Raw genomic sequence first — 57,671 nt, forward strand, 5'->3', positions numbered from 1 at the left:
CGACGGCAGCGAGCTCACCCTGTGGACCCGCGCGCCCCTGGAGAAGCAGGCGAAGCTTCTCGTCGACGCGTACAACGCCGGCCACCAGAACAAGGTCAAGCTGACCGTCGTACCCAACGACGACTACGTCGCGAAGGTCGGTGCGGCGGCAGGCTCGGACGGCCTTCCGGACCTCTTCGCCGCGGACATCGTCTACGTGCCGAACTGGGTGAAGCAGGGCCTCTTCCAGGATCTCAGCGCCAACATCGACGGCCTCAGCTTCAAGGACTCCATCAACAAGGGCCACCTCTCGGCCGGCACCGTGGAGGGCAAGAAGCACGTCCTGCCCTTCGTGCTGGACCTGTCGATGCTGTTCTGGAACAAGCAGCTGTTCAAGGAGGCCGGGCTGGACCCGGAGAAGGCCCCGGCGACGCTCGACGAGTACGCCGCCGCCGCCAAGGCGGTCCAGGCGACCAAGAAGAACGGCGTCTACGGCACGGCGACCGGTCTGAACTGCGGCGGCTGCCTGGTCTTCACCTGGTTCCCGTCGATCTGGGCCGGCGGCGGGGAGGTGCTGAGCGAGGACGGCACCGAGTCCAAGCTCGCCGACGACACCGCCCAGAAGGTCTACAGCACCTGGAACGACCTGTGGAAGTCCGGTGCCGTTCTGCCCGCCTCCGAGGGTGAGACGGGTCCGACCTGGACCGCCCCGTTCACCGAGGGCAAGGTCGGTCTGATGCTCTACCCGGCGACGCTGCTCTCCTCCACCCCGTTCGACGTCGGTGTGGCCCCGATCCCCGGCCCCAGCGGTGGTGGCTCCACCTTCGTCGGCGGGGACGGCATCGGCGTGTCGAAGGACTCGAAGAAGGCGGCTCAGGCCTGGAACTTCCTCAGCTGGATGATGTCCGAGGACGCCCAGGTCGAGGTGCTGGCGAAGAACAAGGACGTGGTGTCCCGCGCCGACCTCGCGAACAACAAGTACGCCGCCGAGGACCCGCGGCTGGTCACCATCAACGAGGCGGCCGGCAAGGGCGACACCCCCGTCGCACTGAACTTCCAGCAGGCGTTCAACGCGCCGAACAGCCCCTGGCTGACCCTCGTCCGCAATCGGGTGCTGAACGGCAGCGGCGACCTGCAGAAGGACAACGGCGAGATCACCGCCGTGCTCAAGCAGTAGGTGCGCACCGCGGGCGTGTGCCGACCAATGCCTCCCAAGGGCCGGCACACGCCCACGGCGGGAAACGACCCGCAGGTGTCAGCGACCGCCCCCCCGCCGATCGATCGAGAGGTTCCCATGAGAGTCACCGCACCGTCTCGCCCGCCCAGTGCGGCGATGCGGGACCGTGCCCGTCCGCGCGGCCGTCAAGCTGTGCTGGGCTGGCTCTACGCGACACCGACCGCGGTGTTCGTCGTGGCGCTGTTCGCCGTGCCGCTGCTGCTCGTCATCAAGATGTCGGTGTCGAGATGGCCGCTGCTCTCCGGCGACCAGGGAGTCAACGCTCCCGACAACTTCGTGAAAGCGGTCAACCACCGGTTCTTCACCGACTCGGTGGTGTTCACCGTCAAGTACACCGTGCTCGCGACCGTGCTGCTCCTGGCCCTCGGCCTGGGGCTGGCCCTGCTCGTGCAGGAGTCGAGCCGGTGGAACAACCTGCTCCGTGCGTCGTTTCTGATTCCCAGCGCCCTCGGGCTGGCGTCGGCGTCCCTGTTGTTCTACGTGCTCTATTCGCCGTACGCGAGCCCACTGGCGCCGGTGATGGATCGTTTCGGCGTCACCTTCCTCGGTTCACCGACCGCGGCGCTCATCTCGACGACCTTCCTCATCGTGTGGCGCTACGCCGGCTTCTACATGGTGCTCATGCTGGTCGGCCTGCAGGGCATACCGGCGGACGTCTTCGAGGCCGCCCGGGCGGACGGCGCCAGCCGGTGGCAGACCTTCCGGAAGATCACCCTGCCGCTGCTGCGTCCGACCCTCGCACTGACGACCGTGCTCTGCGTGACCGGTTCCCTGCTCGCCTTCGAGCAGTTCTACATCCTGACCAAGGGCGGTCCGGACAACAGCACGATCACCGTCGTCCAGCTCATCTACATGGTGGCGTTCCAAGGTCAGAACGACCTCGGTGTGGCGGCAGCCCTCTCCGTCATCGTGCTGCTGGCCCTGGTCCTCATCAACGCGCTGCAACTGCGCGCCTTCCGGTCCGAGGAGAGCTGACGCCGATGGTCACCGCATCCCGTTCCCGCACCGGTCGCGGCGGGCCTCCGCCATCCGCAGCGGCGCCGGGTCGCCTCACCGGCCCCAGGGGTGTCACCATCGCCGGCATCGCGCTGCGCACACCGTACTGGGTGTTCTCCGGATCGGTGGGACTGATCTTCCTGGCTCCGCTCCTCTGGGCGGCCGTCGCCTCGGTGGGCCCGCGGGCCGGCACCAACCAGGTGGACGGCTGGGGCTTTGGCAACTACGAAACGTTGGCGAACTATCAGGCCGGCATCTGGCGCTACCTCGCGAACACGGCCTTCGTCGCCCTGCTCGCGGTCGCCCTGACGCTGCTGATCTCCCTCCTCGGTGGTTACGCGTTCGCCCGGTTTCGCTTTCCCGGCAAGAACATCCTGTTCCTGGTCACGCTCGCCATCCTGATGGTCCCGTACGCGACGTTGCTGATCCCGCTGTACGTGCTGCTCAACCAGGTGGGGCTGGAGAACTCTCTCGTCGGCGTGGCCCTCGTGCTCACGATGTTCCAGCTGCCGTTCTCCACATTCCTGATGCGCATCTCCTTCGAGGCGGTGCCCCGCGAACTGGACGAGGCCGCAATGGTCGACGGGTGCTCGACGTTCAGCGCTCTGTGGCGGGTGCTGTTGCCCGCGGTGAAGCCGGGCCTCATCACCGTCGGGCTGTTCGCGTTCCTCACCGCGTGGAACGACTTCATGGCACCGCTGATCCTCATCAACGACAGCGAGCGCATGACCCTTCCGCTCGCTGTGTCCAATCTGCGGGGCCAGGTCCAGGGTGTCGTCGACTACGGGGCGACCGAAGCGGGCGTCGTCGTTCTCGCCCTTCCGTGCATCGTCCTGTTCCTGCTGCTCCAACGACACTACGTGCGCGGCTTCATGTCCGGCGCGATGAAAGGATGACCATGAGCGGCACCGTACCTACGGCCGCCCCCGTCCTGCCGATCCGTGGCCGGCTCCGGCCGCTCGGGCTGGACCAGGTCCGGATCACGGGTGGATTCTGGGCCGAGCGTCAATCGATCAACGCCGCCGCGACCCTCCCGCACATCGAGCACTGGCTCGAGCGTGCGGGCTGGATCGGCAACTTCGACCTCGCCGTCCAGGGCGACCTGTCGCGCGATCGCCGTGGACGCGAGTTCTCCGACTCGGAGATCTACAAGTTCCTCGAGGCGATGGCCTGGGAGATCGGCCGGACCGGCGATGCCGAGCTGGAGTCGAGGTTTCGCGCCATCGTGCGACGGGTGGCCGCGGCGCAGCAAGCCGACGGTTACGTCAACACCAGGTTCGGTCGCCCAGGGCAGGCGCCCCGGTGGTCCGACCTCGAATGGGGTCATGAGCTCTACTGCGTCGGTCATCTCCTGCAAGCCGCGGTCGCCCGTGCCCGAACGCGTCCGGGCGCGGACGACGGGTTGTTCGAGGTCGCCCGCCGTGCCGCCGACAACGTGTGCGAGACATTCGGACCGGACGGCATCGACGGCCTCTGCGGGCACCCGGAGATCGAGACCGCGCTGGTGGAGTTCGCCCGGGTCACCGGCGATGACCGCTACCTGACCCAGGCCGCTCTCTTCGTCGACCGGCGGGGACACGGGCGGCTCAGCGATGTGGAATTCGGTCGGGAGTACTTCCAGGACGAACGTCCCGTCCGGGAGGCGACGGTCCTGCGGGGGCACGCGGTACGGGCGAACTACCTCGCCGCCGGCGTAGCCGACGTGGCCGTCGAACTGAAGGACGCCAGCCTGCTGGACGCGGTACGCACCCAGTGGAGCAACGGGGTGGCCCGGCGCACGTACGTCACCGGCGGGCAGGGCTCCCGGCACCAGGACGAGGCGTTCGGCGAGGACTGGGTGCTGCCTCCCGACCGTGCCTACTCCGAGACCTGCGCCGGCGTCGGTTCGGTGATGCTCGCGTGGCGGCTGCTGCTCGCCGACGGCGACCCCCGGTACGCCGACCTCATCGAGCGGACGCTGTTCAACGTGGTGTCGACCTCGCCGTCGGCCGACGGGCGGAGCTTCTTCTACACCAACACCCTGCACCGCCGCGAGCTCGGCACCCTGCCCGACGCCGACCGGCCCAGCCTGCGCGCGGCGGCCTCGCTGCGGGCGCCCTGGTTCGAGGTCTCCTGCTGCCCGACCAACGTCGCCCGTACCCTGGCCAGCCTGTCGGCCTACGTCGCGACGTCCGATGACGAGGGTCTCCAGCTTCACCAGTACCTGCCCGGCACCGTCGAGCACCGCCTGCCCGACGGGCGTGACCTGTGCGTGAGCATCGCGACCGACTACCCCCACGGTGAGCAGGTCCGGGTGCGGATCGAGAGCGACGACGACCGCCCCTGGTCGCTGTCGTTGCGGGTGCCCGGTTGGGCGGCCCAGGGTGCGACGCTGACCGTCGACGGAGACACCCGCCCGGTCGGTCCGGGCTTCGCCACCGAGAGCCGGACGTGGCGACGGGGCGACGAGATCGTTCTGTCCCTGCCGATGACGCCCCGGTTCACCTACCCGGACGCGCGCATCGACACCGTTCGTGGCTGCGTCGCGGTGGAGCACGGCCCCCTCGTGCTCGCCCTGGAGTCCGTGGACGTGCCCGGCGTCGAGACGGTCGACGAACTGCGCGTCGACACCAGCCAACCGCCCCGCCTCGTGCATGGCCGCGTCACCGTGCGCTGCCGGCGTGTCCATTCGCGCGACCACGACTGGCCCTACCGGGCCGACGCGGTCGAGTCGGCGCCGGTGGTCGGCGAGGACCTCGACGAGGTGGCGCTGGTGGAGTACCACGACTGGGCCAACCGAGGGCCCTCGACCATGCGCGTCTGGCTCCCGACAGCGCGCTGACCAGATGTCACGGGCCGAGAGGCTCCCTGATGTTAGCGCTAACGCTCGTATCCGCCGCCCGTTCAGCCGCACCGACGACAGGGAGGAAACGACATGATCCATAGACGAGTGAGGAGGGTGCCCCTCTGGGCCGCCCTGGCCGCGTTGGTGGTGGGAGGGGCGGTCGGCGTACCGTCCCCGGCCCACGCCGACAGCCCGGTCCTGCCGGGCAACGAGGGTGACGTCGGTGTCTACACCAACGGGCAGAGCCATGCCATGGAGATCGGCGACCCGGCCTACAGCAACGTCGGTGACGTCGCCAACCAGCTCAAGCCCGGTGTGCCGTTCACCGCGGGGAACATGCACCAGTCGATCTTCGAGAAGGACCTGGCCGCCGGCGGCACGGACTACTACCTCGACCGCGTCCTGGGCGTCCCCGGAACGCTCGGGTCGGCGGTGCTGATGACCCGGGGCCGCTCTCTCTACATGCGCGGCGCGAGCAACAACAACTTCACCATCATGGGCTTTGCCGGCAGCGCGTACGTCGGTGGCCCCAACAACCTCGGCAACCTGTACACCGTCACGGTGCCCGGGCAGACCGTCACCGAGGTCAACGCCAACCGGTTCAACGCGCCCAGCCACGCGAAGAGCCGGTACACGATCGGGACGACCGGCGTCACCGCCAACCAGACCAAGTTCATCACCGAGGACAACGTCGCCGTCACCGCCCTCGACTTCGACAACCCCGGCGACGCACCGGCCACCTTCACCGTCCGCGCCGCCTCACCGCTGGCCACCCAGGCCGGGCCTGGCGCCGCCACGCTGACCGGCACCCGCACCATCACCAGCGGCGCCAACAACGGGCTCATCGACACCGCGTGGAACTCGATCAAGGTCGACGTCACCGGTGCCGGCTTCAGTCGTACCGGAGCCAACCTGGACCGCGAGATCACCGTGCCGGCCGGCGGCTCGGTGTCGCTGTCGGTGGTCGGCGCCGTCTCCTCGGCCACCCTGACCAACACGGTCAAGAGCTACCAGGAGTACGCCGAGATGTCGCCGGCCACGGCCGTGCGCACCGGCATCACCGCGTTCAACCGTCGCTGGGCGCAGGACGTGCCCTACATCGACGTGCCCGATCCGGCGCTGGAGAAGGCCATCGTCTACCGCTGGTGGGGCGAGCGGTACAACACGCTCGACGCCAACGCGCCCGGCCACGTCTACCAGTACCCCACGACGATCGAGGGGGTGAACCTCTACCAGAACGCCGTCGCGCTGACCCAGCCGATGCATCTGCAGGACACCAAGTGGCTGCGCACGCCCTACCTGCCGTACGGCCAGGTGCTCAACATCGGCGAGCTGTCCGGCTCCTCGGCCTTCCTCGACAGCCCGGGGCACACGAGCTGGAACAACCACTACTCGCAGTACCTCGGCACCGCCGGGCTCGAGGCCTACAACGTGCACGGCGGCGGCAAGGAGATCGCCCGGAAGTTCGCCCGCTACTTCGAGGGCGACGGCGTCGGCCAGCTGGAGCACTACGACGGCAACGACGACAAGCTGATTGCCTACGACACCAACTACATGCCGGGCAACGACGCCGACGCAATCACCTTCGGCTACCCGAAGACCAACGCCGGCGCACCCGGCGCCCGCACCATCGAGCGCCCCGAGTCGGCGTACGTGTGGGGCGCGTTCGACGCCGCCCGCCAGCTCTACCAGCTCGCCGGCGCCGACCAGGGCAAGGTCGACGAGATGGCCGGCGGCGCCAACGCCATCCGCGCGGCGATCCTGGATCGGCTGTGGAGCCCCGACATGCGGATGTTCCTGGCCGGCACGTCGCACGGCGCCACCAGCGCGGCCAGCGCCAACGGCCGGCCCAACCCGCTGCCCGAGTCGGCCCGCGACCTGATCCCGGCCCGGGAGTCGAACCTCTACGACGTCTACGCCGAGAACCTCATCCCGTTCGACCAGTGGCAGAACTACGTCGACGGCTACCGCTTCCTGACCTACGGCGACAACTTCCCGATCTTCCCGTTCTACACCGCCAACCAGTACGACCGGACCGCCTACGGGATCGGTGGCTCCAACAACTTCTCCAACATCAACTTCACCGTGCAGTACCGCAGCGTCCGCTCGGCCCTGCGGCACTACGACCCGGAGCAGAAGTACATCACCCCGGCGTACGCCAAGCGGCTGCTGGACTGGATGGCCTGGAGCATCTACCCGAACGCGGACCTGCGCGCCCCGAACCAGGCGGAGTACTACTCCAACTGGAACCCGACCACGAAGACCTACAACCGCAACAACCCCAACCACGTAATGCTCGGCAACATGAACTACATCTTCGTCGAGGACATGGCCGGGCTCCAGCCACGCTCCGACGACAAGATCGAGCTCTCGCCCATCGCGTTCGGATACGACCACTTCATGGCCAACAACCTGCGCTACCACGGGCAGGACGTCACCATCGTCTGGGACCCCGACGGCAGCAAGTACGGCCTGGGCGCCGGCTACAGCCTGTTCCTGAACGGCGAGAAGAAGGTCAGCACCGACAAGCTCGGCAAGCTCACCTACGACCCGCGCACCAACCAGGTCCAGGCCGAGGCCGGCCTGACCGTCACGTTCACCGCAACGACCGGGGCCAACGTCCCGAGCGCGGTCGACACCCCCATCGAGGACACCCGCGTCGTCGAGTACCTGAAGACGGCCGGCATCGACCTCACCGAGGACGCGCCGAACCTGGCGGCGGGCGCCAACCTCAGCTCGTCGTACACCCAGCAGGGCGTGCGGCCGACGCCGTGGCGGCAGTTCCACACGCCCGGCTGGAGCACCACCTCGATGAACTACACACCCGGCGCCATCAAGGAGACCGAACGGCCGGTGTCGCTCGCGGCCGTGAACGACGGCGTCACCGCCAACGAGCCGTACTGGGGCAACTACGGCACAACCGACAAGAACGGCTACATCGAGCTGGACCTCGGCTCAGCCAAATCCTTCGACAACGTCAAGGTGTACGCCGTCAGCGACCGCCAGGCCGGTGGCTACCGCGAGCCCGCGCGCTGGTGGGTGCAGGTGCCCGACGGCGACGGCGGCTGGAAGGAGGTACCGGGCCAGTTCAAGAACCCGACCGTCCCGTCGGCGAAGTTCAACGAGGCGCTGTTCGACACCGTGACGTCGAACAAGCTGCGCATCGCCTTCACGAACAACCCGACCTTCTACACCGCGATCTCCGAGATCCAGGTGTTCGACTCCGGACGTGACGTACCGGAGGTCTCCAACCAGGCTCCCGTGGTCACCGCCGCGCGCGACGGCTCGGCGGACGGCAACCTGTCCACCATGCTGGTCGGCACGGCGTCCGACGACGGCATCCCCTACGACAGCGAGCTCACCTTCGGCTGGGAGACCGTCTCGGCCCCGCCCGGCGCGGGCGTGATCTTCTCCGACCGGAAGGCACTGACGACCAGGGTGACCGGCACGGTCGAGGGTGACTACGTGTTCCGGCTCTTCGCCAGCGACGGCGAGAAGCGGTCCGAGGCGACCGTGGCGGTGACCCTCGCCAAGCGGGAGGTGGTCGCCGAGTTCGGCTCCTCAGCGACGATCAGCACCAGCGGCACCTCGTCGTGGGAGAACCACCAGCGGGTCAAGGAGAGCACCACCCCGACCAGCTCGAACCCGGGTGCCGGAAACGGCTGGGGCAACTGGGGCCAGCCACAGAACGGCACCAGCCCGGAGCGGGAGGCGTGGATCCAGTACCGGTGGACCGCACCGGTACGGCTGTCGTCGACCGACATCTACTGGTACGACGACAACGGCGGCACCCGCCGGCCCACGGGCACGACGTACGCGATCGAGAGCTCCGCGGACGGCACCACCTGGACGCCGGTCACCCTCACCGGTGACTCGACGTACGCCGACGGGCTCGCCACCAACACCTACAACCACTTCGACTTCCAACCCGTCACGACCAGCTACCTGCGCATCCGCATCTGGGGCCTCATGGGCAGCGGCGCGGGAACCGGTGTGCTGCGCTGGCGCGCCAACGGCGAGACCGTCGACTCGGTGCGCTCTCCGGTGCTCATCCGGACCACCGTGGGTGCTGTGCCCACCCTGCCGAGCACGCTCGACGCGGTCTACGCCAGCGGCGCACGCGGCACCGTCGCGTTCAACTGGCAGGAGATCACGCCGGCGATGGTCGCCGAGACCAACGTCGAGCCGTTCGTGGTCTACGGCACGAACGACGCGTACGGCCTGATCGCCGAGGCGCGCGTCTACGTGCGGCCCGAGACGGCCCCGGGCGGCATCTCGATCCAGGGCGCCGAAACGTTCGAGCGGTCCGTCGACGTGGGCGAGCTTCCCCACCTGCCGAGCAAGGTGGAGGTCTCCTACAACGACGGCTCTCGCGACAACCAGGCCATCGGCGTCAACTGGGAGTTCGACGAGGACATCGTCGACACCCCCGGTCGCTACACCATCATCGGCAACCTGATCCTGCCCGACTACGTCAGTGAGGCCGGCGCCACGCGGACCACGCTGACCCTCACCGTGGGCGACCCGCCGGAGACCCCGACGTGGGACGTCGAGGTGCAGGCGCGCACGCAGTGCATCGGCACCACCGTCTTCGTCTCGGTCAACGCGCGCAACGCCGAGGACGTGCCGCTCACCATCGAGCTGATCACGCCGTACGGCTCGCGCACGGTGTCCGGCGTCGCCTCCGGGAAGTCCGCGTACCAGGCGTTCACCACCCGCGCCAAGACGGTGCAGGCCGGAATCGCGACGGTGAAGGCAACCGGCAGCGTCGACGGCCAGCCGGTGACGGCGGAGTTCGAGGCGCCGTTCGGCGCGCTCAGCTGCGGCTGACCCTTCGTGGTGGCGGCGCCGCACCGGCGCCGCCACCACCTCCGGACAACAGTGAGGAGATCGACACCGTGAACACCACCGTGGTGCGCGGCGCCGCCCCACCAACCCGCCGGCCGATGCGCCGGGTCCGCAGGGCGGTCGCCGCGGCGGCGGTCACCGGGCTCGTCGCCGCTGGCCTGGTCGGGGTCGCCGCACCAGCGCACGCCGCAGACTCGTACACCTTCACCAACACCGTCAATCCCATCCTCGGCGACGGCAGCTACTACTCGGCCGATCCGGCGCCGGTCGTCGTGCCGGCCGGCGCTCCCGGCAACGACAGTGGCAAGGACCAGCTCTACATCTACACCGGGCACGACCAGGCCGGGCCGTCCACCAACGACTTCATCATGAACGAGTGGGGCGCCTTCCGGACCACGGATGTCGAGGCGGGGGAGTGGACCCACTACCCGTCGCTGATGCGCCCGGAACAGGTCTTCGCCTGGGCGACACCGGGGCGCGCGTACGCCGGCCAGGTCGTCCGGGGTGTGGACGGCCGCTACTACTGGTACGTACCGATCAACGAACGGGACAGCCCGGCGTCCGACAAGTTCGCGATCGGCGTGGCCGTCTCGGACAGCCCGACCGGCCCGTGGACCGACCACGCGGGCGGGCCGATCATCTCCCAGCGGGTGCCGACGCCCAACACCATCCACAACATCGACCCGACGATCCTCATCGACGGCACGGCCCCGAACCAGCGGGTGTACCTCTGGTGGGGCTCGTTCAGCCAGCTGCGGATGATCGAGCTCCAGCAGGACATGAAGACCCCGGTCACCACCCAGCGCTCGGTCGCCGGCCTGACCGGCTTCTTCGAGGCGGCCTGGGCCTTCAAGCGCAACGGCACCTACTACATGGCGTACGCCGGGAACAACGCCGGCCCGACCTCGCAGTGCACCCCGGCGAACTACCACGCCTGCATCGCGTACGCGACGGCGTCGTCGCCGGAGGGGCCGTGGACCTACCGGGGCACGATGCTCCGGCCGGTCTCCTCGACGACGAGCCACCCGGGCATCCTGGAGTTCGACGGTAGGTGGTACATGGCGTACCACACGGCCGACGCCGTGGGCGGCGGCCATTTCCGCCGGTCGGTGGCGATCGACCCGGTCGAGTGGGACGACACGCTGAGCCCGCCGAGGCTGAAGCTCGTGACGCCGACGCCGGTCAGGGGGCCCGACCGCACGCCGCGGGCGAACATCGCCCAGGCGGCGACGGTCGCCGTCTCCAACCAGCCGGTGCCCACCCAGTACTGGGTGAAGGCGCTCAACGACGAGATCGTCCGGTCGAACCCGCTGCCACCGGACATGTGGGGGACCTGGACCGGCAACAACCCACCCCAGCAGTGGGTGCAGTACACGTGGGACCAGCCGATGCGGATCTCCGGTTCGCAGATCGACTTCTGGAACGACCAGCCCCAGGGCACCGGCACGGGCGTCGCCGCCCCCGCCCGCTGGCGCATCCAGTACTGGAACCTCGACAGCGGTCAGTGGGCCGACGTGCCGAGCCCGAGCGGCTTCCCGACCGGCACGCAGGGCTTCCAGGACACCTCGTTCGACCCGGTGACCACCACGCAGGTTCGCGCGGTGTTCGACGCCTCGACCAACGGCAGCACCTACTCGGGCGTGGCGGTCGAGGAGTGGAAGATCCTCGCCGCTCAGCCCGAGTCCGTTGCCCCGCCGGGAATGACGGTGGAGGTGGGGGAGACCCTGCTGCCCGACACTCTCCCGGTGTCGTTCGGCGCCGAGACGCTGCGGGTGCCGGTCTTCTGGGACCCGGTGACGCCGCAGGACGTCGCGACGCCCGGGACGTTCACCATCCAGGGCAGTGTGCTCGGCTACGCCGCCGGACGCGTCTCCGCCCCGGTCAGGGTCATCTCGCCGGATGACACCGAGGGCGACGAAACCGCGCCGACGCTGACGCTCACACCCAGCGGCAGCGCTGGCAGTGCCGGCTGGTTCCGGTCCGCGGTGCGGGTGCGCGTCGCCGGCGTCGACGACCGGGGCGGCCGGATGACCATCGAGTCCCGGGTGGACGACGGCGAGCCGGTCGTCGCGAGCGCCGTACGGTCACTGGACGCCAACGTCTCCGGGGACGGCCAGCACACCGTCACGGCGACCGCGACCGACCGCGCGGGCAACACCTCGGAGCCCGCGAGCCTGGCCGTCCGCATCGACGCCACGGCGCCGGCCAGCACGGCCACCGTGAACAGCGCCACCCGGGCGGTCACGGTGACCGCGAGCGACGCCACCTCCGGGGTCGCCCGTATCGAGTACGCCATCGACGCCGGAGCGTGGACCGCCTACAGCGGCGCCATGGCGGCGCCCGACCCGCACCGGCACACCGTGTCGTTCCGTGCGCTCGACGCGGCCGGGAACCTGGAGACCGCGAAGACGGTCACCATCCCGGCGGACCTGTCCGGGCCACTGACCGGCAACATCGGGCCCATCGCGACCCCGACGGCGTCCTACACGGCGGGTTGGAACAGCCTCGGCGCCCTCAACGACGGCGCCGACCCGGCGAACCCGAGCCAGGCGCAGGTCTGGGGGACCTGGTCCGGGACCCGTCCGGCGACCCAGTGGGTCCAGTACGACTGGACGCGACCGGTGCGCATCACCGGCACCGAGTTGAAGTTCTGGCGGGACTCCAACCGCGGCACCGGCGACGGCGTCGCCGAACCCGACGGATGGGTGCTGCAGTACTGGGACGAGGAGACCTCGGCCTGGCGTGACGTGACCGGCGCATCCGCCTACGGCACGAGCACCACCGCGTTCAACACCGTCACCTTCGATCCGGTCACCACGCCCCGGGTGCGGGCGACGATCCGGGCCAACGGGAACGGCACCACGTACTCCGCGGTCGCGATCACGGAGTGGCGGGTCGTCGCCGACGACCCGGGCGCCCAACCCGAGTTGCCCGTCACGGTCAGCGCGCAGGCGCGGTGCGTCGGCGGCAAGGCGTACGTCGCGGTTCAGGCGCGCAACGACCACGACGCACCGGTGGACATCGTCCTGGAGACGGCCTACGGCCGTCGTTCCATCGCCAACGTGGCACCCGGTGCGAACGCCTACCAGTCGTTCGCCACCCGGACGGCCTCGGTGCCGGCCGGCTCGGCGACCGTCCGGGCCACCGGGCCCATCAACGGTGTGGACGTGACCACCGTCCGCACGGCAGACCACTCCGGCGCCGACTGTGCCGGCGATCCCCTTCAGGCCCCGTAACCACTAGTGACGATGGAGTAGCAGATGAACACAGGGAACCGTAGGCGGCTGCTCGCGGCCGGTGCCGCGGGTGCGGTGCTGGTCGGGACGGTGGCGTTGCAGGCGCCGGTCCAGGCCGAGCCCGACGACAGCGCCGACGTGCGGGTGACGGTCGACATCGAGGAGATCACCGAACCGGGCGTGCTCGCCATGTCGATCGCCGGCAACTCCGTCGCGCTGTCCGAGGACGGCTCGACCCTGCTGGTCCGTCAGTTCGTCGGCAGCCTGCCGACGGTGACGGTCACCGACACCCGTACGGCCGAGGAGGTGCCGGACAACGCCGCCTGGGCCGTGCTGGGTAGCGCCACCGACTTCGTCGGCGGTGCCGCCCAGGCGCCGATCAGCGCCGGCCATCTCGGCTGGAAGCCGCGCCTTCTCGACGGCGGTGACACCGGCCTGGTCACCGAAGGCGAGGAGGTGGTGACCGTCCTGGACGAGCCGACCCAGCCCGGCAACAACGTGGGCCTGGTCGACCAGGAGCTGCTGGTGTCGACGTTCGACTCCGAGGCGGTCACCGGCGACGCGTACTCGGTGGACGCCGACCTGTACCTGCGGACCCCGGCGGATGTCGCCGCCGGCTCGTACACCTCGACGTTGACCCTCTCCCTGTTCGAGTGACGCGCCGGGTGGGGGCCGCGTCACCGTGGCCCCCACCGTCACATCCCTCCGTCGAAGGACCCCGCGATGACCCGGACCTTGCCGCGGACGCCGCTGCGACTGCTAGCCGTGCTGGCCGCAGTGTTCGTCACCGTGCCGATCGCACCCGCCACCGCGGTGGCGGAACCAACCAGCCCGACGCTGACCTGGGCGGTCCAACCGGCCAACCAGCAGGGCCCGGACGGCCGCCGGTGGGTCGAGCGCACGCTCGACCCGGGCCAGGTGGTGACCGAGCACCTGGCCGTGCGGAACCTCAGCGACGGCGCGGTGGTCTTCGCGCTGAAGGCGGCCGACGGCTACCTCACCGACAAGGGGCGCTTCAACATGCTCCCGTCCAACCGTGAGTCGACGGACGGTGGCACCTGGATCAGGGTGCAGAAGACGGTCAGCGTCGGGCCGAACCAGACGAAGGTGGTGCCGTTCACCATCACCGCGCCCAACGACGCCACGCCCGGGGACCACCCGGCCGGCATCGCGGCGGCGGTCACGAGCGCGGGAGGCACGGTCGCCGTCGAGAGCCGGGTCGGGTTCCGGGTCATGCTGCGGGCCAGCGGCACGGTCACCGGGTCCCTGGCGATCAGCGGGCTGACCGCCAGGTACGAGCGCTCGTGGAACCCGTTCTCGGCCGGCACCGTCCATCTCAGATACACCACGACGAACGACGGCAACATCGCGGTGACCGGCACCGGCCGGACGGCCGCCACCGGTCCGCTCGGGCTGGCCGCACGGCAAACCGCGACGACCGTCGAGGAGACGCTTCCCGGGGGCACCCGGGAGGTCGGCGCCCGCCTCGACGGGGTCTGGGCGCTGGGCCGACTCCAGACGCGCGTCGACCTCACCCCGGCCATCCTCAGCGGTGACCCGGCCGGCGCCGAGATCAAGCCCGCCACCGCCACCGTCACGATCTGGGCACTGCCATGGCCGCAACTGGCCCTCGCCGCCGCGCTCGCAGCCCTCGCCCTCGCCATCCGGAACACCGTCCGCCGACGCCGGCGGCGAATCGCGCAGCTGCTCGCCGACGCCCGGAACGAGGGCCGGGCGGAAGCTCGGACGTCGGCCCTGGCTGGTAACGCCGCGAAGTCCTCCTAATTTCCCCCCGCCCGAAAGGACGATCCGCAATGGTTGAATCCGACAAGATGCCCGTCAGCCGACGTCAGGTACTTCAGGCATCGGCCATTGGCGCCGCCGCCGTGGCCACCGCGGGCGCGCTCCCGGCGACCGCTGCCGAGGCGGCGACGGCCACCGGGACGACGACCGCCCCGACCGCCCTGGGCGCGACCCCGGCCGATGCCGGTCCCGGCGGCACCGCCCCGGTCAGGCCGTTCCAGCTGCGGGAGGTGAAGCTGGGCGACGGCCTGCTCCAGGAGAAGCGCGACCGCATGAAGAGCTATCTCCGGCAGTTCGACGAGCGGCGGTTCCTTGTGCTGTTCAACAACCAGGCTGGTCGGCCGAACCCGGCGGGCGTTTCCGTCCCGGGGGGCTGGGAGGACGGTGGACTGCTCAGCGGCCACTGGGCCGGCCACTTCATGACCGCCTTGGCGCAGGGCTACGCGGACCTTGGCGAGCCGATCTTCAAGACCAAGCTCGACTGGATGGTCGATGAACTCGCGGCGTGCCAGGCCGCGATCACCGCGCGGATGGGCGATGGCGGCCCGGGCGGTGAGGAGCCGCAGGAGCCGCAGATCGGCCGGGTGCCGGGCCGCTTCGGCAGCGCGCTGCGCCTGAACGGCCCCAGCCGGGCGCAGCACGTGACCCTGCCGCAGGAGGCGATCAGCCAGCTCGCCGACTTCACGATCGCCACCTGGGTGAACCTCGGCTCCACTCAGAGCTGGAGCCGGCTGTTCGATTTCGGTCAGAACACCACGGTCAACATGTTCCTGACCCCGCGTGCTGGGGTTACCGGCAACGTGCCGCGGTTCGCGATCACGGTCAGCGGCAGCGGTGGGGAGCAACGGATCGACGGTAACGCGGCGTTGCCGACCAACCAGTGGGTGCACCTGGCCGTCACCCTCACCCAGCAGACTGGCACGCTGTACGTCAACGGTCAGCAGGCCGGCCAGAACACGAACATGACCCTCAGCCCGGCCAACCTCGGGAACCCCGGCAACCGGTGGATCGGGCGGTCGCAGTACGGCGATGCGTTCCTGGACGCGAGCATCGACGAGTTCCACATCTTCGACCGGGCCCTGAGCCAGGCCGAGGTCCAGTCGATGCTGGACTCGCCGACCGGGAGCACCGCCGGCGGGTCGATCGCCTGGTACCGGTTCGAGGAGCAGGGCGGTACCGCGATCAAGGACGCCTCGCCCAACGGCCGGGACGGCGGCATCGTCGTGGCCCAGAGCAGCGGGGCCGCCGACTGGGTGCCGACCCACCCGGGTTATCTGGGCGCGCTGCCGGAGGACACGGTGCTGCGGCTCGGTCCGCCGCGGTGGGCCGTCTACGGCGGCAACGCGGCTACCAACACGTGGGCGCCGTGGTACACGCAGCACAAGATCATGCGTGGTCTGCTCGACGCGTATTACCACACCGACAACCACAAGGCCCTCGACGTCGTGGTCAAGATGGCCGACTGGGCGCACCTCGCGCTGACCATCGGGGACAAGAACCACCCCGCGTACGCGGGCCCGATCACCCGGGACAACCTGAACTACATGTGGGACCTTTACATCGCCGGCGAGTCCGGCGGCGCGAACGAGGTGTTCCCCGAGATCTACGCGCTCACCGGCGACGCGAAGCACCTGGACACCGCCAAGCGTTTCGACAACCGCGAGTCGCTCTTCGACGCCTGCGTCGAGAACCGCGACATCCTGGTCACGACGCCGGCCACCAGGCCCGGTCGGCGCCGCCCGGATCGGCTGCACGTCAACATGCACATGCCGCAGTTCGTCGGCTACATGCGTGTCTACGAGCACAGCGGGGACCCCGAGTACTTCCAGGCCGCCAAGAACTTCTTCGGCATGCTCGTGCCGCACCGCAGGTACGCACACGGTGGTTTGGGCGGCAACTACCCCGGCTCCAACAACAACACCGAGTTGTTCCAGAACCGGGACAACATCGCGAACTCGATCGCCCAGGGCGGCGCGGAAACCTGCAGCGCGTACAACCTGCTCAAGCTGGCCCGCAATCTGTTCCTGCACGAGCACGACCCGGCGTACATGGACCACTACGAGCGGGGGCTGTTCAACCAGATCGCCGGCTCGCGGGCCGACACGACCAGCGTCAGCAACCCACAGGTCACCTACTTCCAACCGTTGACCCCGGGCATCACCCGCAGCTACGGCAACACCGGGACCTGCTGCGGCGGGACGGGCCTGGAGAACCACACCAAGTACCAGGAGACGGTCTACTTCAAGTCCGCCGACGGCAACACCCTGTGGGTCAACCTGTACGTACCGTCGACCCTCACCTGGGCCGAGAAGGGCTTCGTCGTCACTCAGGAGACCAACTACCCGCGCGAGGACCACACCAAGCTGACCGTCAACGGCAGCGGCCAGCTCGACATCAAGCTGCGGGTGCCGGGCTGGGTCCAGAAGGGCTTCCACGTCACCATCAACGGCGTCAGCCAGGACGTCGACGCGAAACCCGCCAGCTACCTGACGTTGAGCCGTACCTGGGCGCCGGGCGACACCATCGAAATCCGGATGCCGTTCAGCATCCGGATCGAACGGGCGATCGACCGTCCCGACACGCAGTCGATCTTCTGGGGGCCCCTCCTCATGCAGATCCTCGGCAACCCCGGCAGCGGCAACTACCGCGAACTCTCCCTCTACCGCCACCTCAAGCGCGACGGAGACTACGCCCGCGCGGCGATCACCGCCACGGGCACCACGCAGGCGGGTGACGCGCTCTTCACCACGCACGGCTTCAACCTGCGGCCGTACTACATCGGCGACGCCCAGGCCGCCTCGTCGTACTTCCGGCGGATCGAGCCGACGATCGTGTTCGGGTCGGTCGACACCGGGGTGCCCAACCGAAAGCGGAACGACGGGCTGCCGAACTACGACGTACCCGTGGCGGGCATTCCATCGCCGGGCAGTGACGGCCCGACCTTCCTCGACCTGGTCTGGGATCAGGCGCCCTTCACGAACCACGGCCAGTTCGTGTCGACCGTCAACCACGTCGCGCAGGCGTTCGTCGAGGCCGGAATCCTCAGCGAGCAGGAGAGGTCGATCGTCGTGACGAGCGCGGCTGAAACGAACAAGGAGCTCGCTCCGTAGGCCTCGCCCGGCTGCTGTGCTGGACGGCCGTGGCCCGGTCGACCCGACCGGGCCACGGCCCTTCCGGCGCCGCCGCCGATCGACGGCGACCTGGTGTTGGTTTCGAGAGGTTTCGGGACGGGGCATCCCTGCCTGTGCAGGGCGCCAACCTCCCCGTGTAGCCTTCGGCCCAGGTAGGGGGTCCGGGCGTCCCGGTGGACCACGCCCGACGCCGCAACATTCCCGAAAAGGTTTTAGGATGTGCTTCCGCTGGCTGATCGACAAGACACCCGGCGACGGCCTCGCCGACGCGCAGCGCACCTGTGTCGGTCGCTGAGAGGGAGCATCGCATGACCACCGAGCCCGAGGTCCCCGCCTACCGTCCGCCCACGCTCACCGATGTCGCCAGGCTCGCCGGGGTGTCCGTCGCCACCGCGTCCAAGGCGATCAACGGTCGCGGTGAGGTGCGGTCGACCACGAGAGTCCGGGTGCTGGAGGCTGCCGAGCTGCTGTCCTTCGCGCCGAACGCCCTGGCCCGCGGGTTGCTCAGTGGGCGGACCGGGACCGTCGGCCTGCTGACGAGCGACCTGGAGGGGCGCTTCTCGATCCCCATCCTGATGGGCGCCGAGGACGCGTCGGGGGCCGGCCAGGTCTCGGTCTTCCTGTGCGACGCGCGCGGCGACGCGATCCGGGAGAAGCACCACGTGCAGGCGCTGCTGTCCCGGCGGGTGGACGGCCTGATCGTGGTGGGCTCACGCACCGATCCCCGCCCACCGCTGGCCGGCAACATTCCCGTGCCGGTCGTGTACGTCTACGCCCCCTCCGCCGACCCGGCGGATATCTCGATCACGGTCGACAACGTGGGAGGTGGGCGGCTCGCCATCGAGCATCTGCTCGCGTGCGGCCGGCGCACCATCGCCCACATCACCGGGGAAGCCGGGTTCCAGGCGGCGAGGGACCGCGCGGAGGGCGCGGCGGCCGCCCTCGCCGCCGCCGGGCTGAGGATGGTCGGCGACCGGCCCTACTTCGGGTCGTGGGACGAGTCCTGGGGGAGGGCCGCCGCGCACATGGTCGTGGAGCAACATCCCGAGGTCGACGCGATCTTCTGCGGCAGCGACCAGATCGCACGTGGTGTCCTGGAGACGCTGCGTGACTTCGGACGCGACGTGCCGCGCAGCATCTCGGTGATCGGCTTCGACAACTGGGAGGCCATCGCCGCGGACTCCCGCCCTCGGCTGACCAGCATCGACATGAACCTGAAGCACCTCGGCGAGGTGGCCGGCCAGCGGCTCTTCGCGGCGATCGAGGGTGCCGCGCCCAGCTCGGAGGAGTTTCCCGGTCGCGTCGTGATGCGCGAGTCGACCCTGCCCGTCGGCTGAGCACCGGCGGCCGTCACCCGCGCGCCACCGAAGGCCGCGGCCTCAGCGGTGGAGCACCGGGCCGGTCGACTCCCGCACCACGAGGCGGCCGGGTTGCCGGATGACCCCGGCGCCGGGGTTGCCGTCCATCGCGGCGAAGAGATGGTTGACCGCGGCGGCCCCGAGTTGTTCGAGATTGAGGTCCACGGTGGTCAGGGGTGGTCGGCAGTCGGCCGCGAAGAACTCCCAGTTGTCGTATCCGACGAGCGCCACGTCGTCGGGGATCCGCCGACCGAGGTCGCGCAGGGTGTCGGCGGCGCCGGCGGCGACCTGGTCGTTGCCGCAGAAGATCGCGTCCACGTCCGGCCGGGCGGCGAGCAGCAGCCGGGCGGCGTGCCGGCCCCATCGTTGCGACCACTCGCCGTAGAGCGGATCGCCGGCTGGGGTGAGCCCCGCCTCGGCGAGCACGGTTCGCAGTCCGGCGGCGCGATCACGGGCCGCGCGGTAGGTGTCCGGCCCGGTGATGTGCCCGATCCGGCGGCGGCCGTGCGACACCAGGTGTTCGGCGGCGAGCCGGGCGCCGCCTTCGTCGTCGGCGACGATCGACAGGTCGTTCGGATCAGTGGACTCGGCGTAGGCGTAGACCACCGGGACCGGGATGTCCTGTGTCAACGACGAGCGCAGGTCGTTGCTGTCGCCGACCACGATGAACCCGTCGACCTGGCGGGCGAGCAGGGTGCGGATGTAGTGCTGTCGGCGGATCGCGTCGCCACGGGCGTCGCAGAGCAGCACGGACATCTGCCCGTTGCCGAGGGCGTTCTCGGCGCCGAGCAGGATGGGTATGGCGAACCGGCCGCCGAGTTCGTCGGTGAGCAGCCCGACCGTGCGGGTGCGCCCGGAGATCAGTCCGCGGGCCAGCACGTTGGGCTGGAATGACAACTCGGCGGCAGCCCGCAGCACCCGTTCCCGGGTTTCCGGGGCGACCTCGGCGCGGCTGTTGAGTGCCTTGGACGCGGTGGCCACGGAGGTGCCGGCGCGGTTCGCCACGTCGCTCAACGTCACTGACTGGGATCGTCGTCGGCCCACCGAAAGCCTTTCGCAAACATTTCAGGGTAGGTAGCGGGTGCCTGCTGCCCCGTGCTCTTCGCAAGCGTAGTGCGTACGCTGGCTCCGGGGAAGGTGACGGAGCTGTCGAGGGCGGTAGATCTCCACGCCCTCAACACCAACCCGAAAGGGTTTTCGGGACGGATCCCGTGCACGTCACCGCGTAGCTCCGGGCGTTGCCGGCCTGCCCGACGGCCGCTTGTTTCGCTCGGTTGAACCCATTGACACGGCCGTGATCCACCCGGGACCATCAGCGACAGTTCACTGCTCCTGCCTCGTCGTCACGAGTTCTCATGACAACGATGTCAGGCCGCGACTCCAAAGGAGAGCGCATGGCCGAGACCGGCTGGCTCACGGTCCACCCGGCCTGAGCGCCCGGTAGCACACCCACCCTCCGCCACCATCGACCGTTCCAGCCACGGTCCACTCCGCCCAGACGTTCGACGTACTCGACCCGGTTCGAGGCGAAAGGCCCTGCCCCTATGTCGCATCCCCCCATTGCGCGCTTCCTGTCCCCCCGACTGATCGCCGCGACAACCGCGGTCCTCCTGCCGGTGGGACTCCTCGTCGGCGCGCCCCTGGCCAGTGCCGCACCCACCACCGCGCCGCCCGGCAGCTTCAGCTCCTCGTTCGAGTCGGCCGATCCGCAACCCGCCGCGAGCACCGTCGAGGTCGACCGGAGTGGCAAGCCGATCCAGCAGAACCTGAGCGGATCGAGCCGCACGGTACTGCCCGGCAGCCTGCTCGAGCAGGTCGGCGCGGTGACCGCGAGCGCCGAGAACGCGCCGAACGAGACCGCCGCGAAGCTCACGGACGGCGACCCCTCGACCAAGTGGCTGGCGTTCAACCCGACCGGCTGGGTGACGTACCAGCTGACCAAGCCGGCGACCGTGGTGCGGTACGCGCTGACCTCGGCGGACGATGCTCCGACCCGCGACCCCAGGGACTTCACCCTCCAGGGCTCCACCGACGGCAGCACGTGGATCGACCTGAACCGGCAGACCGGGCAGGCCTTCGGTGGCCGGTTCGCCACGAAGACCTACAGCTTCACCAACACGACCGCCTACGGCTACTACCGGCTGAACGTCACCGCCAACTCCGGTGACTCCCTCGTTCAGCTCGCCGGCTGGGACATCAGCGACGGCTCGGACGTCAAACCACCGGCCACTCCGATGGTCAGCGTCACCGGCGCCGGTCCGGCCGGCGGCTACACCACCAAGCCGGGGGTGGGCTTCACCGGCCTGGCTTCACTCCGGTACGCGGGCGGCGCCGAAGCCGCCGGCCGCTCGTACGCGACCAACAGGCTGTTCGACGTCGACATCCCGGTCGGGCCGAAGACCCGGCTCTCCTACAAGATCTTCCCCGAGTTCACCGGTCAGGACGCCCGGTACCCGTCCACCCACGCCGCGGTCGACCTGCACTTCACCGACGGCAGCTACCTGAGCAGCCTCGCGCCCGTCGACCAGCACGGCTACGCGCTCACCGGGGCCGGGCAGGGTGCGTCGAAGGTGCTCTACGCCGACCAGTGGAACGTCGTGCAGGCCGACATCGGCGCGATCGCGCGCGGCAAGACGATCGACCGCATCCTGCTCGCCTACGACGACCCGCAGGCAACGGGGGAGACCCGGTTCCAGGGCTGGCTCGACGACGTCGCGGTGACGGCCTCCCCGGCGTCGATCGACGGTTCGCGGCTCACCAACTACGTCGACACCCGGCGCGGGACCAACTCCACGGGCGGGTTCTCGCGCGGCAACAACCTGCCGATCACCTCGGTCCCGAACGGCTTCAACTTCTTCACGCCGGTCACCGACGCGACGTCCGACTCGTGGGAGTACCAGTACCACCGGGTCAACAACGCCGCCAACCTGCCCACCCTCCAGGGCCTCGCGATCTCGCACGAGCCGAGCCCGTGGATGGGTGACCGCAACCAGATGTCGGTCATGCCCGTCGCCGGCGACGGACCCCTCACCGGGCCGCCGTCCAGCCGGGCGCTCGCCTTCCGCCACGAGGACGAGACGGCACAGCCGGACCTCTACCGGGTCGCGTTGCAGAACGGCCTGACCGCCGAGATGTCGCCCACCGACCACGCCGGGATCATGCGGTTCACCTTCCCGTCCGGGCCGGCGACCGGAAGCCTCGTCTTCTACAACGGCACGTTCACCATCGGCGCCGACGGCACGTTCACCGGCTGGGTCGACAACGGAAGTGGCCTCTCGGCCGGTCGTAGCCGGATGTTCGTGTCCGGCGCCTTCGACCGGGCCCCCGCGGCGTCCTCCGCGACGGCCGCCACCTTCGACGTCTCCACGAACCGCCAGGTGACGATGCGCATCGCGACCTCGTTCCTCTCGGTCGACCAGGCGCACCGGAACCTCGACCTGGAGGTCACCGGAAAGAGCTTCGACCAGGTCCACGCCGACGCCACCGCGGCCTGGCAGGACCGGCTCGGCCGGGTCGAGGTGCGGGACGCGACCGAGACGCAGCTGGTGACGATGTACTCGAACCTGTACCGGCTGAACCTGTACCCGAACTCGCAGTCGGAGAACACCGGCACCGCCGCCGCGCCGCGTTGGCAGTACGCGAGCCCGGTGTCGGCGCCGACCGGCACGTCGACCGCGACCCACACCGGCGCGAAGATCGTCGACGGCCAGATCTACGTCAACAACGGCTTCTGGGACACCTACCGCACCGTGTGGCCCGCCTACGCGCTGCTGTACCCGGACGTCGCGGCCAGGATCTCCGACGGGTTCGTCCAGCACTACCGCGACGGCGGCTGGATCGCCCGCTGGTCGTCCCCGGGCTACGCCGACCTGATGACCGGCACCAGCGCGAACGTGGCACTGGCCCAGGCGTACCTCACCGGCGTCAAGTTGCCCGACCCGCTCGCGGCGTACGACGCGGCGGTCAAGGACGCGACCGTCGCATCCGGCCGCAGCGCGGTGGGCCGCAAGGGCATCGAGACGTCGCTGTTCCTCGGCTACACGCCGACCTCCACCGGAGAGTCGGTGTCGTGGGCGCTGGAAGGTTTCATCAACGACTACGGCATCGGCAACATGGGCGCGGCCCTGGCCAAGGACCCGGCCACACCGAAGTCGGAGCGCGATCGGCTCAAGGAGGAGTCGCGGTACTTCCTGGAGCGCGCCCGCAACTACGTCCACCTCTTCGACCCGAAGACGAAGCTCTTCCAGGGCCGCGACGCCTCCGGCACCTTCCTCGCCGGTGACCCGCTGGACTGGGGCGGCGTCTACACCGAGACCAACGGCTGGAACTTCGCGTTCACCGCGCAGCAGGACGGTCAGGGACTGGCCAACCTGTACGGCGGGCAGAAGGCGCTGCGCGACAAGCTCGACCAGTTCTTCGCCACCCCGGAGACCGCCGACCGACCCGGCGGGTACGGCGCCACGATCCACGAGATGCTCGAGGCGCGCGCGGTGCGGATGGGCCAGCTCGGCATGAGCAACCAGCCGTCGCACCACATTCCGTACATGTACGACTACGCGGGCGCGCCGGCCAGGACGCAGGCGATCGTGCGGGAGATCCTGCAGCGTCTCTACGTCGGCAGTGAGATCGGCCAGGGCTACCTGGGCGACGAGGACAACGGCGAGATGTCGTCGTGGTACATCCTCAGCTCGTTGGGCATTTACCCGCTGCAGGCCGGGTCGTCCCACTGGGCCATCGGCTCGCCGCAGTTCACGAAGATGACCGTCCACCGCACGAGCGGCGACATCGTCGTCAACGCGCCGAACAACAGCACCAAGAACGTCTACGTGCAGGGCGTCAAGGTCAACGGAAAGAAGCAGCGCGAGCTGTCCGTCGACGTGTCCGCGCTCGCCAAGGGCGGCACGATCGACTTCCAGATGGGCCCCGACCCGTCGTCCTGGGGGACCGGCAGCAACGACGGACCGCCGTCACTGACCAGAGGCGACAAGGCGCCCAAGCCGCTGCAGGATGTCACCGGCCCCGGTCTCGGCACCGCGACCGCGACGGGCGGCCAGGACGCGTTGAAGCTGTTCGACGACTCGTCGACCACGCAGCTGACGTTCACCACCGCGACGCCGCAGGTCAGCTGGGCCTCCCGTGGCCCCACGCAGAAGCCGACCTACTACACCCTCACCTCCGGGGCGAACGTGGGCGATCCGGCGGACTGGCGGTTGCAGGGCTCCAATGACGGCATCACCTGGAGCACCGTCGACGCCCGCGAGGGCGAGGTGTTCCGGTGGCGCAACCAGAGCCGCCCGTTCACCATCGACAAGCCGGGACGGTTCGCGCAGTTCCGCCTCGTCGTCACCAGGACCGTCGGCGCCGCGCAGGCGAACCTCGCCGAGATCGAGTTGCTCGCCGGAGGAGACATCGAGGTCGGTGGCGGCGACATCGCCGTGACCGCCGCGGGCAGTGTGCACGCGACGACCGGCGTACCCGTCTCGGTGCCCCTGGCCTCCGTCACCGGGGGCACCGCCAGCGGCTACCAGGCCACCATCGACTGGGGTGACGGGTCACCGGTCACCGAGGGCACCCTGACGTTGAGCTCGCGGGCCGTCTACAGCGTCAGCGGCTCGCACACCTACGCCACGCCGGGTCACCACCAGGCGAGCGTCACGGTGACCGACGGCACCGGCCAGGGCTCGGTGACGGTCGGCGTCGACGTGGCCTACGCGCCGAACTCCGGCCTCACCGCGGCGTTCGACACCGTCTGCATCGGTGACGAGGGCACCCTCGCGGCGAACTGCGACGCCAAGTCGTGGGCGTACTCGCGGGCCGCCCTGACGGCGGCCGGCGTAACCCAGGGCCAGCGGCACCAGGTGCCCGGAACGGCGCTGCAGTTCACGCTGCCGGCGATCCTGGCCGGGCAGCCGGACAACGCCACCGGCAATGGCAGGACGGTCGTTCTCAACCTTCCGGCCGACGCCAGGAGCATCTCGTTCATCGGCGCCGGCACGCAGGGCAACCAGAACACCACCGGCACGGCGACGTTCAGCGACGGCAGCACGGCCAGCATCCCGATCCAGATGAGTGACTGGACGCTGGGCGGCAACGCCAACGGCACCCCGTCGTACGGCAACATCGTCGTCGCCAAGGCCGCGTACCGGTTGAGCGGCACCAGCCGGGACGGCGCGCAGCCGTTCCTGTTCGCCACCGCGCCGTACCAGATCCCGGCGGGCAGGACGCTCGTCTCGGTGACCCTGCCGACGCAGACCGGCGACCCCGGCTCGGCGGGCCGGATCCACGTGTTCGCCATCGCGAACGACGGCACGCCGGCCGCCGCGCTGGTGACCACCGCCCCGAAGGACCAGACGGCCGACGCCGGGCAGGTCCTCTCGGCCACCCTCGGCTCGGTGAGCGGCGGCGTTCCCGGTACGACGGGCTACCGCGCCCGGGTGCAGTGGGGCGACGGCACGGTTCCGGACGACGTCACGATCGGCCCGGACGGTGCGCTGAGTGGACGGCACACCTATGCGCAGGAGGGCACCTACACGGTGCACGTCACCGCGTGGGACACGTTGTCGAGCAGCACCGAGACCTTCACGGTGACCGTGGCTCGCGGCGGGTCCCAGCCGGCGATCGCGGTGTCGACCTCGGCCACCGTGACCACCGGTGACGCGGTCACGATCAACGGCAGCGGCTTCGCGGCCGGCGAGCAGGTGACCGTGACGCTCGGCACCAGTCCGGCGCGGACCATCAGGGTCGCGGCGTCCAAGGCGGGAGCGGTACGAGCTTCCGTCGCGACGTCGGGTGACGCGCAGCCCGGCCGGTACTCCGTCACCGCCACCGGCGCGTCCTCACGGATGCCGGCGACCGCCACCGTCCAGGTGACCGGGCAGCCGGAGAAGCCGACCTACGAACCGCAGGCGGCGCTGACGACCACGTCGGGACCGCGCGGTACGTCGATCACGGTCGACGGCGCCGGATTCGCTCCGAACGAGGCGGTCACGGTCACCTTCGCGAGCGGCCTCGCGGTCAGCACCATGCGCGCGAATGGTGACGGCGTCATCGCCGGCGCGACAGTCAGCGTCCCCGGGACGGCGAAGGCCGGCTCGACCGTCGTCACGCTGGCGGGAGCCAGGTCGGTGACGCGGGTCGCGCTGCCCTTCACCGTCACCGGCCCGAAGTGAGTCAGAGATAGCAAGAACGCGTGGGGCGGGCCGTGATCACGGCCCGCCCCACGCGTTCTTGGGCCACGGCCACGCCGCGCGGGGCGCGGGTGCCCCGTACTGCCTGCTAGCGTCGACCGTCGTGGACAGTCCCGTACTGCTCGCATCCAGGCGCGACGCGGACGTCTTCGTGCTCGACGAGGCACGCGTGCTGCGCCGCTACCGTGACGGCGGCGACACCGCGCCGGAGGCGGCCATGATGGCGTACGTCGCCGCAGCGAATTACCCGGTGCCGGTGGTGTACGCCGCCGACGGCCCCGACCTGGTGCTCGAACGGCTCGACGGCGAGACCCTCCTGGACGCGCTGCTCGTCGGCCGGATCGACAACGACTCCGCCGCCGAGCTGCTCGTGGATTTGCACGACCGCCTGCACAACCTGCCGGCCCGGCTCGGTGCCGAGCCGACGGATCGCGTCCTGCACCTCGATCTGCACCCGCGCAACGTCATGGTGACCTCGCGCGGTCCGGTTGTCATCGACTGGCGCAACGCGGCCGAGGGACCGGCCGACTTCGACGTGGCCATGACCGCGCTGATCCTCGCCGAGGTGGCGGTCGGTCAGGATGCCCACCTTGCCCGGCGCGCCCGGGCGGGACTCACCGCCTTCCAGCGGTGGGCGGAACCGCCCCGAGCCAGCCAACTACGGCGTGCCCTGGGCATGCGACGGGTCAATCCCACGCTTTCCGCCGTCGAGAAGGCCGCCCTGGACCGCGCCGCCGCCCTGGTCCAGACCCGCCCCGGCTGATGCCGGCCGAGCCGTCCTGGCGTGCGGTGCTGACACCAGGACCGCTCAGCGTCCACGCCCTGCCCTGCCCTGACCGAGCGGCGTCCGGCTGGTGACCGTCGTCACCGACCTGACCGCCGACACGCCCATGCCCGAGATGTGGGGGTGTGACAACGGCGTCGTCCCTATATATGGTGTCGATCGCAGCTGGTTCGGCCGCTCATCCGCAGTGGTCGAGGCAAGAGGGAACCCGGTGGAAATCCGGGACTGCCCCGCAGCGGTGAGTGGGAACGACCGCCGTCATCAGCACTGGGCCGCCAAGCGGCCTGGGAAGCGACGGCCAGTAGGAGACCGGCGAGTCCGGTCGTGCCCACAAGTCCGAAGACCTGCCAGCGCGCCGCGCACCCGCACCCGGGTGGGCGGCGGTCCGACGCCGCGTGGGACGGCCGACGCCCCCTGACCCACGCCCGGCGTGGCGTCCGCCGGTGTCTGTCTCCTCGCGTCCGAGGGCCATCAGGTCTCGAACTCGCGAGGAGTGAGTGGTGACAGTCACCCAGGTGGTCCCGACCGGCGGCGACACCGCCCTGCCGGGCCGGCGGCGGACGCAAATGCACGTCCGCAAGCGCGACGGCGCCAGCGAACCGGTGGACGTGAACAAGATCGTCCGTGCGGTCGAGCGGTGGACCGACGACCTGACCGATGTCGACCCGCTGCGGGTGGCGACCCGGACGATCAGCGGGCTCTACGACGGCGCGACCACCGCCGAGCTGGACCGGCTGTCCATCCAGACCGCGGCCGAGATGATCGGTGAGGAGCCGCAGTACTCACGCCTGGCCGCTCGGCTGCTGGCCGGCTACGTCGACAAGGAGGTGCGCCGGCAGGGCGTCACCTCGTTCAGCACGGCGATCCGGGTCGGCCACGCCGAGGGACTGATCGGAGACGACACCGCCGCCTTCGTCGCCGCACACGCCCGGGCGCTCGACGACGCCGTCGACCCGGACGGCGACCGGCGGTTCGAGTACTTCGGCCTGCGCACGGTGTACGACCGGTACCTGCTGCGCCACCCGACCAGCCGGCTGGTGCTGGAGACCCCGCAGTACTGGCTGCTGCGGGTGGCCTGCGGCCTGTCCCGTACGTCGGACGAGGCGGTCGACTTCTACCGGCTGATGTCCAGCCTGGCCTACCTGCCCAGCTCGCCGACGTTGTTCAACTCCGGCACCCGGCACACCCAGATGTCCTCCTGCTACCTGGTCGACTCCCCGCGAGACGAACTGGACTCGATCTACCAGCGGTACGCGCAGGTCGCCAACTTGTCCAAGTTCGCCGGCGGCATCGGCATCGCGTACTCCCGGGTCCGGTCGCGGGGCGCGCTGATCCGCGGCACGAACGGGCAGTCCAACGGGATCGTGCCGTGGCTGCGCACGCTGGACGCGAGCGTCGCCGCGGTCAACCAGGGCGGCCGGCGCAAGGGCGCCGCCTGCGTGTACCTGGAGCCGTGGCACCCGGACATCGAGGAGTTCCTGCAACTGCGGGACAACACCGGCGAGGACGCCCGGCGCACCCACAACCTGAACCTGGCCAACTGGATCCCCGACGAGTTCATGCGCCGGGTCGAGGCAGACGAGGTGTGGTCGCTGTTCGACCCGCACGAGGTGCCGGAACTGCCCGACCTGTGGGGCGAGCGGTTCGACGCCGCGTACCGGACGGCCGAGGCGCAGGGCCGCTACGTGCGGCAGATCCCGGCGCGGGAGCTGTACGGGAAGATGATGCGCACCCTGGCCCAGACCGGCAACGGGTGGATGACCTTCAAGGACGCCGCGAACCGGCTGTGCAACCAGACCGCCGAACCGGGCAACGTGGTACACCTGTCCAACCTCTGCACCGAGATCATCGAGGTGTCCAGCGACGCCGAGACCGCGGTGTGCAACCTCGGCTCGGTGAACCTCGCCGCCCACCTCACCGATGGCGCCATCGACTGGCAGCGGCTGCGCGCCACGGTCCGTACCGCGGTCACGTTCCTCGACCGGGTCATCGACATCAACTACTACCCGACCGCGCAGGCGGCGGTGAGCAACCCCCGCTGGCGGCCGGTCGGGCTCGGGCTGATGGGCCTGCAGGACGTGTTCTTCGCGCTGCGGATGCCGTTCGACTCCCCGGCCGCGCGGGAGTTGTCCACCCGGGTCAGCGAGGAGTTGTACCTGACCGCCCTGGAGACCTCCGCGGACCTGGCGCGGCGCTTCGGCGCGCACCCGGCGTACGGGCAGACGCGGGCGGCGCGCGGGCAGTTACAGCCCGACCTGTGGGGCGTCGAGGGAACGCAGACCGCCCGGTGGACCGCGCTGCGGGAGCGGGTGGACACGCACGGGTTGCGCAACTCCCTGCTGGTGGCGGTCGCCCCGACCGCCACCATCGCCTCGATCGCCGGTTGTTACGAGTGCGTCGAGCCGCAGGTCTCCAACCTGTTCAAGCGCGAGACCCTGTCGGGGGAGTTCCTTCAGGTCAACACCGCTCTGGTACGCGAGCTGAAGGCCCGCGGCCTGTGGACCGAGCCGGTCCGGTCGGCGATCAAGCGGGCTGAGGGCTCGGTGCAGGAGATCACGGAGCTACCGGCCGCCGTCCGCGAGCTGTTCCGCACCGCGTGGGAGCTGCCGCAGCGGGCGCTGATCGACCTGGCCGCCGCTCGGGCGCCCTTCATCGACCAGTCCCAGTCGCTGAACCTGTTCCTGGCCTCGCCCACCATCGGCAAGCTCTCCTCGATGTACCTGTACGCCTGGAAGACCGGGCTGAAGACCACCTACTACCTGCGGTCCCGCCCCGCCACCCGGATCCAGCAGGCCACCGTCGCGCCCACCGCCATCGCCCTCGCCGCGCCCGTGACGGCCGATCCGGAGGCGCTGGCCTGCTCGCTGGAGAACCCCGAGTCCTGCGAAGCCTGCCAGTGACCGCCGCCGACACCACCACCGACACGAGGACCACGCACATGCTGCTCGACCCCGGGATGGACCTCACCCTCCGCCCGATGCGCTACCCGCACTTCTTCGACCGGTTCCGCGACGCCATCCGCAACACCTGGACCGTCGAGGAGGTCGACCTGCACGCCGACCTCGCCGACCTCGACAAGCTTTCCCCCGCCGAGCGGCACCTGGTCAGCCGGCTGGTCGCGTTCTTCGCCACCGGCGACACAATCGTCGCCAACAACCTCGTGCTCAACCTCTACCAGCACGTCAACAGCCCGGAGGGTCGCCTCTACCTGTCCCGGCAGTTGTTCGAGGAGGCGGTGCACGTCCAGTTCTACCTCAACCTGCTCGACACGTACGTGCCCGACGAGACCGAGCGGTTCGCCGCCTTCGCCGCCATCGAGAGCATCCCCTCGATCCGCCGCAAGGCCGACTTCTGCTTTCGTTGGATCGACTCCCTCGACAACCTGCGCGAGCTGCGGTCCCGCGAGGACCGGCGGAAGTTCCTGCTCAACCTGATCTGCTTCGCCGCCTGCATCGAAGGACTCTTCTTCTACGGCGCGTTCGCGTACGTCTACTTCCTGCGCTCCCGCGGCCTGCTCCACGGACTCGCTTCCGGCACCAACTGGGTGTTCCGCGACGAGTCCATGCACATGGCCTTCGCGTTCGACGTCGTCGACACCGTGCGCGGCGAGGAACCCGACCTGTTTGACGACGACCTCGCCGATCAGGTCCGCCAGATGCTCACCGAGGCCGTCGAGTGTGAGGTTCAGTTCGCCGAGGACCTGCTCGGCCACGGCGTGCCCGGTCTGACGCTGGCCGACATGCGGGAGTACCTCCAGCACGTCGCCGACCGGCGTCTCGCCCAGCTCGGGATCGCACCGCACTACGGGTCGGCCAACCCGTTCGCCTTCATGGAGTTGCAGGACGTGCAGGAGCTGTCCAACTTCTTCGAGCGGCGGGTGTCGGCGTACCAGGTGGGGGTCACCGGCACGGTCGCCTTCGACGACGACTTCTAGGGCGCCAGGGAGGCGACGGCGGGTCCGTCGTCGCCTCCCTCCCTCAGAAGTCGTCGACGTTCACCGACACGCGATGCGCGCTGGATTTCCAGTTGGGCACGTTGACCACGTCGTACCCGCCGCCGCGCTGACCCACGGTGATCCGCACGAGGCCGAGGTGCGCCGGCGCGGCCGGGATGAACAGGTCCATGCCGGTGATGAAGGTCTGGCTGAAGAACTCCGGCAGCGGAGCGGTCAGGTCGGTGACGCCGTCACTGCCGTCGTCGAACGCGAAGACGGCGATCGTCCTCTTCGCGCGCGGCGTGTTCGCCGGGTTCAGGACATCCCGACCGTTGATCCAGAGGTTGTCGCCGGCGTCTCCCTGGTCGCCCCACCACTCCTTCTGGCGCTGGATCGTCAGCGCCGTGTGCCGGTCGCTGGTGTCGATCAGTGCGCCGAGACCCTCGCCCGGCCGGCTCGTCGCGAGGCGTAGGAACGAGTCGGAGCGGAGGAACGGCTGGAAGTAGAAGTGGTGCGTCGCCGCTCCGGCGCGCACGATCGCGAACTCGTACCGGGCTGTGGCGAGCACCGGGAACGGTCCGAACGAGCCGTCGCCGCTGAGTGACACCCGATGCGCGGGCCGGTTCGACAGCCGACCGCCGGTAAGGGAGTTGACCGGGTAGACCTCGAGGGTCGCGTCGGCGACGCCGGCGTTGCTCGGGAAGAGCACCGCGCGGCCGGAGACCCGGGCGGTGCCAAAGAGTTGGGGCACGATGCTCGTCGTGCGTGGCGCGCGGCCCTGGAAGAACCGGAAGATCTCGCCGAACGACTCCCGCGACGACACCGTCTGGGTGTGGGACTGGTCCGGCAAGTAGACGTTCCTCGCGCCCGCGACGGCCCGCGCCGCGTCCCCCTCGCCCCAGATCGCGAGCGTGGGTACGCCGCCCGGCGGCGCCGCCGCAGTTCGCCCGTCCAGGTTGACGTAGTGCGCGACCCGCGCGGCCCGGTCGGGGGAACTGGCGAGGTAGCCCTGCATGACGAAGGTGCCCAGGGAGTGCGCGAGCAGATCCACCCGGTCCGCTCCGGTCGCTGCCAACAGCCGCGAGATCCGCGCGTCCAGCCCCGCGTACACCTGGGGCAGGATCGTGGCGAGGTTCGGCGAATCGTATTCGTGTGCCTCGATGATGTCGATCGGGTAGCCGTTGCTGGCCAGGCGCTTGGCCTGGGTCTGGAACTGCGACGCCGACCCGGCGCTGCCGTGCACGAAGATCACTGGCCGGTACGACGGGGTGGTGGCGGCCTCGGCGGCGCTCGGAACGGCGGCGACGGCCGGGCCGGCGGCGAGTGCCACCCCGGCGAGAAGGGAGAGCAGTCTGCGTCGGGACGTGTGCATCGATCCTCCACCTCGGTAGACGAACTATTTGCACTAGCAGCGCAAGCATCGTCTCAGGGGGAGGGCCAGCGGTCCACACCTTCTTCCGCCGCGCGGTTCAACTGCCTGCGCAGCCGACACATGTGCGTGCTGAGGGCCGGGCGGCGAGTCGCTCGGCGGGGATCGGACGCGAGCACCGTTCGCACCTGCCGTAGGTGCCGGCCTCGACCCGTCGCAACGCCACGTCGAGCTCGGCGAGGCGCCGCCGCGTCGCGTCGAGGACCGCGGTGAGCTGCGCCCGTTCGAACGCGATCGTGCTGCCCTCGGGGTCGTGTTCGTCATCGGCGTTGGACGACCTCGATGCCTCGAAGAGGCTCCGCAGATCGCTGTCCAACGCCACTACCTGGGCCTGGGTCTGGTCGCGCAGGCGGAGCAGCTCCGCGCGGACCGAGCTGGATTCCCTGGTCATGACCGCTCGACGGTACCGCGGACGGCCGTCACCAGCGACCTGGTCCGGACGCGGGGTCTACATGAAGTTGCGGGTGTGCAGGGCGGAGAGCGCCGCCGCCTCGTCGGGCCGGAAGCCCAGCCGTACCAGCCGGCGCTGCCGGCCCTGATCCATCACGTGCTGCAACTGCCGCACCCGCTCGAAGCCGGCGGCCACGTCGTCGGGGTGCCATCCACCGGCCGCGAGCACCACCAGCGCGTCGAACACGTCCGCGTTGAGGCCCGCGGTGTCGACGAGCGCGTCGTGGCGGCGGTGGATCGCCGCGCGGAGCCGATCCCGCAGCAGCGGGTCCACGGTCGCCTGGTGCTCAAGGTGTGCCATGCCGAACACCACGTGCCGGCGCTCGTCCTGCATCGCCAACCAGCAGACGCGACGGGTCACCGGGTCCGGCGCGTTCTGCTCCAGGAACGAGAGCAGGTCGACGAAGCTGCCCTCACCGAGTACGGAGAGCAGGAACGAGGCCAACGCGAAGTCGGACTCGGCGACAAGTGTGAAGAGCGACTGCCGGCCGCCGGCCGACGACGTGCCCAGCTCGGCGCCCCGGAGCAGCGCTCGCCGGCTGAACACCTCCATGTGCCGGGCCTCGTCGGCCATCTGCACCGCGAGGAGCTGCATCACCTCGCGGAAGTGCGGGTGTATCCGCCCGACGAACCGTGCCGGCACGACGAGTGCGGCCTGCTCGTTCTCGACAAGGTAGGTCATCACCTGCACCACCGCCGCCTCGACGTCGGCCGGCAGCGCGAACGCGTCGTCCCACGGCACCGCGGTCTCCGGGTCCCACTGCCGCGCCGCCGCCTGCGCGTACAGCTTGGGGGCGACGTCGGCCCACACCAGATCGCGGTCGTCCAGGTCGAACCGCGCCTCGGGGCCACCGGCCTCCAGCAGCGCACCGCGGGCGCCGAGCCCCCAGCGCGGTGGGGGGCGACTGCTGAGCGCCGAGGGCAGGGCGGGCCCGGCTCGCTCCGCGCCGAACCTGCGGTCGTCATCCGCGGTGCCGCGGACGACCACCGCCACCAGCTCGCTCCGGTCGGCCGGATTCGGCCATTCGACCCGGTGGCCACGGCTGCGGCACCAGGCGGGCAGGTGCACCGGCAGAGCGGGGTCGAGGCCGGAGACCGCCAACCGGCCGCCGGGCGGTAGCGAGGCAAGGGCGCGTTGCACCAGCAGGTGCGCGCCCCGGTCGAAGCCCAGGCCCCCGAGGTGGATCTCGGCGTCGGCGGCCGGCGCGCTGCTCACGGCCGGTAGTCCGCGGCGGTCACCCGCCCGTCGGCCGCGTAGAACCCGCTGGCGTCGACCGCCCGGGCGAGGGCGTCATACCCCGTGGTGCGGCCGTCTTCCCAGGCGGTCAGCCCTTCGAGGTCGAGCAACGGGCGGACCTCCGGGTCGGCGTACGACATGCCACGCAGCAGCGTGCCGAAGAGCCGGACCCCGGCGGACGCCGGATCGCGCACCGTCATGTTGCAGTGGTCGTATCGGGCGGTCTGCGCGACGATCCGGGTGCCCTCGGGCGGCAGCGTGCCCTCCTGGACGAACGCCAGGTGGTTGGCGTCGATCATGCAGGCGGCGTCGACCTCCTTGGCCACGAGGGCCCGGGCGGCGTCGCGCTCGCCGCCGATGTGGTCGCCGTGCAACCCGACGCCGACGTCGAACCGGCGCACGTCGACCTCGACCCCGGCGGCCGCGAGGTGTCCGAGTGGGATCAGCGTCGCCTGTGGACTGTCGACGGCGCCGACGGCGACGAGTGAACCGGACAGGTCCTCGACCTGGCGCGCCGGCGAGTCGGCCCGCACCACCACGACCGAGGTGAGGTCCCGGTCGGTGTCGCGCATGGTGAGGGCGCTCACGGTGCCGCCGCTGGCCGCTGCCAGCCGTTCGGCCCGCAGCCAGGCGAGCGGTGAGTTCCACGCCGCGTCGATCCGCCCGGCGACGAGATCCTCGACCTGCCGCTCGTAGTGCGAGTAGAGGACGAAGTCGAAGTCCAGGCCCCGCCCTCGCAGCCAGGCGCGGAAGCCCTCCCAGATGGTCACCACCTTGGGGTCGTACGCGACCGCGCCCATCAGGACAGCCGGCGCCGGCATCAGCGGTTGGCCTCGTCGAGCAGCGGCAGCCCGGTAGCGACGCGGCCGACGAAGTCGTGCAGGGCGTCGGTGGTGGGTGCCATCACCCGGGCCGCGCGGGAGTCGCGGAACCGGCGTTCGAGGCCCAACTCCTTGCGGAACGCGCTGCCGCCGCAGAGCTGCATCGCGCCGTCGGTCACGTCGGCGGCCGTCTCGCCGGCGAGCGCCTTGACCTGCAACACCCGCAGCATCGCGTCCTCCCGGCCGGTCTCCAGCGCGGTCAGGGTGTCGCCGAGGAAGGCGCGCAAGGTGTCGGTGCGGGTCTTCATCTGGGCGAAGGCGCGTCGGGTGACCGGCGCGTCGCGAAGGGCCGCGCCGGTGTGCGTGAGCGTGGTCCTGGTGAGATGCCGGCCGGCCTCGGTGACCGCGCTGTCCGCGAGGCCGAGGCAGAACGCGGCGTTCAGCACCAGGAACCAGGGCAGGACCGCGCCGAGCGCGGTGTCGAGGCCGGCGCCGTCGGCGGCCATCATCGCGCCGGCGGGGACGCGCACCCCGTCGGCGGTCATCGGCCGGGAGCCGTTGCCGCGCAGGCCGAGCCCATCGAAGTCGCCGGCGATGCTGAGGCCGCTGCTGCCGGCGGGAACGAGCCACAGCGTCATCGGACCCGCACCCGGGGCGAGCGGGAGACTCGACCAGACGTAGCTGTCCGCCTCGCCGGCCGAGGTGACCCAGCTCTTCCTGGCGTCGAGCCGGACGGCACCGTCGTCGCCCGCCGTCGCGGTGCCGGTCGGCGACCAGAAATGGCTGCGCGAACCGAACTCGGAGAACGCCAACGTGCTCAGGTGATCGCCAGCGGCGATGGCCGAGCGGACCTCGCGCGGGCCGTGCGCCTCGATGACGGCGGTCGCCGCGTAGTGCATGAGAACGACCATCGCCGTGGAGCCGCACTCGGCGGCCAGCCGTTCGACGACCTCCGCGACCGTACGCATGCCCTTGCCGCCACCACCGACGTCGGTCGAGGAGGCGAGGCCGAGCAGACCAGCCGCGGCGAGGGCGTCCACGCTCTGCCGGGGAAAGGTGCCGTCCCGGTCGACCAGCGCGGCCTGGGGGCGGATCACGTCGTCGATCAGCGTGTCGAGCGTGGTTGAATCGTCGGAGTCGGGGCGGGCATTGTCGACACTGGCCGTCACGTGGATGTCCCTTCGGTCGGACCGATGGCACCGCCGTCGAGGCTATCGCAGCTGACCAGCGCGGGGCGAGAACGTCGGATGACCGTCATCGGCGCGAATCGCATCCGTGGTCCTGCCGTGCAGGCTGACCAGCACCGGCGGTCCACTCACCGTCCGGCGCGGGCGTCCTCGCGGTGCGGCCGGCCGTGCCCGTCGTCCCGGTCGATCCGCAACTCCCGCTCCAACTCCGCGATCACCGCGCGCAGGTCGTCCAGCCGTTGGCTGATCGCGATGCGGTCCACCTCGTCCGGTACGCCGTCGCCGTCCTCGTCGTATCCGGGGGCCAGGCGTTCGGTCATCTCCAGCCGGCGTGCTTCCTCCATCGAGTTGACGATCACCGCGATGAGGATGTTGAGCAGCAGGTTGACGGTGATGACCACGTAGCTGACGTAGTAGAGCAGCGTCCACGGCGAGATCGTCATGCCCTGCTCGATGAGGTCCGGCAACGTCTCCAGGGACAACAGCACGAACAACGTCAGCAGGGACCGGCCGATGTCGCCGTACTGGTCCGGGAATCTGCTGCCGAAGATCAGCCAGCCGGCCATGCCGTACACGTAGAGCGTCACCACGGCCAGGGCGAGGAAACCACCGACGCCCGGCAGGCTGCGCCACAGGGCCGACACGATGGTCCGAAGGCCCGGAGAGAAACGCACCAACCTGACCATCCGGGCGACCCGCACCACACGCAGCAGCGCCGGGTCGCCGTGCAGGCCCGGAATGAAGATCGCCGCGATCACGGCGAAGTCGAAGACGTTCCAGCCGTGCCGGAAGAAATCCTGCGGGCGGCGGCCGTAGGCGGCCAGCCGGATGCCGATCTCGACGACGAAGACGGCGCGGAAGAACAGCTCCAGCCAGTGCAGCGCGGCGCTCGCCACGGTCAGGCCCCGGTATGTCTCTAGGCCGAGGACCACCCCGTTGGCGAGGATGACGACGACGATGCCGATCTCGAAGGGCCGTGACCGGGCGAGCCGGCCGCAGGCGTCGACCACTCTGGACCGGAGGCGCGCGGGTGGGGTCGGCTCGCCTCGCTGGGCGGGCACGCGTGCGCCACTCACCAGGTGCCCGGCTCGGTGGTGCGTGCCGAGGCCGCCGGGCGGGCCCACCTCCGGCCGTCGTCGTGGCGGTGCGGGCGGCGTGCGGGCATGCCCATCACCCTAACGAAGCGCCCGACGCGCGGCGGATCGTCTCGCCTTCGGCCACCGGCTGGGCGGTTGCCTGGCGCGTCAGAGGTGGCCGGTCCGTTCCGGTGTCACCGGGGCCGCGAAGAACGTGGCGAGCGGGTCGACGAGCCGGGGGTGGGCCCGGTTGATGGCGTCGTGACCGCTGCGGGGAATCACCAGGGTTCGGGCTCGGGGCAACGCGCCGGCCAGCGCCTCGTTGAGGTCGACGTAGTAGGGCGGGCCGTCGGCGCCGCAGGCCAGCAGCACCTCGGCGGTGATCCCTGCCCATTGGCTGGCGGGGCCGTCGTGATCTCGGATCAGGGCGGACTCGTCCAGGGTCATCGGCAGCAGGTCGCCCATCATCCGCCCGATCGGCGTACGCAGGAACGCGCGAGTGATAACCAGCCGTACGCCGAACGGGAGCTTCGCCGCCGCCATCTGTGGGTTGATTCCGCCGGCCGTGATGGCGAGGCTCCGCGCGGTATCGCCGGCCCGCAGCGCCTCATGCGCGGCGTCGAGCCACGCGGCGGGGAAGCCGCCGTCGATGGAGACCGCAGCGTCGTAGAGGGCGAGCCGGTCGATCGGCAGTCGGAGCGCGGCCTGGAGCGCGATGAAGCCGCCGAAGCTGTGGCCGACGATGTTGCCGGACCCGGTGTGCTCCAGCACCGCGGCGAGGTCGTCGATGTCCTGCTCGAAGGTGTAGGGCACCGACCTGGGTGGGGCGTCCGCCCGCCCCCGCCGGTTGTAGAGGTGCACGGTGAACCGGTCGGCGAGCGCCGTGGCTAGCCGTCGGTAGACGTCGATGGTGACCCCGCCGCCGTGTACCACGACGAGCCCGGGCCCGGTGCCCGTGGAGTGCAGCGCGATGCTCGCGCCGTCCCGTGCCGTGATCCGCTGCATAGTCAGCCCGCCTCTCGCGATAAAACTGCGAACGATGTTTGCAGTTTACAGTAGATCAGTGAGCGACGCACCCACGAGATCCGGCGACGGCGACTCCGACCGGCAGCCGATCTGGACCAGGCCCGAACGCGGCAGCCGCGGCCCCGCCCCGGCGCACAGTCGCGATGCCATCGTCGCGGCCGCCATCGCGTTGGCGGACGAGGACGGCCTCGCCGCGGTGTCGATGCGGGGCGTCGCCACCGCGCTGGGCACCGGCGCCGGATCGCTCTACCGATACCTGTCGTCCCGTGACGACCTGCTGGACCTCATGACCGACCGGGTGGTGGGGGAGTTGCGGCCGTACCCGCGGGCGGACGGCGACTGGCTGGACGCCATGCTGCTGCTGGCCCGGCGGCAGTTGGCGCTGCACCGGCGCCACCCGTGGCTGACCGACGTGACCCACCGACCATCCGGCGTCGGCCCGGAGACCCTGGCCTGGTTCGACAACTGCCTCCGCATCCTCGAGCCCGTCGGCTGCGCCGTCACCGCCAAGTTCGAGGCGATCGCGATGGTGACCGGCGTGGTGAGCCTCTTCGCCCGCAGCGAGGCCACGACCGGGTCGTTCACCTTCGCCGGCGCCGACCTCACGGCGTACCCGCACCTGGTCGCGGCGTTCAGTCAGCCCTCGCCACCCGCGCCTCGGACGGGCCTGTTCGAGCGCACCCTGCGCAGCCTGCTGACCGGGCTGCTCCTGCCCGAGCCCTCGGACGCGGGCTGAACCCCGACGCGATGCCGGGGTCTAGCGTCGGTGGTGGTGGGCGCGCGGGACCCGTGGGCTGCCCAGCACGGGCCGAAGAGGTCGGCGAGCCGGACGTGCCGCCGCCAGGCACTCGGGTGAGAGGTGCGAGCGTGTCGGATTACGATCTTGCCGACCTGCGGGAACGGGCCGCGAACGATGACCGGGACGCGGCGGACATCCTGGCTGACCTGACCGACGGCGCCGACGACGCCGGGTAGTCCACGTCCCGCGCCGGGCGGCGGGCGTGGACACCCGTCGGCCGCCCGGGTGCCGGTCGACGCGGCCGAACGTCAGGCCCGCGCGGCCCGGATCGCGTCGTGCAGCGGGGTGCTCGGCCGGCCGATCAGCCGGCTGAGGTCGTCGCTGTCGGTCACCAGCTCACCGATCGCGATGGAGTGGTCGAGCGCGGCGACGAACCCGGCGGTGCCGGCGTCGAGGCCGACGTTCTCCAGGGCCGAGGCCAGCTCGGCGGCCGACAGGTCCTGGTGGACGACCGTGGTGCCGGTGACCTCGGTCACCGCCGCGGCCAGCTCGTCGAAGGTGAAGGCGGTGCCGCCCAGCTCGTAGACGGTGTTGCCGTCCTCCTCGCGGGTCAGCGCCGCGGCGGCGGCGGCCGCGTAGTCGGCCCGGGTCGCGGCGGAGACCTTGCTGCCACCGGTGGCGCCGAGGATCGTGCCGCTCTGCAGGTACTGCGGCAGCTGGTCGGTGTAGTTCTCGGTGTACCAGCTGTTGCGCAGCACGGTGTGCGGGAGGCCTGACGCGGCGAGGACCTCCTCGGTGGCCCTGTGCTCCGGCGCCAGCGGGTTGGTGGTGGTGTCGGCGCGCAGGATGCTCGTGTAGATCAGGCGCTCGACCCCGGCCAGCTTGGCCGCGTCGATGACCGCGGTGTGCTGGCGCACGCGGTGGCCGGGCGTGTCGCCGGAGATGAGCAGCAGGCGGCGTACGCCGGCCACGGCGCCGGGCAGCGTCGACGGGTCGTCGTAGGTGGCCCGACGGATCTCGACGCCACGCGAGGCGAGGTCGGCGGCCTTCTCCGGGGTGCGGACGATGGCGGCGATCTCGGCGGCGGGCACGCCGGTGTCGAGCAGGTGCTCGATCACCAGCCGGCCCAGCCGGCCGGTGGCGCCGGTGACGGCATAGGTGGGCATGGCAACCTCCGATGGGTGACGCAAACCTGTAAGCACTTACGAATCTACAGCACATGCTAAGCCGTAACTGTGGGGTAGGCTGGTGAGGTGAGCGACATGCCGGCCCAGGACCCGGCGGGGCCTACCCAGGAACTCGTCAGCGATGTCTTCGCGCGCGGCTGCACCTCCCGCGCGGCCTTCGAGGACGTCACCTCGAAATGGGCCTCGCTGGCCCTGCTGGCGCTCGGCGAGGGTCGGTACCGGTTCAACGCGCTACGCCGCCGCATCGACGGGGTGAGCGAGCGGATGCTCTCCCAGACCCTGCAGACCCTCGAGCGCGACGGCATGCTCACCCGCGAGGTCCTCACGGCGATCCCGCCGCGTGTCGAATACTCGCTCACCCCCATCGGCGCCCGGGTCGCCGAGCAGCTTCGCGGCCTCGCCGACCTGCTGGAGGCCTCGGTGCCCGAGCTGCAGACCGCCCGCGACGCCCACGAGCGCGACCGGGGCTAGAGGCCACCCACGCCGCATTGATCATCCCGCGTCGACCAGCTGTAGCCTCAGCCCTCATGAGCTGGCTTCCTGACGACTTCGTCCACCCCGTCCACGTGCCCGTGCCCAACACCGCGCTGCACCTGCGGCCGATCCGGGAGGCGGACACCGCGCTCGACTACCCCGCCGTGATGGGCTCCCGAGAGCGCCTGTGGGAGATCTTCGGCCCGGCCTGGGCCTGGCCGCAGGAGACGATGACCTACGACGAGGACCGCGCCGACCTGCTGCGGCACGAGAAGGAGATAGCCGCGCACCAGTCGTTCAACTACGCGCTGCTGGACGAGCGGGAGACGGCGATCCTTGGCTGCGTCTACATCGACCCGCCCGAGCGCACCGGCTCCGACGGCGAGGTCTCCTGGTGGGTGGTGGACGACCTGGTCGGCGGAGAGGCCGAGCGGGCGCTCGACGCGCTGGTGCCGCAGTGGATCGCCGCCGACTGGCCCTTCCAGCAGCCCCGTTATCTGGGCCGCGACATCACCTGGCAGGAGTGGCTCACGCTGCCGCGCGCCTCGTGACACGTCCGAGGCGGTGCCCGACCCGGCCTGTCCCGGTCAGGCGTTGAGCGTCTCGCGGGGCGGCACCCCGTAGCTGGCGTGATACCGGGCGGTGAATCTGCTGTGGCTGACGAATCCCCACCGACTGGCGATCGCCGACACGGTGTCCCAGCGAGGGTCGGCCCGGAGCAGGTCGTGGTGGGCCCGATCGAGCCGGACCCGACGCAGGTATGCCATCGGGGTGGTGTCGAGATGACGGCGGAAGGCGAGCTGCACCGCCCGCAGGGAGACCGCGGCGGCGTCGGCGATGTCGGCCGCGGTGATGTCCCGGTCGGCGTGCTCGTCCATGAAGGCGATCGCCCGGCGCAACGTGACGGTGCTGGCGTCGCGTCGGTCCTCGATGGTCGGATCGGTGACCGCCGTGTTGGGGAAGACGGTGAGCGCCGACGCGGCGAGCATCCGCGCGGCGTTGCCGATCACCAGCGGCTGCGCGCTGGCGATCGGGTTGTTCAGGACGACGTCGCCGACATAGCTGGTGGTGTTGCGCCACTGCCGGGCGAGGGCGGCAGTGGCGGGGCCGAGGTCGGTGAACCGGATCTGACCGGGCCGTCGGCTCGGCGCGGCGGTGGCGACCTGCGCCAGCACCGCGAGGTCCAGCACGCAGATCTCCACCTCGCCGGGGTGCCAACGCACGGTGTGCGGCAGGTCGGGCGTGGTGGCGAGGAAGACGTCACCGGGCGCGAGCCGGTGGGCCATACCGTCGCAGGTGCGGTCGACTCGGGCGGTGCGGGTGCGGCAGATCACCAGTCCGTCGATGGTACCCACCTCGATGTCGAGGTACGCCGTCTGAGCGGTGGTCGCGAGGGCGAACGGCCCGGCGTCGACGCGCTGGTGGACGAGCCGGTATCCGTCGTCCCCGCCGCGCATGCGCAGGTCCGTGTCGTACGTCCTGGCCAGGAAGTGGTGGATGGCCGACGGATCTCTGCTGTCGAACCCTCGGGTCTGCACTGGTGACGTCATCCGCTGTCTCCGTCCGGAATGGTGCCGCCGGGTGGTGGACCAGGACCGGCGGCGAGGTCGGGACGTGCCTGCGCGGAGGCGGTGTCCCGGCACGCTGCTGCCGGCGGAGCGGTTGCGGTGCCAGTGCCCGCCCGCGCCGTCCAGTTCGGACGGGTGGTGGGACCTGACGGCGGGGGTGTTCGGGTTGGGCGATCTCGGGGTGCAAGCGTCGTGAGCGGGACGGTGAGGGCCGGTCGAGCCGGTGTGGATCGGAGCTGATCTTTGAATTCCGCTATGGCAATAGCCATTGACGGGAATTCAACCCCTACGATAATCCGCCCGTATTCCGCTCGCGCTCGTCCGATCCGTCGGATCGACTTCGCTTTCCGGCTACCGCCTCCGGGGTTCTTGCGTCTATTGGCCTAGCCATTCAGGTTGCACCGGCGGAATTCTTTTCATGATTCCCGGGACACGGTAGGGACGCCGGGCGACTGGCCACGTAGGGGGAGACCATTGGACAGTATCGAATCTGACCGTGTCGTTCGGTTCGCCGTGGCCGAGACGCTCGCGCGGGTGGCGGGCGAGGACAGCCTGGCGCTGGGCGAGACGGACGCGTTGCAGAGCCTCGGGGTTGCGCTGCGCGAGGTGCTGCGCCGCGCGCTCGACGACCAGGTGCCCCTCACCACGCCCCAGTTCGTCGACCTGTGCCGCGACCTGCGCCTGAACCGCGATTCCCTGGACCTGCTGGGGCACCACCTGCTGACGGCGCTGCTGACTCACCAGGTGGGGCCGGACGCACTGATCCGCGTCGGCGTACTCCTCGGCACCGTCCGGCGCTACCTGCCCGCCGCCCGGCAGCCCACGCACCGCAACGGGCGCCCGGTGCCCGGGCGACGCGACGTACGCTCGGACAACAACGTCGAGGGCCGGTACCGGCCGAAGCTGCCGGAACACCTGCCCAGCCCACCGACCTGGACCTGCACCGGATGTGGTCGCGAGTGGCCCTGCGCCACCAAGCAGAGTCAACTCCTCGCTGAGTTCGGTGGGGCGCGCGCCGCCCTCGCCGTGTACCTCGGCTCCTGCCTCGCCGCCGCCGCCCAGGACCTGCCCACGCTGCCGTTGTCCGGGGCTCGGCTCCGATTCCTGGGCTGGCTGCCCCGCGCCCGGACCTGATGACGACGTGGCCGCCCGCCCCGCCGGTCGCCATCGGCGACCGACGGCGACGGTGCGCGTTCAGCCGACCCGGACCTGGTAGATGCCGCGGCCGAAGGTGCCGGCCACCAGGCGCTGGTGAGTCGCGTCGTACTCGATGTCGTCGACGGGGACCATCGGCAGCCCCCGGCCCTGCCGCAGCCAGATCGCCCCACCGGTCGGACTCACGAAGACGCCCTGGTCGGTTGCCACGTAGAGGGTGAGCCCCCGGCCGATCACCAGATCGTTGACCGGCGCCCGGGGCAGCGTGCCACTGACGTCCACGAAGTGCCGCCCGCCGTCCAGCGAGCCCAGCACGTACGGCCGGTCCGATCCCGACCGGTACGCGGACAGCGTCACGTACACCCGACCGGCGCGGGCCGAATCGACCACGACCCGGGTGACCCACGGCTGCCCGGAGAGCAGCGACCATTACGAAGACGGGCATCGATGGGCAGCCCCCCGGGGACGGAATGCTCGACGACGGGATCGGCGCAGGCACTAGGCAAGAGGGACATCGATGCGATGGAATGTGATCCACGCGCCGCACCCCTGGGGAGGACACCGATGTCGTCCGCACCGTCGACCGCCCGCACCCGCGCCCGGGTCGCCGCCGTCCTGGCCGGCCTGCTGCTCGCGGCGTTGCCCGCCGCGCCCGCGCCCGCCGCACCGGCCGCCGCCCCGGAGGCGGCCGAAGCCGCCGCGCGGCACCGTCCGACACCCCCACACGTCGTCGGCGACAAGACCGTTCCCGTCTACTCTTACGCGGACGCGATCCGGGAGAGCGTCTGGGTGGAGACCCGGGCCGACAGCGATGGCGACGGGGTGCGGGACCGGGTGGCGGTGGACCTGGTCCGGCCCCGGGAGGCCGCCGCCGCGGGAGTCCGGGTGCCGGTCATCATGGACGCCTCGCCCTACTACCTCTGCTGCGGGCGGGGCAACGAGAGCGAGCGAAAGACGTACGACGCGGCCGGCGTCATCGCCAAGGCGCCACTGTTCTACGACAACTACTTCGTCCCGCGTGGCTACGCGTTCGCCGCGGTGGACCTCGCCGGCACCGCCCGCTCCACCGGCTGCGAGGACGTCGGCGGCCCGGCCGAGGTGGGCAGCGCCAAGGCCGTGGTGGACTGGCTCAACGGGCGGGCCCGCGCCTTCACGGCCGACGGCCGACCGGTCAGCGCGGCCTGGAGCACCGGGCGCGTCGGCATGATCGGCAAGTCGTGGGACGGCTCGGTCGCCAACGGGGTCGCCGCCACCGGCGTGCCGGGGCTGGCGACCATCGTGCCGATCTCGGCGATCTCCAGCTGGTACGACTACATGCGCTACCAGGGGGTGCTGCGGTCCGCCGACTATCCCGGCTACCTGCACTCGTACGTCAACGGCCGCACGGACGGGGCCTGCGCGGAGGTGCTGGCCCGGCTGCGCGCCGACAGCGCCGAGGAGACCGGTGACTACAACGGCTTCTGGGCGCAACGCGACTACCGGCCCGCCGCGGGCCGGGTCCGGGCCAGCGTGTTCGTGGCGCACGGTGTCAACGACCTGAACGTCACCACCAGCCAGTTCGCCCGCTGGTGGCAGGAGCTGGCCGAGCAGGGCGTGCCCCGCAAGCTCTGGCTCTACCAGGCCGGCCACGAGGACCCGTTCGACGTCCGGCGCGCCGAGTGGGTGGACTCTCTGCACCGTTGGTTCGACTACTGGTTGCAGGGGCTGCGCAACGGGGTCATGGACGAGCCGCGGGTCGATCTGGAGACCGCGCCCGGGACGTGGACGACGCAGCGGGACTGGCCGGCGCCCGGCACCCGCTCGGTCCGGGTCGCCCTCGGCGCCGGAGACGGCGTTACCGGCACCCTCGGCGGGCGCGGCGCTCGGCCGGGCCGCGAGCAGGCGTACGTCGACGAGTCGCTGAGCGAGGTCGAGCTGGTCGCCGAGCCGAGCACCGCGACCGCCGGACGGTTGGTCTTCCTCTCCGGCGCGCTCGCCGCGCCGGTACGGATCTCCGGCAGCCCCTCGGTGCGACTGCGGATCCGGGTGGACCGACCGACCACCGAGCTGAGCGCCCGACTGGTCGACTACGGCACCGCCGAGCGGATCCGTTACGACAGCTCGGAGGGGGTGCGGACGCTGAGCACCGAGTCCTGCTGGGGAGCCTCCACGGCCGCCGACGACGCCTGCTACCGGGACACCGAGGAGATCACCGCGGTCTCCGACCACGCGGTGCTGACCCGGGGTTGGCTCGACGCCGCCCACCACCGCTCACTGCAGTTCAGCACCCCGCTGCGGCCGGACCGTTGGTACACGGTGACCGTGCCGCTGAACGCTTACGACGCGGTGCTTCCCGCCGGCCATGTGCTCGGGTTGGTGCTCGGCCAGAGCGACCCGGAGTTCACCGAGACCGACGACCGGGACGCCACCGTCCGGGTCGACCTGGGTCGGAGCGAGCTGATCCTCCCGCTCGCCGGTCGGGCCGGGCTGCCCGCGGTCGACGTCGCACCGCGCGTGGTCACCGCCCCGGCCGACCCGTCGGCGGCCCGGACCGCGCCGGACACCCGGCAGGTGCCCTGACCGGGCGACCCGGCTCCGGCACCCCGCGCTGCCACGGGTGACCGGCACACAGCGTCCCGCCACTGGCGGCCGAGCCTTTCAGCGGGTCCAGGCAGGGTGTTCATCGTGGACCCGCATCCCGTACAGCCGCCGTTCACGACCCTCTTCGAGGCTTCTTGATCGAAATAGCATTCGCTTGATCGAGGAGAGGCTCTCACGTGAGGGACAAGCAACCCGAAGAGGTCGAGCGCGCGCAGCTGTCGCGGCGCAAGCTGGTCAAGTACGCGGGCGTCGGCGCGACGCTGGCCGCGGCCAGCCCGTTGGTGGGCGGCGCCGCGGCGTGGGCCGATGAGGAGCGCCGGCCCGGCGACGACCGGAGCGACCGGGGCGGCTCGAAGGCCCGGGCGTGGCGCGCCGGTGACCACCATGTCCACTCGGAGTACAGCGGCGAGTTCGACACCACGAAGTCGCCCGTGGTCTTCCACAAGGGCGCGGACGCGGTCTACCCGATCGTCACCAACGCCATCATGGCCAAGAACTTCGGCCTGAGCTGGGCAATGTGCACCGACCACGGTGGACCCACCCACTCGAAGGTGAACATCGAGCAGGCGTACCCCGACCTGCTGCGCTCGCGCAAGCTGGTCCCCGAGGTGCTTCAGTTCTGGGGCATGGAGTTCGACGCACCCTCGTTGGACCACCACACGCTGATGATCCCGCGTCACGACGACGAGGCGAAGCAGCTCTTCGAGCTGGAGAGCCGGTTCGCCAAGTACGACGCTTTCCCCACCGACCCGGGCCGGGACACCGAGGCCAAGATGGTGGAGTTCCTCAAGGTCGCGCGGGGCATGCCGCACAAGCCGCTGGTGATCGCCCACCACGCGTCCCGTTCGGCGCCCGGGCTCGGCGTCTACGGCCAGGACACTCCGCGCGAGTTCCGTAACGGCAACAACGCCGCGCCGGACGTCTACATCGGCTTCGAGGGCGCGCCCGGCCACCAGGCGGGTCCGCTCAACGGCGGCAAGCGGGGCGGGTACGGCAACCACCCCACCTACGGCGGCTTCGACCAGATGACCGCGCGGGTCGGCGGGCTGTGGGACTCGCTGCTCGGCGAGGGCCGACGCTGGTGGATCACCGCGACCTCGGACTCGCACGTGCACTGGACGCGTGGCGGCTCGGACTTCTGGCCGGGCGAGTACAGCAAGACCTACGTGCACGCCCGCCAGGACTACGGCGACATCATGGACGGCCTGCGCAACGGCCGGATCTGGGTCACCACCGGCGATCTGATCCGCAGCCTCGACGTCACCGCCAGCTCCCAGGGCCGGACCGCCGAGGTGGGCGAGACCATCACGGTCAGCCGCCGCGACCGTACCGACGTCGAGATCGAGATCAGGTTCCGTCCGCTGGACGGCGAGAACGCCAACGGTGACCGGCCCGAGGTCCGCCGGGTCGACCTGATCGTCGGCCAGATCACCGGTCCGAGCACCAACCCGGATGCCGACACCAACCCCACCACCAAGGTGGTGGCCCGTTTCGGCCCGCGCGACTGGCGCCGGCAGGGTGCGGACTACGTCATCCGGCACACCCTGCGCAACGTCGAGGCCGACACCTACGCCCGGGTCCGCGGCACCAGCACCGACGAGGCCGAGCCGCTCGCCGACGGGCTGGAGAGCCCGTGGGACGACCTGTGGTTCTACTCGAACCCGGTGTTCGTGCAGGTGCGCTGACCCCGGCACGGCACTGCGGGTCCGCCGGCACGGCTCGACGCACGACGGTCGGGCGGTGCCGGCGGACCCGCGCCGCGTTCGGCGGGTAGCGGGCAGGTCGCCCGGGATCAGTCGGTGCCGCGGCGGCGGGCTCGGGCGACGGGTGCCCGCCGGCCGGGCTCGGGCGTTGTCGCCGTCCGGCTCGGGGGAGGGGTCGCCGGGTCGGGCTGCACCTGCGCGACCACCTCGCAGAGGTCGCGCAGCGGGTCGACCGCCTGGGCCGAGCAGGCGACCCGCTGGAGCAGGGCCCGCAGCGTCGCCGACTCGGCCGGCGTGAGCGCCGCCAGCAGGTGCGACTCGACCTGCCGCAGCGCCCGCCGCCGCTGCTCCCAGGCCGCGCGGCCGGCGTCGGTGACGTCCACCAGCCGGCTGCGCCGGTCGCCCGGGTCCGCCCGACGGGCCACGTACCCGGGGCGTTCCAGGTCGTCGATGACGTACGTGAGCACGGTGCGGTCAATGCCGAGCTCCTCGGCGATCGCGCCCTGGTTCCGGGCCGGCGCGTTGATCGCGGCGGTGAGCACCTGGTAGCCGCGCGGGCCGCCGGGGAAGTCGGTGAGCGCGTGCTCGGCCGCCCGGACGTAGCCACGGAAGACGATCCCGAGCATCCAGCCCAGGTCCTCGTCGAGCGGATCGGGCCGGTCCCGCACCTCACTGGCACCCGTCGTCATACGCCGACAGTAGCGCAGCCGCACAGACCTTGTTGGCGGACGATGTTCTGTGTGACATAAGGTTGAGGTCACGGCGCATCGTCCGATCGTCGCGCGAAACGGGAGGCTCGCAGATGAGCGACTACGGCCACGACCTGCTCTTCGGATCGTTCACCACCCCGGGCAGTGACGATCCGGACCGCGCCGTCGGCCTCGCCGTCCTGGCCGAGCAGGTCGGTCTGGACCTGGTCACCTTCCAGGACCACCCGTACCAGCCGAAGTTCCTCGACACCTGGACGCTGCTGAGCTACGTCGCCGCGCGGACCGACCGGGTGCACCTGTCGGCGAACGTCACCAACCTGCCGCTGCGCCCGCCGGCCGTGCTCGCCCGCAGCGTCGCCAGCCTGGACCTGCTCAGCGGCGGCCGGGTCGAACTCGGCCTCGGCGCGGGGGCGTTCTGGGAGGCCATCGAGGCGATGGGCGGCCGACGGCTGACCCCCGGGCAGGGAGTGCGGGCGCTGGAGGAGGCCATCGACGTCATCCGCCAGCTCTGGGACGCCGAGGCGCGTGGGGGAGTGCGGGTCGACGGCGAGTTCCACCGGGTTGCCGGCGCCAAGCGCGGCCCGGCCCCCGCGCACGCGGTGCCGATCTGGCTGGGCGCGTACAAGCCGCGCATGCTCGAACTCACCGGTCGCCGGGCCGACGGATGGCTGCCCTCGCTGGGCTACCTCCAGCCCGGTGACCTGACCAAGGGCAACGAGATCATCGACGACGCCGCGCGGCAGGCCGGCCGCTCGCCCGGGGACGTCCGCCGGTTGCTCAACATCTCCGGCCAGTTCACGTCCGCCGGGCGCGGCCCGCTGCACGGGCCCGCCGAGCAGTGGGTGCGGGAGCTGGTCGAGCTGGCGCTGGGCGATGGCATCAGCGCCTTCATCCTCGCCAGCGACGACCCCGACGACCTGCGCCGGTTCGCCGGCGAGGTGGCGCCCGCCGTGCGTGAGCTGGTCGCCGCCGAGCGCAACCGTGGCACCACGCCGGCACGTACGCCGGAGCCCGCCGTGGTCGTCGCGCCCCCGGCGCAGCCGACCCGCGCGAGCGCGACCGCCGGCGCGTTCGCCGTGGTGCCGACCCCCGACGACGGGCGGCGGCTCAGCGACCAGCGCGTCTGGGACGAGTCGGCCCGTCCGAGCGGGCCCGCGCCCGACCCGGCGCGCACCTACACCGCCCAGGAGCAGGCCACCGGCCAGCACCTGGTGCAGGTGCACGACGGCCTGCGCGGTGAGCTGGCCCAGATCCACGATCTGATCGAGCAGGTCGCCGCCGGTGAGATCGACGCCGGCGCGGCCCGGTCGCACATCAACACGATGACCATGCGGCAGAACCGGTGGACGCTCGGCACCTACTGCGAGTCCTACTGCCGCATCGTCACCACCCACCACACCATCGAGGACCAGGCTCTCTTTCCGCGGCTGCGGCAGGCCGACCCCCGGCTCCGTCCGGTCATCGACCGGCTGGAGCAGGAACACCACGTCATCCACGACGTCCTGGAGGGCGTCGACCGGGCCCTGGTCGCGTACGTCGGGGCGCCGGACGGGTTGGCCGAGCTGCGCGCCGCGGTGGACCTGCTCACCGACACCCTGCTGTCCCACCTGAGCTACGAGGAGCGCGAGCTGGTCGAACCGCTGGCCCGGCTCGGGGTGAGCTGATCGCGGGGATCCGGCTCGGCCCGGGGTTGCCTCCCCAGACCTGAGAGACTACTTTCGAAACATGTCTCTCAAGAATCCCTACGGGGACTTCGAGATCACCGAGCCGCAGGCGCTGCGGGCGCTCGCGCACCCGGTCCGGCTGGCCATCCTCGACCGTCTCCAGCAGCACGGCCCGGCCACCGCCACCGGGCTCGCGCCGCACGTCGGCGCCACGCCCTCGGTGGTCAGCTGGCACCTGCGGCACCTCGCGACGTTCGGGCTGGTCACCGACTGGGAGGGCGCCACCAGCAAGCGGGAACGCTGGTGGCAGGCCGTTTCCCGTGGCTTCCGCTTCACGCTGCCCGACGACGCCGAGGGGCAGGCCGCCGGCCGTCAGCTGCGCGGCGAGATGTTCGCCCGGTCCGCCGACGCGCCGCAGCAGTGGCTGCTGCACGACGAGCCCCGGCTGGACGCCGAGTGGCGCGGGCTGGCCGGGGTGGCCGACACCCGGTTCGTGGCCACCCCCGACGAGTTGCAGCAGTTGGAGGACGCGATCGAGCAGCTGCTCGCCCCGTACGTGCGGCGCAAGGACGAGCAGGCTCCACCGGCCGGCGCGCACGTCGTCCGGATGCTGCGCTACCTGCTGCCCGAGCCCGGCGACGACCCGGCGACGTCGTGACCACCGTCGGCACCGCGCCCCCGCCGGCGTTGCACCGCGACCGGCGGTTCCGCACCTTCTGGATCGGCGAGACGGTTTCCCAGTTCGGCGACCGCATCAGCGAGCTGGCCCTCCCGCTGATCGCCGTCTCTCTGCTCGCCGCGACGCCCGCGCAGGTCAGCATCCTCACCGCGCTGATCTGGCTGCCCAACCTGCTGGGACTGTTCCTCGGCGCGTGGGTGGACCAGCGCACCCGCAAGCGCCGGCTCCTGATCGTCGCCGACCTGATCCGCGCGGCCGTCCTGCTCAGCCTGCCGGTGGCGTACCTGTTCGGCGCGGTCACCCTCACCCAGCTCTACCTGGTGGCGCTGCTCACCGGCGCCGGGGCGGTGCTGTTCGCCATGGCGCGCCAGGCGTTCTTCGTGGCACTGGTGCCGCCGTCGGCCTACATCGACGCGACCAGCAAGCTCAGCATGAGCCGTGCGGTCTCGTTCGTGGCCGGCCCGGCCGTCGGCGGGGGACTGGTCCAGGCGTTGACCGCGCCGGTCGCGGTCGTCGTCGACGCCGTGTCGTTCCTCGTCTCCGCGCTGCTGATCAGTCGCATCCCGGTGGCTGAATCGCCTCCGCCGCCGCGGCGGTCGTCCACCCTCGGTCTGGTCCGCGAAGGGCTCGTGCTGGTGCTGCGGCACCCGGTGCTGCGCGCCGCTCTCGGCTGCACCAGCACCGTCAACTTCTTCACCTTCATCGCCACCGCACTGCTGGTGCTGTACGCCAGTCGTGACCTCGACCTGTCCGCCGGCGCCATCGGCATCGCGTTCGGCGCCGGTGCGATCGGTGGACTGGCGGGCGCGGCGCTGGCGCCTCGGGTCACTCGCGCCATCGGGTTGGGCCGTACCGCGATGATCGGTGTCGTGCTCTTTCCCGCGCCGCTGGCCCTGACCGCGCTGGTGACCGGCCCGACCTGGGCGAAGGTTGCCATGCTGGCGGCCATCGAGCTGGTCTCCAGCGTCGGGGTGATGCTCATGGACGTCAACCTGAACGCCCTCCTCACCGCGGTCACACCCGACGACGCGCGAGGCCGCCGGGCCGGCGCGTACAGCGCCGTCAACTACGGGATCCGGCCGCTCGGCGCGCTGGTCGGCGGCGCGCTGGGCACCACCATCGGGCTACGGCCGACGCTCGTCATCGCGGGCCTGGGCGGCGTCCTCGCCGTGCTGTGGTTGGTCGCGTCGCCGGTGCGCCACATAACCAGCCTCGACGATGCGGTGACCTGACCGCTCCGGTAGACGACCGGCGGTGCGGCGGGCGCCGCACCGCCAGCCGGGAGCGCCCGACGAGGATTGCCGCTATCGCCCGAGCGACCCGGGCAGCTCAGGCCGCTGCCGCCAGCAGCAGCCGGGCCAGCTCGGCGGGCTGGGAGACCATCGGCCAGTGGCCGGTGTCCATCGTGACCAGTCGCCAGTGCTCACTGGACAGCAACCCGGCCACGGTGTCGTTGGGCTCGGGCCCGTCGAGCAGGCACTTGACGTACGTGGTCGGCAGCTCGCCGAGCGGGCGGGCCAGCACGGCCGGCTCGGTCAGCGTGGCGCCGGGGTGCGGGGTGAAGCCCTTGGTCAGCCGGGCGACCTGCTCGTCGGTGAGCCCCTGGCCGTCGAGATCGTCCGCGCTCAGCGGCGGCCAGTAGCCGCCGTTGTCGGCGAGCAGCGACTCCAACGCCGCCGGGCCCTGCCACCAGCCGGACGCGAACGACCGGCCGTCGACCGGCACCTCCGAGTCGACGAAGACCACCCGGGTCAGCCGGTCGCCGATCCGCTCGGCGGCCTGACCCACCGGGATGCCCGAGTAGCTGTGCCCGACCAGCACCACGTCGCGCAGGCCCCGCCGCTCGATCTCACCGACGATGTCCTGCACGTGGGTCTGCTGCCCGGCCGGCGCACCCTGCTTCTCGGCGAGGCCGGAGAGGGTCAGCGGGTGGGTGCCGTGGCCGGCCGCGCGCAGCGGCGGCAGCACCTCGTCCCACACCCACGACCCCAGCCACGCCCCCGCCACCAGTACGAACTCTGCCATGGTCCGGACCCTAGCGGGGCCCTCCGACAACGCGCCAGCGCCGGCCGGCGCGGAGGCGTCGGGGTCACGGCCAGGTCCGGGCCTGGGCAGCGAAGATCTCCGGCGGACTCGCCACCGGCAGGACGCCGACCAGATGCCCGCCGGGCACTCGCAGGACCCGGCACTCCAGCCATCGCGAGACCTCGGTGGCACCGACGGCGATCAGCCGCGCCGTCTCCGCTGCCACGTCGTCGGCCTCGATGTCGAGGTGGAAGCGGGGCGTGTCATCGACTGCCTGGACCGCGGTGACCAGCCCGGGCAGCGCCTCGTGCAGACCAATGAACTGTGGCTCCGCGGGATCGGACCGGGTGCTGACGCCCAGCGCCGCCGACCAGAACGCCGCCGCCCGGGCGGCCTCCGCCTCGGGGGCGTCGATCAGCAGGGCATAGACGCGGCTCCGGTGCACGGGTCCCAGGATATCGACGAATCCGTACGCCGGACCGACCACGACCCGACGCGCCGACCGGTCGTCCGTTCAGGGGTGGTGCGGTGGTGGCGGGCCGGCCTCGACCGGCATCCGGTAGATCCGGACCGGGTAGTCGACGGCCGCGTGCCCGTTGTTGAGCCCGGCGGTCAGGTGCAGCTGGGCGGCCGGCAGCCAGAGCCGGGCGTCGGCGTCGATCCACATTGCGTCCACCCAGGCCAGCCGGGGGTCGGCGACGAGCGTGCGCACGGTGCGGTCCGGCGCCAGGGTGAGGATGCGCCGTCGGTCCACGTCGCTGAGGTAGATGGTGCCGGCGGCGTCGATCGCCGTACCGCCGGTGCTGGGGCTGTCCCACCACCGTTCGACCCGCCGGGCCAGCTCGTCTGCGGACACCGACGGGTCGTCCAGCCATCGGGTGCCGATCCGCGACATCCCGCCGGAGGCCGGTTGGTAGTACAACCACCGGCCGTCGGGCGACACCTCCAGCTGGTCGGTGTGGACGTGGACCGCACCGCCGTCGGGGTCGCGCAGCGGCCGGCCGTCCGCCACCAGGGGCCCGCCCACCGTGCTCGGATGCCCGTCGAGCACTCGCCGGACCTGCCCCGAGTCGAGGTCGAGCACGATCAGGCCCGGCGAACCGGCGTCGGTGAGGTAAGCGACGCCGTCGTGGAAACGGACGTCGTCGACGTAGCTGGTGGGATGCACCGCCGAGTCCAGGTGGTAGACCCGGTCGAACCGGTCGCCGTCCGGGTCGACCACGATCAGCCGGGCCCCGCCCGGCACCTGCCGGGCACCGATCCCGGCGCCCGCGTCGATGATCCACAGCGGCCGTCCGGGCCGGCACGCAGCCCGTTGACGTTGACGAAGGCGTTGTCCGGTGGCTGATCCACCCGGTTCCACGCGGCATCCGGGTACGGGTCGCGCCGGCCGTCCGGCAGTGCCTCGGCGACCCGCACGCCCGGCCGGTCCGCCGACGGGTAGCTCAGAAAGATCCGCCCGCGCAGGGTCGTCACGCCCGCGCACACCCGCTCCTCGGCGAGCACCGGCGTCAGTCGGAGGTCCTCCTCGGTGGGCAGCGTGGGCACGGCACCGCTCCTCACTCGCCCGACGGCGTCCTCGGCTCCAACCGGCGGCCGAGGGGTCCCGGCCACCCGGCGCGCGGTATCCCCGGGCCGTGCCGCCCGAAACCGGCGGCACGTGGGTCGCCGCCGACCGCCGGCCACGCAGCCGGTCGGGCCGCCCGGCGGGACGCTCAGCCGGGTGGCGCGGCCGGTCGGTCCACCAGGGCGGCGAGTCGCTTCGGGGCGAGCAGGCAGTAGCTCTCGGTCAGCAGCTCGGCGACCTCGTCCCAGCCGGTGTCGTCGTCCACGACCATGCCCAGCACGGTCGGGCCCCACTCCGGCTTGTAGAAGGGATGCCCACTGGCCACCAGCCCGGCTATCTCGTCGGGCGGCGACCGGAAGATCAACAGGCAGGTCGGCCGGTCCACGTCCGCGGCGCGGGCATGGGCGACCTGGTGGTCGGGATCGACGGTGAGCACGTGGGCGAAGGTCCGCTTGCGGATCCGCCAGCGGGTGCCCACCCAGGCCGGCTCCTCATAGGTCTCCGGCAGCCCGAGGCAGATCGGCCGGAGCCGGTCGAGGACCTCGGCAGGGACGTCTCCGGGTTCGGTCACGGTCCGCGACGCTAGCCGGCCGGTACGACAGGTCACCCGGCTCGGCCGGTCAGGGCGGCGTACGTCGGTCTCGTCCACGACCGGCCAGTCCCTGCGGTACGCGGCGGTGCTGGCGTACGCCGCCGCGCCGCCCTTCGCTCGAAACGATGCTGGCCGATCCGCCGCGGTGGCCAAGGCGTGGCGGGCCGTCCTCGACGCGCCACCGCGTCCGGAGGACGACTTCCTCTTGGCCGCCGTTGACCCCGCCGCCGGTGGTGCGTGCTCGGCCGATCCGTCAGGATGGGCCGGGGCGACGCCGGGCTGGCGCCCCGGACCGAGCCACCCCCCCCCGTGCCCGATGAGGAGCGCCGTGCCGTCCACCCTGCTCTCCCGCCGCGACCTGGACTTCCTGCTGCACGACTGGCTGCGAGTGTCCCAGCTGGTCGAGCGTCCCCGCTACGCCGAGCACTCCCGGGAGACCTTCGACGACGCCCTGGACCTCGCCGAGCGGGTGGCGACCGAGCAGTTCGCACCGCACAACCGGGCCGCCGACCTCGCCGAGCCCACCTTCGACGGACAGCGGGTGCGGCTGATCCCGCAGGTCCGCGCGGCGCTGGAGAGCTTCGCCGAGACCGGCCTGCTCACCGCTGGGCTGGACGCCTCCATCGGCGGTCTGCAACTGCCGCACGCCGTCGCGGCGGCCTGCTTCACCTGGTTCCAGGCCGCCAACGTTTCCACCTCGGCGTACCCGTTCCTCACCCTGGGCAACGCCAACCTCCTGCTGGCGCACGGCACCGCGGAGCAGGTCGACACCTACGTGCGGCCCATGCTGGAGGGTCGCTTCTTCGGCACCATGTGCCTGTCCGAGCCGCACGCCGGCAGCTCGCTGGCCGACATCACCACCCGTGCCGAACCGCAGCCGGACGGCACGTACCGGCTCTTCGGCACCAAGATGTGGATCTCCGGTGGGGATCACGAGCTGGCCGAGAACATCGTCCACCTGGTGCTGGCGCGGATCCCCGGCGGCCCGCCCGGGGTGAAGGGCATCTCGCTGTTCATCGTGCCCAAGGTGCTGGTCGGGCCGGACGGCTCGCTCGGCGATCGCAACGACGTGGTGCTGGTCGGACTCAACCACAAGATGGGCTTCCGGGGCACCACCAACACCCTGCTCAGCTTCGGCGACGGCGGGCACACCCCCGCCGGTCGCTCCGGCGCCGTCGGTCACCTGGTGGGCCCGCCGCACCAGGGGCTGGCCCAGATGTTCCACATGATGAACGAGGCCCGGATCGGGGTGGGCGCCGGCGCCACCGCGCTCGGCTACACCGGCTACCTCAAGAGCCTGGCGTACGCCCGCGAGCGGCCGCAGGGCCGGCCGGTCGACGCCAAGGACCCGGGCACGCCGCAGGTGCCGATCATCGACCACCCCGACGTACGACGGATGCTGCTGGCGCAGAAGAGCTACGTGGAGGGGGCGCTGGCCCTGGTGCTCTACTGCGCGCGGCTGCTCGACGAGGAGAAGACCGCCCCGGCCGAGGCCGACCGCGAGCGGGCGCACCTGCTGCTGGATGTGCTCACCCCGATCACCAAGAGTTGGCCGTCACAGTGGTGCCTGACTGCCAACGACCTGGCGATCCAGGTGCTCGGAGGGGCCGGGTACACCCGCGACCACGATGTGGAGCAGCACTACCGGGACAACCGGCTCAACCCGATCCACGAGGGCACCCACGGCGTCCAGGCGCTGGACCTGCTGGGGCGCAAGATGACGATGCACAACGGCGTCGGCCTGACCCTGCTGACGTCGACGATCCGCGAGACCGTCGCACGGGCGGGGCAGGCCGGGGGAGAGGCCGCCGGGCTGGCCGACCGGCTGGCCGGCGCGGTGGAGCGGGTCGTCGCGGTCACCCGCCGGCTCTGGGCCGACGGCGATCCGGTGCTCGCGCTGGCCAACGCGAGCGTCTACCTGGAGGCGGTCGGGCACGTCGTGATCGCGTGGATGTGGCTGGAGCAGGTGCTGGCCCTGCCGCCGGAGGGGTCCGGCGACGCGTTCCACGCCGGCAAGCGGCAGGCCGCGCGTTACTTCTTCAGGGTCGAGCTGCCCCGCACCGGTCCGCAGTTCGACCTGCTGGACAGCCGGGACCGGACCACGCTGGACATGCGCGCGGACTGGTTCTGAGCCGCCCCGGCCCTCACCGTCGCCTGGTCTGGTGCTGCATGGCCTGCCGGCCCTTGACCACACCCAGGATGATCACGATCACCAGCGCGATCAGACCGATGATGATCAGCCAGCGGACCGCCTCGAGGATCAGCCCGAGCAGGATCAGCACGCCGGCGACCACGCCGACAACCCAGAGCAGTGCGCGCATGTCCACCTCCGGTGACCGGTCGCGCCGGCGGCGGCGACTTCCGGGTCACCTTCCCGATCCGGCCGGAACCATGCGCGAGCGTCGCGACGGGCGGCGGGAGAGGTGGCAACCCGGCCCCGCCGTGAGCCCACCGCACGGCTACATCCGCTCGGCGCGTGATCGAC

General features: G+C 71.1%; 42 protein-coding genes and 1 riboswitch (1 of these 43 cut by a window edge). Of the genes, 24 read left to right on the forward strand and 18 right to left on the reverse strand.

The features are described 5' to 3' along the window. From BUS84_RS04920 to BUS84_RS04965, 10 genes are all read left to right on the forward strand, one after another. A protein-coding gene (locus BUS84_RS04920) for an ABC transporter substrate-binding protein (RefSeq protein WP_244298382.1) crosses the window boundary here: on the forward strand, positions 1-1,156 show its 3' portion. It extends 86 nt beyond the left edge of the window; the window shows 1,156 of its 1,242 coding nt (coding positions 87-1,242); the start codon falls outside the window, past its left edge; it ends in the stop codon at positions 1,154-1,156. 156 nt (positions 1,157-1,312) lie between these two features. Then, complete coding sequence (locus tag BUS84_RS04925) at positions 1,313-2,191, forward strand: carbohydrate ABC transporter permease (protein ID WP_244298383.1); 879 nt, start codon at positions 1,313-1,315, stop codon at positions 2,189-2,191. Between the two features lie 5 nt (positions 2,192-2,196). Beyond that, positions 2,197-3,108, forward strand: a complete 912-nt coding sequence (locus BUS84_RS04930; RefSeq protein ID WP_074309101.1) for a carbohydrate ABC transporter permease — start codon at positions 2,197-2,199, stop codon at positions 3,106-3,108. A 2-nt stretch (positions 3,109-3,110) separates the two neighbouring features. Further along, positions 3,111-5,033 (forward strand): glycoside hydrolase family 127 protein, encoded by a 1,923-nt coding sequence (locus tag BUS84_RS04935; RefSeq protein WP_074309102.1) that lies wholly within the window; start codon positions 3,111-3,113, stop codon positions 5,031-5,033. Positions 5,034-5,141: 108 nt separating this feature from the next. Then, a complete protein-coding gene (locus BUS84_RS04940; protein ID WP_244298384.1) occupies positions 5,142-9,866 on the forward strand; it encodes an Ig-like domain-containing protein in 4,725 nt (1,574 codons plus the stop codon). A 116-nt stretch (positions 9,867-9,982) separates the two neighbouring features. Beyond that, complete coding sequence (locus BUS84_RS04945) at positions 9,983-13,120, forward strand: family 43 glycosylhydrolase (protein ID WP_074312108.1); 3,138 nt, start codon at positions 9,983-9,985, stop codon at positions 13,118-13,120. Positions 13,121-13,144: 24 nt separating this feature from the next. After that, entirely contained in the window at positions 13,145-13,777 is a 633-nt protein-coding gene (locus BUS84_RS04950; protein ID WP_074309104.1) for a hypothetical protein, read from the forward strand. 66 nt (positions 13,778-13,843) lie between these two features. Further along, positions 13,844-14,905 carry a WxL protein peptidoglycan domain-containing protein gene (locus tag BUS84_RS04955; RefSeq protein WP_074309106.1) on the forward strand — a complete coding sequence of 354 codons (1,062 nt, stop codon included), beginning with the start codon at positions 13,844-13,846 and terminating at the stop codon, positions 14,903-14,905. Positions 14,906-14,934: 29 nt separating this feature from the next. Beyond that, positions 14,935-18,033 (forward strand): beta-L-arabinofuranosidase domain-containing protein, encoded by a 3,099-nt coding sequence (locus BUS84_RS04960; RefSeq protein ID WP_074309108.1) that lies wholly within the window; start codon positions 14,935-14,937, stop codon positions 18,031-18,033. Positions 18,034-18,362: 329 nt separating this feature from the next. After that, complete coding sequence (locus tag BUS84_RS04965) at positions 18,363-19,391, forward strand: LacI family DNA-binding transcriptional regulator (RefSeq protein ID WP_074309110.1); 1,029 nt, start codon at positions 18,363-18,365, stop codon at positions 19,389-19,391. 42 nt (positions 19,392-19,433) lie between these two features. Here the strand turns inward: BUS84_RS04965 and BUS84_RS04970 are convergent, their stop codons facing one another. After that, positions 19,434-20,456 (reverse strand): LacI family DNA-binding transcriptional regulator, encoded by a 1,023-nt coding sequence (locus tag BUS84_RS04970; RefSeq protein ID WP_074309111.1) that lies wholly within the window; start codon positions 20,454-20,456, stop codon positions 19,434-19,436. Between the two features lie 500 nt (positions 20,457-20,956). On the opposite strand from BUS84_RS04970, the gene BUS84_RS04975 reads away from it, so the two are divergent. From BUS84_RS04975 to BUS84_RS04990, 4 genes are all read left to right on the forward strand, one after another. After that, positions 20,957-26,581, forward strand: a complete 5,625-nt coding sequence (locus BUS84_RS04975) for a GH92 family glycosyl hydrolase (protein ID WP_074309113.1) — start codon at positions 20,957-20,959, stop codon at positions 26,579-26,581. A 121-nt stretch (positions 26,582-26,702) separates the two neighbouring features. Next, the gene (locus tag BUS84_RS04980) at positions 26,703-27,362 is read left to right on the forward strand and encodes a phosphotransferase (protein WP_074309116.1); all 660 of its coding nucleotides are present in this window, start codon (positions 26,703-26,705) and stop codon (positions 27,360-27,362) included. A 170-nt stretch (positions 27,363-27,532) separates the two neighbouring features. After that, positions 27,533-27,749, forward strand: a riboswitch (cobalamin riboswitch). Positions 27,750-27,949: 200 nt separating this feature from the next. Further along, positions 27,950-30,283 carry a ribonucleoside-diphosphate reductase subunit alpha gene (locus BUS84_RS04985; RefSeq protein WP_244298539.1) on the forward strand — a complete coding sequence of 778 codons (2,334 nt, stop codon included), beginning with the start codon at positions 27,950-27,952 and terminating at the stop codon, positions 30,281-30,283. Positions 30,284-30,321: 38 nt separating this feature from the next. Continuing rightward, the gene (locus tag BUS84_RS04990) at positions 30,322-31,317 is read left to right on the forward strand and encodes a ribonucleotide-diphosphate reductase subunit beta (RefSeq protein ID WP_074312110.1); all 996 of its coding nucleotides are present in this window, start codon (positions 30,322-30,324) and stop codon (positions 31,315-31,317) included. Between the two features lie 43 nt (positions 31,318-31,360). Here the strand turns inward: BUS84_RS04990 and BUS84_RS04995 are convergent, their stop codons facing one another. The 7 genes from BUS84_RS04995 to BUS84_RS05025 form a co-directional block, all read right to left on the reverse strand. Further along, a complete protein-coding gene (locus BUS84_RS04995; RefSeq protein WP_074309120.1) occupies positions 31,361-32,689 on the reverse strand; it encodes an alpha/beta hydrolase in 1,329 nt (442 codons plus the stop codon). Between the two features lie 97 nt (positions 32,690-32,786). Next, complete coding sequence (locus BUS84_RS05000; protein WP_074309122.1) at positions 32,787-33,137, reverse strand: TraR/DksA family transcriptional regulator; 351 nt, start codon at positions 33,135-33,137, stop codon at positions 32,787-32,789. A gap of 57 nt (positions 33,138-33,194) precedes the next feature. Next, a complete protein-coding gene (locus BUS84_RS05005; RefSeq protein WP_074309124.1) occupies positions 33,195-34,412 on the reverse strand; it encodes a hypothetical protein in 1,218 nt (405 codons plus the stop codon). After that, the gene (locus BUS84_RS05010; RefSeq protein WP_074309127.1) at positions 34,409-35,254 is read right to left on the reverse strand and encodes a phosphate/phosphite/phosphonate ABC transporter substrate-binding protein; all 846 of its coding nucleotides are present in this window, start codon (positions 35,252-35,254) and stop codon (positions 34,409-34,411) included. Before BUS84_RS05010 ends, BUS84_RS05005 begins: the two co-directional genes overlap by 4 nt. Beyond that, positions 35,254-36,423: an acyl-CoA dehydrogenase family protein gene (locus tag BUS84_RS05015; RefSeq protein ID WP_074309129.1), complete on the reverse strand. Its 1,170-nt coding sequence runs from the start codon at positions 36,421-36,423 to the stop codon at positions 35,254-35,256. Before BUS84_RS05015 ends, BUS84_RS05010 begins: the two co-directional genes overlap by 1 nt. A 146-nt stretch (positions 36,424-36,569) precedes the next feature. Further along, positions 36,570-37,502, reverse strand: coding sequence for an ion transporter (locus tag BUS84_RS05020; RefSeq protein WP_244298385.1), 933 nt, complete (start codon positions 37,500-37,502; stop codon positions 36,570-36,572). A gap of 183 nt (positions 37,503-37,685) precedes the next feature. After that, positions 37,686-38,522 carry an alpha/beta fold hydrolase gene (locus tag BUS84_RS05025; protein ID WP_074309131.1) on the reverse strand — a complete coding sequence of 279 codons (837 nt, stop codon included), beginning with the start codon at positions 38,520-38,522 and terminating at the stop codon, positions 37,686-37,688. A gap of 58 nt (positions 38,523-38,580) precedes the next feature. Here BUS84_RS05025 and BUS84_RS05030 point away from each other — a divergent pair, with 58 nt between their 5' ends. Beyond that, positions 38,581-39,279 carry a TetR/AcrR family transcriptional regulator gene (locus BUS84_RS05030; RefSeq protein ID WP_074309133.1) on the forward strand — a complete coding sequence of 233 codons (699 nt, stop codon included), beginning with the start codon at positions 38,581-38,583 and terminating at the stop codon, positions 39,277-39,279. Between the two features lie 311 nt (positions 39,280-39,590). On the opposite strand, the gene BUS84_RS05035 is transcribed toward BUS84_RS05030, so the two are convergent. Further along, complete coding sequence (locus BUS84_RS05035; protein ID WP_074309141.1) at positions 39,591-40,448, reverse strand: SDR family oxidoreductase; 858 nt, start codon at positions 40,446-40,448, stop codon at positions 39,591-39,593. A 96-nt stretch (positions 40,449-40,544) separates the two neighbouring features. Between BUS84_RS05035 and BUS84_RS05040 the strand changes: the two genes are divergently transcribed. Continuing rightward, a complete protein-coding gene (locus BUS84_RS05040; protein WP_074312114.1) occupies positions 40,545-40,940 on the forward strand; it encodes a winged helix-turn-helix transcriptional regulator in 396 nt (131 codons plus the stop codon). Positions 40,941-40,996: 56 nt separating this feature from the next. Next, positions 40,997-41,494, forward strand: a complete 498-nt coding sequence (locus BUS84_RS05045; RefSeq protein ID WP_074309142.1) for a GNAT family N-acetyltransferase — start codon at positions 40,997-40,999, stop codon at positions 41,492-41,494. 36 nt (positions 41,495-41,530) lie between these two features. On the opposite strand, the gene BUS84_RS05050 is transcribed toward BUS84_RS05045, so the two are convergent. Continuing rightward, complete coding sequence (locus tag BUS84_RS05050) at positions 41,531-42,493, reverse strand: helix-turn-helix transcriptional regulator (protein WP_084757218.1); 963 nt, start codon at positions 42,491-42,493, stop codon at positions 41,531-41,533. 531 nt (positions 42,494-43,024) lie between these two features. Here BUS84_RS05050 and BUS84_RS39595 point away from each other — a divergent pair. Continuing rightward, positions 43,025-43,645: a hypothetical protein gene (locus BUS84_RS39595; RefSeq protein ID WP_244298386.1), complete on the forward strand. Its 621-nt coding sequence runs from the start codon at positions 43,025-43,027 to the stop codon at positions 43,643-43,645. 60 nt (positions 43,646-43,705) lie between these two features. Here BUS84_RS39595 and BUS84_RS05060 read toward each other — a convergent pair whose 3' ends face one another. Next, on the reverse strand, positions 43,706-44,056 hold the full coding sequence (locus BUS84_RS05060) for a beta propeller repeat protein (protein WP_143728235.1): 351 nt from the start codon (positions 44,054-44,056) through the stop codon (positions 43,706-43,708). A 174-nt stretch (positions 44,057-44,230) separates the two neighbouring features. Between BUS84_RS05060 and BUS84_RS05065 the strand changes: the two genes are divergently transcribed. Together BUS84_RS05065 and BUS84_RS05070 are read left to right on the forward strand one after the other, a co-directional pair. Beyond that, entirely contained in the window at positions 44,231-46,225 is a 1,995-nt protein-coding gene (locus BUS84_RS05065; RefSeq protein WP_074309155.1) for a Xaa-Pro dipeptidyl-peptidase, read from the forward strand. Positions 46,226-46,422: 197 nt separating this feature from the next. After that, complete coding sequence (locus tag BUS84_RS05070; protein ID WP_074309156.1) at positions 46,423-47,931, forward strand: CehA/McbA family metallohydrolase domain-containing protein; 1,509 nt, start codon at positions 46,423-46,425, stop codon at positions 47,929-47,931. Between the two features lie 107 nt (positions 47,932-48,038). Here the strand turns inward: BUS84_RS05070 and BUS84_RS05075 are convergent, their stop codons facing one another. Continuing rightward, entirely contained in the window at positions 48,039-48,638 is a 600-nt protein-coding gene (locus BUS84_RS05075; protein ID WP_074309157.1) for a MarR family winged helix-turn-helix transcriptional regulator, read from the reverse strand. A 113-nt stretch (positions 48,639-48,751) separates the two neighbouring features. On the opposite strand from BUS84_RS05075, the gene BUS84_RS05080 reads away from it, so the two are divergent. From BUS84_RS05080 to BUS84_RS05090, 3 genes are all read left to right on the forward strand, one after another. Beyond that, positions 48,752-50,323 carry an LLM class flavin-dependent oxidoreductase gene (locus BUS84_RS05080; RefSeq protein ID WP_074309159.1) on the forward strand — a complete coding sequence of 524 codons (1,572 nt, stop codon included), beginning with the start codon at positions 48,752-48,754 and terminating at the stop codon, positions 50,321-50,323. A 61-nt stretch (positions 50,324-50,384) separates the two neighbouring features. Continuing rightward, the gene (locus tag BUS84_RS05085) at positions 50,385-50,981 is read left to right on the forward strand and encodes an ArsR/SmtB family transcription factor (protein WP_074309161.1); all 597 of its coding nucleotides are present in this window, start codon (positions 50,385-50,387) and stop codon (positions 50,979-50,981) included. Further along, positions 50,978-52,234 (forward strand): MFS transporter, encoded by a 1,257-nt coding sequence (locus BUS84_RS05090; RefSeq protein ID WP_074309162.1) that lies wholly within the window; start codon positions 50,978-50,980, stop codon positions 52,232-52,234. The genes BUS84_RS05085 and BUS84_RS05090 overlap by 4 nt, the downstream gene beginning before the upstream one ends. 97 nt (positions 52,235-52,331) lie before the next feature. On the opposite strand, the gene BUS84_RS05095 is transcribed toward BUS84_RS05090, so the two are convergent. The 5 genes from BUS84_RS05095 to BUS84_RS05110 form a co-directional block, all read right to left on the reverse strand. Further along, a complete protein-coding gene (locus BUS84_RS05095) occupies positions 52,332-53,027 on the reverse strand; it encodes an alpha/beta fold hydrolase (RefSeq protein ID WP_074309164.1) in 696 nt (231 codons plus the stop codon). Between the two features lie 64 nt (positions 53,028-53,091). Then, positions 53,092-53,472, reverse strand: a complete 381-nt coding sequence (locus BUS84_RS05100; RefSeq protein WP_074312118.1) for a VOC family protein — start codon at positions 53,470-53,472, stop codon at positions 53,092-53,094. A 69-nt stretch (positions 53,473-53,541) separates the two neighbouring features. Continuing rightward, on the reverse strand, positions 53,542-54,273 hold the full coding sequence (locus BUS84_RS05105; RefSeq protein WP_244298387.1) for a major royal jelly family protein: 732 nt from the start codon (positions 54,271-54,273) through the stop codon (positions 53,542-53,544). After that, positions 54,252-54,575, reverse strand: a complete 324-nt coding sequence (locus BUS84_RS39600) for a hypothetical protein (RefSeq protein ID WP_244298388.1) — start codon at positions 54,573-54,575, stop codon at positions 54,252-54,254. The genes BUS84_RS05105 and BUS84_RS39600 overlap by 22 nt, the downstream gene beginning before the upstream one ends. Before the next feature lie 167 nt (positions 54,576-54,742). Next, a complete protein-coding gene (locus BUS84_RS05110; protein ID WP_074312120.1) occupies positions 54,743-55,165 on the reverse strand; it encodes an MmcQ/YjbR family DNA-binding protein in 423 nt (140 codons plus the stop codon). 337 nt (positions 55,166-55,502) lie between these two features. Here BUS84_RS05110 and BUS84_RS05115 point away from each other — a divergent pair, with 337 nt between their 5' ends. Continuing rightward, complete coding sequence (locus BUS84_RS05115) at positions 55,503-57,317, forward strand: acyl-CoA dehydrogenase (protein ID WP_074309167.1); 1,815 nt, start codon at positions 55,503-55,505, stop codon at positions 57,315-57,317. Between the two features lie 13 nt (positions 57,318-57,330). Here the strand turns inward: BUS84_RS05115 and BUS84_RS38570 are convergent, their stop codons facing one another. After that, on the reverse strand, positions 57,331-57,507 hold the full coding sequence (locus BUS84_RS38570) for a hypothetical protein (protein ID WP_167627024.1): 177 nt from the start codon (positions 57,505-57,507) through the stop codon (positions 57,331-57,333). Between the last annotated feature and the right edge of the window lie 164 nt (positions 57,508-57,671).

Origin of the sequence: Micromonospora cremea, assembly GCF_900143515.1 — a bacterium.
GTDB classification, from domain to species: Bacteria; Actinomycetota; Actinomycetes; order Mycobacteriales; family Micromonosporaceae; genus Micromonospora; species Micromonospora cremea.

Excerpts from the sequence above, each read along its gene's own strand:
- BUS84_RS04925 (WP_244298383.1), top strand. The coding sequence starts at position 1,313 with ATGCGGGACCGTGCCCGTCCGCGCGGCCGTCAAGCTGTGCTGGGCTGG.
- BUS84_RS04930 (WP_074309101.1), top strand. The coding sequence starts at position 2,197 with ATGGTCACCGCATCCCGTTCCCGCACCGGTCGCGGCGGGCCTCCGCCA.
- BUS84_RS04935 (WP_074309102.1), top strand. The coding sequence starts at position 3,111 with ATGAGCGGCACCGTACCTACGGCCGCCCCCGTCCTGCCGATCCGTGGC.
- BUS84_RS04945 (WP_074312108.1), top strand. The coding sequence starts at position 9,983 with ATGCGCCGGGTCCGCAGGGCGGTCGCCGCGGCGGCGGTCACCGGGCTC.
- BUS84_RS04950 (WP_074309104.1), top strand. The coding sequence starts at position 13,145 with ATGAACACAGGGAACCGTAGGCGGCTGCTCGCGGCCGGTGCCGCGGGT.
- BUS84_RS04955 (WP_074309106.1), top strand. The coding sequence starts at position 13,844 with ATGACCCGGACCTTGCCGCGGACGCCGCTGCGACTGCTAGCCGTGCTG.
- BUS84_RS04960 (WP_074309108.1), top strand. The coding sequence starts at position 14,935 with ATGGTTGAATCCGACAAGATGCCCGTCAGCCGACGTCAGGTACTTCAG.
- BUS84_RS04965 (WP_074309110.1), top strand. The coding sequence starts at position 18,363 with ATGACCACCGAGCCCGAGGTCCCCGCCTACCGTCCGCCCACGCTCACC.
- BUS84_RS04975 (WP_074309113.1), top strand. The coding sequence starts at position 20,957 with ATGTCGCATCCCCCCATTGCGCGCTTCCTGTCCCCCCGACTGATCGCC.
- BUS84_RS04985 (WP_244298539.1), top strand. The coding sequence starts at position 27,950 with ATGCACGTCCGCAAGCGCGACGGCGCCAGCGAACCGGTGGACGTGAAC.
- BUS84_RS04990 (WP_074312110.1), top strand. The coding sequence starts at position 30,322 with ATGCTGCTCGACCCCGGGATGGACCTCACCCTCCGCCCGATGCGCTAC.
- BUS84_RS04995 (WP_074309120.1), bottom strand. The coding sequence starts at position 32,689 with ATGCACACGTCCCGACGCAGACTGCTCTCCCTTCTCGCCGGGGTGGCA.
- BUS84_RS05000 (WP_074309122.1), bottom strand. The coding sequence starts at position 33,137 with ATGACCAGGGAATCCAGCTCGGTCCGCGCGGAGCTGCTCCGCCTGCGC.
- BUS84_RS05010 (WP_074309127.1), bottom strand. The coding sequence starts at position 35,254 with ATGCCGGCGCCGGCTGTCCTGATGGGCGCGGTCGCGTACGACCCCAAG.
- BUS84_RS05025 (WP_074309131.1), bottom strand. The coding sequence starts at position 38,522 with ATGCAGCGGATCACGGCACGGGACGGCGCGAGCATCGCGCTGCACTCC.
- BUS84_RS05035 (WP_074309141.1), bottom strand. The coding sequence starts at position 40,448 with ATGCCCACCTATGCCGTCACCGGCGCCACCGGCCGGCTGGGCCGGCTG.
- BUS84_RS05040 (WP_074312114.1), top strand. The coding sequence starts at position 40,545 with ATGCCGGCCCAGGACCCGGCGGGGCCTACCCAGGAACTCGTCAGCGAT.
- BUS84_RS05045 (WP_074309142.1), top strand. The coding sequence starts at position 40,997 with ATGAGCTGGCTTCCTGACGACTTCGTCCACCCCGTCCACGTGCCCGTG.
- BUS84_RS05050 (WP_084757218.1), bottom strand. The coding sequence starts at position 42,493 with ATGACGTCACCAGTGCAGACCCGAGGGTTCGACAGCAGAGATCCGTCG.
- BUS84_RS05065 (WP_074309155.1), top strand. The coding sequence starts at position 44,231 with ATGTCGTCCGCACCGTCGACCGCCCGCACCCGCGCCCGGGTCGCCGCC.
- BUS84_RS05075 (WP_074309157.1), bottom strand. The coding sequence starts at position 48,638 with ATGACGACGGGTGCCAGTGAGGTGCGGGACCGGCCCGATCCGCTCGAC.
- BUS84_RS05080 (WP_074309159.1), top strand. The coding sequence starts at position 48,752 with ATGAGCGACTACGGCCACGACCTGCTCTTCGGATCGTTCACCACCCCG.
- BUS84_RS05085 (WP_074309161.1), top strand. The coding sequence starts at position 50,385 with ATGTCTCTCAAGAATCCCTACGGGGACTTCGAGATCACCGAGCCGCAG.
- BUS84_RS05095 (WP_074309164.1), bottom strand. The coding sequence starts at position 53,027 with ATGGCAGAGTTCGTACTGGTGGCGGGGGCGTGGCTGGGGTCGTGGGTG.
- BUS84_RS05115 (WP_074309167.1), top strand. The coding sequence starts at position 55,503 with ATGAGGAGCGCCGTGCCGTCCACCCTGCTCTCCCGCCGCGACCTGGAC.
- BUS84_RS38570 (WP_167627024.1), bottom strand. The coding sequence starts at position 57,507 with ATGCGCGCACTGCTCTGGGTTGTCGGCGTGGTCGCCGGCGTGCTGATC.